General features: G+C 43.4%; 67 protein-coding genes and 1 tRNA gene (1 of these 68 only partly in view). 16 read left to right on the forward strand and 52 right to left on the reverse strand.

All coding sequences use genetic code 11. The features are described 5' to 3' along the window. The first annotated feature begins 115 nt into the window (after positions 1–115). The 3 genes from LIZ66_RS11820 (at position 116) to LIZ66_RS11830 (ending at position 2,548) form a co-directional block, all read left to right on the forward strand. Positions 116–189: transfer RNA gene (locus LIZ66_RS11820), tRNA-Met, on the forward strand. Between the two features lie 66 nt (positions 190–255). Continuing rightward, complete coding sequence (locus tag LIZ66_RS11825; RefSeq protein ID WP_187565491.1) at positions 256–948, forward strand: hypothetical protein; 693 nt, start codon at positions 256–258, stop codon at positions 946–948. 52 nt (positions 949–1,000) lie between these two features. After that, positions 1,001–2,548, forward strand: a complete 1,548-nt coding sequence (locus LIZ66_RS11830) for a hypothetical protein (protein ID WP_173718249.1) — start codon at positions 1,001–1,003, stop codon at positions 2,546–2,548. Between the two features lie 82 nt (positions 2,549–2,630). On the opposite strand, the gene LIZ66_RS11835 is transcribed toward LIZ66_RS11830, so the two are convergent. The 3 genes from LIZ66_RS11835 to LIZ66_RS11845 form a co-directional block, all read right to left on the reverse strand. Next, positions 2,631–3,779 carry a hypothetical protein gene (locus LIZ66_RS11835; RefSeq protein WP_227200870.1) on the reverse strand — a complete coding sequence of 383 codons (1,149 nt, stop codon included), beginning with the start codon at positions 3,777–3,779 and terminating at the stop codon, positions 2,631–2,633. Further along, positions 3,772–4,281, reverse strand: a complete 510-nt coding sequence (locus LIZ66_RS11840) for an RNA polymerase sigma factor (RefSeq protein ID WP_173771777.1) — start codon at positions 4,279–4,281, stop codon at positions 3,772–3,774. Before LIZ66_RS11840 ends, LIZ66_RS11835 begins: the two co-directional genes overlap by 8 nt. Positions 4,282–4,549: 268 nt before the next feature. Then, on the reverse strand, positions 4,550–8,347 hold the full coding sequence (locus tag LIZ66_RS11845; RefSeq protein ID WP_227200869.1) for a phosphoribosylformylglycinamidine synthase: 3,798 nt from the start codon (positions 8,345–8,347) through the stop codon (positions 4,550–4,552). A gap of 319 nt (positions 8,348–8,666) precedes the next feature. Here LIZ66_RS11845 and LIZ66_RS11850 point away from each other — a divergent pair, with 319 nt between their 5' ends. Together LIZ66_RS11850 and LIZ66_RS11855 are read left to right on the forward strand one after the other, a co-directional pair. Further along, positions 8,667–9,578 carry a LysR family transcriptional regulator gene (locus tag LIZ66_RS11850; protein WP_173716311.1) on the forward strand — a complete coding sequence of 304 codons (912 nt, stop codon included), beginning with the start codon at positions 8,667–8,669 and terminating at the stop codon, positions 9,576–9,578. A gap of 78 nt (positions 9,579–9,656) precedes the next feature. Next, entirely contained in the window at positions 9,657–10,745 is a 1,089-nt protein-coding gene (locus LIZ66_RS11855) for a class II aldolase/adducin family protein (protein WP_173771781.1), read from the forward strand. A gap of 116 nt (positions 10,746–10,861) precedes the next feature. Here the strand turns inward: LIZ66_RS11855 and LIZ66_RS11860 are convergent, their stop codons facing one another. The 3 genes from LIZ66_RS11860 to LIZ66_RS19385 all read right to left on the reverse strand — a co-directional run bounded on the left by LIZ66_RS11860 (position 10,862) and on the right by LIZ66_RS19385 (position 12,374). Next, on the reverse strand, positions 10,862–11,692 hold the full coding sequence (locus LIZ66_RS11860; protein WP_118581151.1) for an Mrp/NBP35 family ATP-binding protein: 831 nt from the start codon (positions 11,690–11,692) through the stop codon (positions 10,862–10,864). 25 nt (positions 11,693–11,717) lie between these two features. After that, positions 11,718–12,098, reverse strand: a complete 381-nt coding sequence (locus LIZ66_RS11865) for a metal-sensing transcriptional repressor (protein ID WP_173716314.1) — start codon at positions 12,096–12,098, stop codon at positions 11,718–11,720. A gap of 111 nt (positions 12,099–12,209) precedes the next feature. After that, the gene (locus LIZ66_RS19385; RefSeq protein ID WP_308768419.1) at positions 12,210–12,374 is read right to left on the reverse strand and encodes a DUF6783 domain-containing protein; all 165 of its coding nucleotides are present in this window, start codon (positions 12,372–12,374) and stop codon (positions 12,210–12,212) included. Here LIZ66_RS19385 and LIZ66_RS19390 point away from each other — a divergent pair. Further along, complete coding sequence (locus LIZ66_RS19390) at positions 12,315–12,458, forward strand: DUF6783 domain-containing protein (RefSeq protein ID WP_325064533.1); 144 nt, start codon at positions 12,315–12,317, stop codon at positions 12,456–12,458. The genes LIZ66_RS19385 and LIZ66_RS19390 overlap by 60 nt on opposite strands. 8 nt (positions 12,459–12,466) lie before the next feature. Here LIZ66_RS19390 and LIZ66_RS11870 read toward each other — a convergent pair whose 3' ends face one another. Continuing rightward, complete coding sequence (locus tag LIZ66_RS11870; protein WP_118581326.1) at positions 12,467–12,694, reverse strand: hypothetical protein; 228 nt, start codon at positions 12,692–12,694, stop codon at positions 12,467–12,469. Positions 12,695–12,934: 240 nt separating this feature from the next. Between LIZ66_RS11870 and LIZ66_RS11875 the strand changes: the two genes are divergently transcribed. After that, positions 12,935–13,507: a xanthine phosphoribosyltransferase gene (locus LIZ66_RS11875; RefSeq protein ID WP_118581157.1), complete on the forward strand. Its 573-nt coding sequence runs from the start codon at positions 12,935–12,937 to the stop codon at positions 13,505–13,507. An 83-nt stretch (positions 13,508–13,590) separates the two neighbouring features. On the opposite strand, the gene LIZ66_RS11880 is transcribed toward LIZ66_RS11875, so the two are convergent. The 41 genes from LIZ66_RS11880 to murB all read right to left on the reverse strand — a co-directional run bounded on the left by LIZ66_RS11880 (position 13,591) and on the right by murB (position 40,383). Further along, a complete protein-coding gene (locus tag LIZ66_RS11880; RefSeq protein WP_173769314.1) occupies positions 13,591–15,057 on the reverse strand; it encodes a substrate-binding domain-containing protein in 1,467 nt (488 codons plus the stop codon). Positions 15,058–15,120: 63 nt separating this feature from the next. Continuing rightward, on the reverse strand, positions 15,121–15,765 hold the full coding sequence (locus LIZ66_RS11885; RefSeq protein ID WP_118581163.1) for a WYL domain-containing transcriptional regulator: 645 nt from the start codon (positions 15,763–15,765) through the stop codon (positions 15,121–15,123). Positions 15,766–15,869: 104 nt separating this feature from the next. Next, entirely contained in the window at positions 15,870–16,595 is a 726-nt protein-coding gene (locus LIZ66_RS11890) for a type 1 glutamine amidotransferase (RefSeq protein ID WP_173769315.1), read from the reverse strand. Beyond that, positions 16,592–17,929 carry a Mur ligase family protein gene (locus tag LIZ66_RS11895; protein WP_118581169.1) on the reverse strand — a complete coding sequence of 446 codons (1,338 nt, stop codon included), beginning with the start codon at positions 17,927–17,929 and terminating at the stop codon, positions 16,592–16,594. The genes LIZ66_RS11890 and LIZ66_RS11895 overlap by 4 nt, the downstream gene beginning before the upstream one ends. A gap of 125 nt (positions 17,930–18,054) precedes the next feature. After that, entirely contained in the window at positions 18,055–18,909 is an 855-nt protein-coding gene (locus LIZ66_RS11900; RefSeq protein WP_173718239.1) for a phosphatidylinositol-specific phospholipase C/glycerophosphodiester phosphodiesterase family protein, read from the reverse strand. Between the two features lie 83 nt (positions 18,910–18,992). Continuing rightward, positions 18,993–19,529: a bL17 family ribosomal protein gene (locus LIZ66_RS11905; protein ID WP_118581175.1), complete on the reverse strand. Its 537-nt coding sequence runs from the start codon at positions 19,527–19,529 to the stop codon at positions 18,993–18,995. A 110-nt stretch (positions 19,530–19,639) separates the two neighbouring features. Then, the gene (locus LIZ66_RS11910; protein WP_118581178.1) at positions 19,640–20,599 is read right to left on the reverse strand and encodes a DNA-directed RNA polymerase subunit alpha; all 960 of its coding nucleotides are present in this window, start codon (positions 20,597–20,599) and stop codon (positions 19,640–19,642) included. Positions 20,600–20,653: 54 nt separating this feature from the next. Continuing rightward, positions 20,654–21,247: a 30S ribosomal protein S4 gene (rpsD, locus tag LIZ66_RS11915; protein WP_118581181.1), complete on the reverse strand. Its 594-nt coding sequence runs from the start codon at positions 21,245–21,247 to the stop codon at positions 20,654–20,656. 22 nt (positions 21,248–21,269) lie between these two features. Then, positions 21,270–21,665: a 30S ribosomal protein S11 gene (gene rpsK / locus LIZ66_RS11920; protein ID WP_148461639.1), complete on the reverse strand. Its 396-nt coding sequence runs from the start codon at positions 21,663–21,665 to the stop codon at positions 21,270–21,272. A gap of 57 nt (positions 21,666–21,722) precedes the next feature. Beyond that, positions 21,723–22,091, reverse strand: a complete 369-nt coding sequence (gene rpsM, locus LIZ66_RS11925; protein ID WP_117852568.1) for a 30S ribosomal protein S13 — start codon at positions 22,089–22,091, stop codon at positions 21,723–21,725. Positions 22,092–22,390: 299 nt separating this feature from the next. After that, positions 22,391–22,504, reverse strand: a complete 114-nt coding sequence (gene rpmJ / locus LIZ66_RS11930; protein ID WP_003022746.1) for a 50S ribosomal protein L36 — start codon at positions 22,502–22,504, stop codon at positions 22,391–22,393. Between the two features lie 291 nt (positions 22,505–22,795). Then, complete coding sequence (infA, locus tag LIZ66_RS11935) at positions 22,796–23,014, reverse strand: translation initiation factor IF-1 (RefSeq protein WP_117852566.1); 219 nt, start codon at positions 23,012–23,014, stop codon at positions 22,796–22,798. Positions 23,015–23,047: 33 nt separating this feature from the next. After that, entirely contained in the window at positions 23,048–23,806 is a 759-nt protein-coding gene (map, locus tag LIZ66_RS11940) for a type I methionyl aminopeptidase (RefSeq protein ID WP_118581184.1), read from the reverse strand. Between the two features lie 18 nt (positions 23,807–23,824). Beyond that, positions 23,825–24,469 (reverse strand): adenylate kinase, encoded by a 645-nt coding sequence (locus LIZ66_RS11945; RefSeq protein ID WP_118581187.1) that lies wholly within the window; start codon positions 24,467–24,469, stop codon positions 23,825–23,827. A 71-nt stretch (positions 24,470–24,540) separates the two neighbouring features. Further along, entirely contained in the window at positions 24,541–25,857 is a 1,317-nt protein-coding gene (gene secY, locus LIZ66_RS11950) for a preprotein translocase subunit SecY (RefSeq protein ID WP_148461640.1), read from the reverse strand. Between the two features lie 13 nt (positions 25,858–25,870). Further along, the gene (gene rplO / locus LIZ66_RS11955; RefSeq protein WP_118581190.1) at positions 25,871–26,311 is read right to left on the reverse strand and encodes a 50S ribosomal protein L15; all 441 of its coding nucleotides are present in this window, start codon (positions 26,309–26,311) and stop codon (positions 25,871–25,873) included. Between the two features lie 21 nt (positions 26,312–26,332). Then, positions 26,333–26,515: a 50S ribosomal protein L30 gene (gene rpmD, locus LIZ66_RS11960; RefSeq protein WP_117852555.1), complete on the reverse strand. Its 183-nt coding sequence runs from the start codon at positions 26,513–26,515 to the stop codon at positions 26,333–26,335. Positions 26,516–26,529: 14 nt separating this feature from the next. After that, entirely contained in the window at positions 26,530–27,039 is a 510-nt protein-coding gene (rpsE, locus tag LIZ66_RS11965) for a 30S ribosomal protein S5 (RefSeq protein WP_117852552.1), read from the reverse strand. An 18-nt stretch (positions 27,040–27,057) separates the two neighbouring features. Next, on the reverse strand, positions 27,058–27,426 hold the full coding sequence (gene rplR / locus LIZ66_RS11970) for a 50S ribosomal protein L18 (RefSeq protein ID WP_118581193.1): 369 nt from the start codon (positions 27,424–27,426) through the stop codon (positions 27,058–27,060). Between the two features lie 17 nt (positions 27,427–27,443). Further along, the gene (gene rplF / locus LIZ66_RS11975) at positions 27,444–27,983 is read right to left on the reverse strand and encodes a 50S ribosomal protein L6 (protein ID WP_118581196.1); all 540 of its coding nucleotides are present in this window, start codon (positions 27,981–27,983) and stop codon (positions 27,444–27,446) included. A gap of 95 nt (positions 27,984–28,078) precedes the next feature. Then, on the reverse strand, positions 28,079–28,480 hold the full coding sequence (gene rpsH / locus LIZ66_RS11980) for a 30S ribosomal protein S8 (protein WP_148461641.1): 402 nt from the start codon (positions 28,478–28,480) through the stop codon (positions 28,079–28,081). Positions 28,481–28,678: 198 nt separating this feature from the next. Continuing rightward, positions 28,679–28,864, reverse strand: a complete 186-nt coding sequence (locus LIZ66_RS11985; RefSeq protein ID WP_117852543.1) for a type Z 30S ribosomal protein S14 — start codon at positions 28,862–28,864, stop codon at positions 28,679–28,681. Between the two features lie 73 nt (positions 28,865–28,937). Next, positions 28,938–29,477 (reverse strand): 50S ribosomal protein L5, encoded by a 540-nt coding sequence (gene rplE, locus LIZ66_RS11990; RefSeq protein WP_118581202.1) that lies wholly within the window; start codon positions 29,475–29,477, stop codon positions 28,938–28,940. Positions 29,478–29,499: 22 nt separating this feature from the next. After that, entirely contained in the window at positions 29,500–29,811 is a 312-nt protein-coding gene (gene rplX, locus LIZ66_RS11995) for a 50S ribosomal protein L24 (protein WP_227200868.1), read from the reverse strand. 11 nt (positions 29,812–29,822) lie between these two features. Continuing rightward, positions 29,823–30,191: a 50S ribosomal protein L14 gene (gene rplN / locus LIZ66_RS12000; protein ID WP_022067326.1), complete on the reverse strand. Its 369-nt coding sequence runs from the start codon at positions 30,189–30,191 to the stop codon at positions 29,823–29,825. 14 nt (positions 30,192–30,205) lie between these two features. After that, positions 30,206–30,460 (reverse strand): 30S ribosomal protein S17, encoded by a 255-nt coding sequence (gene rpsQ, locus LIZ66_RS12005; RefSeq protein ID WP_302672207.1) that lies wholly within the window; start codon positions 30,458–30,460, stop codon positions 30,206–30,208. Between the two features lie 21 nt (positions 30,461–30,481). Further along, a complete protein-coding gene (gene rpmC / locus LIZ66_RS12010) occupies positions 30,482–30,691 on the reverse strand; it encodes a 50S ribosomal protein L29 (RefSeq protein ID WP_118581208.1) in 210 nt (69 codons plus the stop codon). After that, positions 30,681–31,118 (reverse strand): 50S ribosomal protein L16, encoded by a 438-nt coding sequence (gene rplP, locus LIZ66_RS12015; protein WP_117852531.1) that lies wholly within the window; start codon positions 31,116–31,118, stop codon positions 30,681–30,683. The genes rpmC and rplP overlap by 11 nt, the downstream gene beginning before the upstream one ends. After that, positions 31,118–31,774 carry a 30S ribosomal protein S3 gene (gene rpsC / locus LIZ66_RS12020; protein WP_117852529.1) on the reverse strand — a complete coding sequence of 219 codons (657 nt, stop codon included), beginning with the start codon at positions 31,772–31,774 and terminating at the stop codon, positions 31,118–31,120. Before rpsC ends, rplP begins: the two co-directional genes overlap by 1 nt. An 11-nt stretch (positions 31,775–31,785) precedes the next feature. Beyond that, complete coding sequence (gene rplV / locus LIZ66_RS12025) at positions 31,786–32,175, reverse strand: 50S ribosomal protein L22 (RefSeq protein WP_117852663.1); 390 nt, start codon at positions 32,173–32,175, stop codon at positions 31,786–31,788. 97 nt (positions 32,176–32,272) lie between these two features. After that, entirely contained in the window at positions 32,273–32,554 is a 282-nt protein-coding gene (gene rpsS / locus LIZ66_RS12030; protein WP_015526921.1) for a 30S ribosomal protein S19, read from the reverse strand. A gap of 15 nt (positions 32,555–32,569) precedes the next feature. Continuing rightward, entirely contained in the window at positions 32,570–33,415 is an 846-nt protein-coding gene (gene rplB / locus LIZ66_RS12035) for a 50S ribosomal protein L2 (RefSeq protein WP_118581211.1), read from the reverse strand. A 195-nt stretch (positions 33,416–33,610) separates the two neighbouring features. Further along, positions 33,611–33,910, reverse strand: a complete 300-nt coding sequence (gene rplW, locus LIZ66_RS12040) for a 50S ribosomal protein L23 (protein ID WP_117852524.1) — start codon at positions 33,908–33,910, stop codon at positions 33,611–33,613. Then, positions 33,910–34,530 carry a 50S ribosomal protein L4 gene (rplD, locus tag LIZ66_RS12045; protein ID WP_118581214.1) on the reverse strand — a complete coding sequence of 207 codons (621 nt, stop codon included), beginning with the start codon at positions 34,528–34,530 and terminating at the stop codon, positions 33,910–33,912. Before rplD ends, rplW begins: the two co-directional genes overlap by 1 nt. Positions 34,531–34,551: 21 nt before the next feature. Continuing rightward, complete coding sequence (gene rplC, locus LIZ66_RS12050) at positions 34,552–35,184, reverse strand: 50S ribosomal protein L3 (protein WP_117852520.1); 633 nt, start codon at positions 35,182–35,184, stop codon at positions 34,552–34,554. Between the two features lie 80 nt (positions 35,185–35,264). After that, on the reverse strand, positions 35,265–35,582 hold the full coding sequence (gene rpsJ / locus LIZ66_RS12055; protein WP_117852518.1) for a 30S ribosomal protein S10: 318 nt from the start codon (positions 35,580–35,582) through the stop codon (positions 35,265–35,267). A gap of 569 nt (positions 35,583–36,151) precedes the next feature. Continuing rightward, positions 36,152–37,219: a hypothetical protein gene (locus LIZ66_RS12060; RefSeq protein WP_173771787.1), complete on the reverse strand. Its 1,068-nt coding sequence runs from the start codon at positions 37,217–37,219 to the stop codon at positions 36,152–36,154. Between the two features lie 31 nt (positions 37,220–37,250). Continuing rightward, a complete protein-coding gene (locus LIZ66_RS12065) occupies positions 37,251–37,505 on the reverse strand; it encodes an HPr family phosphocarrier protein (protein ID WP_118581220.1) in 255 nt (84 codons plus the stop codon). Continuing rightward, positions 37,502–38,461 carry a DNA-binding protein WhiA gene (gene whiA, locus LIZ66_RS12070; RefSeq protein WP_148461643.1) on the reverse strand — a complete coding sequence of 320 codons (960 nt, stop codon included), beginning with the start codon at positions 38,459–38,461 and terminating at the stop codon, positions 37,502–37,504. Before whiA ends, LIZ66_RS12065 begins: the two co-directional genes overlap by 4 nt. A gap of 17 nt (positions 38,462–38,478) precedes the next feature. Continuing rightward, positions 38,479–39,357 carry an RNase adapter RapZ gene (gene rapZ, locus LIZ66_RS12075; protein ID WP_118581226.1) on the reverse strand — a complete coding sequence of 293 codons (879 nt, stop codon included), beginning with the start codon at positions 39,355–39,357 and terminating at the stop codon, positions 38,479–38,481. A gap of 114 nt (positions 39,358–39,471) precedes the next feature. After that, positions 39,472–40,383, reverse strand: coding sequence for a UDP-N-acetylmuramate dehydrogenase (murB, locus tag LIZ66_RS12080; protein ID WP_148461644.1), 912 nt, complete (start codon positions 40,381–40,383; stop codon positions 39,472–39,474). A 229-nt stretch (positions 40,384–40,612) separates the two neighbouring features. Here murB and LIZ66_RS12085 point away from each other — a divergent pair, with 229 nt between their 5' ends. Next, positions 40,613–41,032 carry a stage V sporulation protein AB gene (locus tag LIZ66_RS12085; protein ID WP_148461645.1) on the forward strand — a complete coding sequence of 140 codons (420 nt, stop codon included), beginning with the start codon at positions 40,613–40,615 and terminating at the stop codon, positions 41,030–41,032. Positions 41,033–41,063: 31 nt separating this feature from the next. Here the strand turns inward: LIZ66_RS12085 and LIZ66_RS12090 are convergent, their stop codons facing one another. Continuing rightward, positions 41,064–42,068: an AraC family transcriptional regulator gene (locus LIZ66_RS12090; RefSeq protein WP_227200867.1), complete on the reverse strand. Its 1,005-nt coding sequence runs from the start codon at positions 42,066–42,068 to the stop codon at positions 41,064–41,066. 221 nt (positions 42,069–42,289) lie between these two features. Between LIZ66_RS12090 and LIZ66_RS12095 the strand changes: the two genes are divergently transcribed. The 8 genes from LIZ66_RS12095 to phnE all read left to right on the forward strand — a co-directional run bounded on the left by LIZ66_RS12095 (position 42,290) and on the right by phnE (position 50,773). Next, a complete protein-coding gene (locus LIZ66_RS12095) occupies positions 42,290–42,760 on the forward strand; it encodes a SpoVA/SpoVAEb family sporulation membrane protein (protein WP_204453735.1) in 471 nt (156 codons plus the stop codon). Then, positions 42,757–43,851: a stage V sporulation protein AD gene (locus tag LIZ66_RS12100; RefSeq protein WP_227200866.1), complete on the forward strand. Its 1,095-nt coding sequence runs from the start codon at positions 42,757–42,759 to the stop codon at positions 43,849–43,851. The genes LIZ66_RS12095 and LIZ66_RS12100 overlap by 4 nt, the downstream gene beginning before the upstream one ends. Before the next feature lie 113 nt (positions 43,852–43,964). Beyond that, positions 43,965–44,321, forward strand: coding sequence for a SpoVA/SpoVAEb family sporulation membrane protein (locus tag LIZ66_RS12105; RefSeq protein WP_118581240.1), 357 nt, complete (start codon positions 43,965–43,967; stop codon positions 44,319–44,321). A gap of 55 nt (positions 44,322–44,376) precedes the next feature. Beyond that, the gene (locus LIZ66_RS12110) at positions 44,377–44,988 is read left to right on the forward strand and encodes a stage V sporulation protein AA (RefSeq protein WP_227200865.1); all 612 of its coding nucleotides are present in this window, start codon (positions 44,377–44,379) and stop codon (positions 44,986–44,988) included. 304 nt (positions 44,989–45,292) lie between these two features. After that, positions 45,293–46,579 (forward strand): O-acetylhomoserine aminocarboxypropyltransferase/cysteine synthase family protein, encoded by a 1,287-nt coding sequence (locus LIZ66_RS12115; protein ID WP_148461650.1) that lies wholly within the window; start codon positions 45,293–45,295, stop codon positions 46,577–46,579. Positions 46,580–47,325: 746 nt separating this feature from the next. Then, complete coding sequence (locus LIZ66_RS12120) at positions 47,326–48,357, forward strand: phosphate/phosphite/phosphonate ABC transporter substrate-binding protein (RefSeq protein WP_227200864.1); 1,032 nt, start codon at positions 47,326–47,328, stop codon at positions 48,355–48,357. A 93-nt stretch (positions 48,358–48,450) separates the two neighbouring features. Next, positions 48,451–49,230, forward strand: coding sequence for a phosphonate ABC transporter ATP-binding protein (phnC, locus tag LIZ66_RS12125; RefSeq protein WP_227200863.1), 780 nt, complete (start codon positions 48,451–48,453; stop codon positions 49,228–49,230). Next, a complete protein-coding gene (gene phnE / locus LIZ66_RS12130; protein ID WP_227200862.1) occupies positions 49,223–50,773 on the forward strand; it encodes a phosphonate ABC transporter, permease protein PhnE in 1,551 nt (516 codons plus the stop codon). Before phnC ends, phnE begins: the two co-directional genes overlap by 8 nt. A 99-nt stretch (positions 50,774–50,872) precedes the next feature. Here the strand turns inward: phnE and LIZ66_RS12135 are convergent, their stop codons facing one another. The 3 genes from LIZ66_RS12135 to LIZ66_RS12145 all read right to left on the reverse strand — a co-directional run. Next, positions 50,873–52,864: a glycoside hydrolase family 31 protein gene (locus LIZ66_RS12135; protein WP_227200861.1), complete on the reverse strand. Its 1,992-nt coding sequence runs from the start codon at positions 52,862–52,864 to the stop codon at positions 50,873–50,875. A gap of 91 nt (positions 52,865–52,955) precedes the next feature. Next, entirely contained in the window at positions 52,956–54,629 is a 1,674-nt protein-coding gene (locus LIZ66_RS12140) for a glycoside hydrolase family 13 protein (protein WP_227200860.1), read from the reverse strand. Between the two features lie 103 nt (positions 54,630–54,732). Next, on the reverse strand, positions 54,733–55,110 hold the 3' portion of the coding sequence (locus tag LIZ66_RS12145; protein WP_173773727.1) for a carbohydrate ABC transporter permease. Its footprint extends 465 nt past the window's final position; only the last 378 of its 843 coding nucleotides appear in the window; its start codon lies off the right edge, out of view — the gene reads right to left on this strand; it ends in the stop codon at positions 54,733–54,735.

A 55,110-nucleotide genomic window follows, 5' to 3' on the forward strand; every position in this document is an offset into this window, starting at 1 on the left:
CTAGAGCACGCGGTTCATACCCGCGGTGTCGAGGGTTCGAATCCCCCTCTCGCTACTTTGCTGATAGTCTTTTATACGCACAGACTTTTCAGCAAAAGTTTTTTTAATTGAATATGGCGAGATAGCTCAGTTGGCTAGAGCACGCGGTTCATACCCGCGGTGTCGAGGGTTCGAATCCCCCTCTCGCTATTATAGATGTTGCAGATTGCAGCATCTTTTTTTTGCCATAATCATCTTACACAAAGGAGTAACTGTATGAACATCGACCCATCCATCCGTAAACTTCTTGATAATGAAACTACAATACACGAAGCTCAGATCCGCGCTTTGTTCCAGACTCTTGACCGCAGGTTTGGGCTTCGTGGAGCTTCTGTGCCTATCCGCTTTGGTTACGATGAGGCTGTACTTGGCTCTTATACACCTGCTTCTTCTCATGAAAAGGAAGGCTTCTATTTTTCCCTTCTGTTTATTGGTTATGCCGTAAAGAAGCCTCTTTCCAAAGAGGATCGCCTGGATCTTTATAAGCACGAATACGCCCATTATATGCAATACAATATGAAAATCCCGGCGCAGTATAACTGGCAGGCAGGAAAGCATGGGAGCGCCTGGAAATACTGCTGTTCTCTTGTGGGCGCCGCGCCTACTCCTTATTACAGAATCGGAGAAAGCCTTCTGAAGCACAATTATGACAAAGCTCTGAAAAACCCTATCCATGACAAGACAGTTCCCATCCGGGACACCTACCGCCGTGAACAGGCCTACAAAAGCGCCAAACATAGCGAAATAAAATTCCAGGTAAACGATGTGGTAACTCATCCCAAATTTGGGGAAGGTACTGTAGAGGAAATCGTACAACTGTCCAATTCCGTCAGACTGCATATCCGGTTTGCAGATGATGAGGTAAAAAAGATTGACCAGAAATGGCTGCTACGGTCTGGTCATAAATAGTTATATTTTTACAAAACCCAATAAACTTATCATATAAAAGGAGTAAAAAGCCATGAAAAAAAATCATCATCTACACCGGCAGATTCACCTCTGCCTCATCATTTTACTGCTTCTGTTTTGCAGTTCAAGCCAGGTATTTGCCGCAGCAAGGGTAAATGTGAAAAATACCAGGATTAAATTATCAGCCACAAAGCTTACTTATAATAAAAAGGTACAGCGTCCAAAAGTAAGAGTAACTTATAAAGGAAAAGTCTTGAAGGAAAAGAAAAACTATATTGTAAAGTACTCTAAAGGCTGCAAAAAAGTAGGAACTTACACGGTTCAGATTATTGGAAAAGGCACTTATACCGGCACTGCTAAAAAACAGTTTGTCATTTTACCGCCGAAAGCCCAGATAATGAATATCTATGCAAAAACAGCAGCTGCAACTGTAGTAGTAAAAAGACAAACCTCCCAGACCAGTGGTTACCAGCTGCGCTATGCCACTAATTCAAAACTAAAAAATGCAAAAACTATAACAGTCAAAGGTAACAAAAACAACACAATTTTTCTCAATGGCCTCCGTGCCGGGACTACATATTATATGCAAACCCGCACTTACATGACCGTTAAAGGAAAAAAATACTATTCCAAATGGTCTTCTACAGGCCATTGCACAACAAACAGAGAGACAAACAGTACCCACCAAAGTGCAACCCCTACACCTACACCAACGCCTACATCCACACCGGTTCCTACACCCACACCGATTCCCAAAGCTGATCTGCCTGCACACGACCAAAAAGAAAATGCACCAGCTAAATATACATATGAAATTTACGGTCTGGACAAACAGAAGGCAGATATTTACACCGATTGTCTCAAACCTCTTTTTATAAAGACAGACAATCCGGATCCGAACTCTTTTTCCTTGATTTTTAATGGAAATGACTCGCGGACCAGCGCATACAGAAGTGGTTCATCTCGTTTCTTTGATGATATTCCTTTAGAAAACAATGACTCAGAAACTACTTCATTAGAGAAAGTAAAAGGCGGTTATATCAAATACGTGAAATTTTTCGAAGCAGGAACCTACACTGTAGAATTCAGGGAATATTCATTATCAGGTTATACGGTTGCAAATACAGTGACATTAAATGTTCTGGATTATGATCAGGCAGAAAACGCATGGCTGATTGACATTATTAACAAAACTACAACTGCTGATATGACTCCTTTTGAAAAGATGGACGCTATAAGTGCCTACCTCAGAGAACCAGGCCGCTTTAAATATTTAACCAGATATAACGATCATACAGTCGATCTGGCAGCAGATCCCAATGAGCCATTTTTTGTAACTTACCGTTGGAACTCTAGCACATCACCGTCAGTTCTCGGTGAGTTCGCTGAATTAGTCGGTGGATTTGATGATATTCATTATTGCTTTGGTGATTATCCGGTTGGCTCTCCATCATGGTCCATATGGCATTATGTGGTAAAGCTTACTATAGGAAATGAGACGCGAAACTACGCCGTTTGCCCAATGGGCTCAACCGGCAACATTGAAGAAATCAAAATGATTGATTTTTCCGATCTGAGCAATATGCGAAAGTTCGGATAATCTTAATTTAACAAATCAAATAAGTCCCCATCCCACTGTTTTAATTGCAAAAAACAGTGAATGGGGATTTTTTTCGATTATTCTATTTCTTAAGCTTCATTTTTACCGGCTCATACGTGGTATTCGTTTCATAGTCATATCCCCGTATTCCGATTTCGTCGGCAAGGTCCGTTTTCTGATAGCTTCTCTGGAAGGTGGCTTCTTTTCCAACCTCTGCCACCTCTGAACCACCGCCAAGGTCGGAAAGCTGCCACAGATTTCCATTCAGATCCATTACGTCAAGGGAAATACTGTCGCACTCTTCTAAGAAGATGCAATGGATTGTGACGTAATCGCCCACTTCTGTTTCTTCTATATCTGCGGACAGGATCTTTACTTTTCCAGCTGCAGTTATCCCTTCACCATCCACAGGCACATAGGTCATACTTTTCCCCTGGCTCTTATCTTCCAGCTGGAAAGTAATATTTGTACGCATCACATCATCAACGCACTTAGCATCCGGAAGCGTGGCAGTTCCGATGCAGGAAATGGTAAGATTCTTACTCTCATTTGTCTTTACCGCGGAAGAATAGAAATCTACTACATCATCTTCCAGATTTCGATAATCTCCCACTGCTGTTTCAATGCCAAGATCTGAATCAAAATCAAAGCTGGCTCCAACCTTTACGATGATCAGCCCTTTTTCTGCGGCATATTCTCCTATTGTCTTGTCGCTTTCAATTCCAAGATTTCTTACAGGATCCTCATTCATGGTGTCTTGTCCTGCCAGAAGATATTTGCCTCTTTCTTTCGCTGTGACTTCCACCACCACCTGGACACTGTTCTTATCACATAGGGCTTCCTTCACGGTGTAAGTGAGAATGGAATCGCCATCTTCCTGCTGCACCGGATCTTTTTCAATCAGCCCCTTGGCTTCTTCCGGCATCTTATTTCCAACTTCCTGAAAAAAACCGGAAATTCCTATATACTTCTCTGCTGCAAAAACAGTGGCACCAAATGCCATCACTGCCGCAAATGTCAGGATTAAACTGCGCTTCCAGTTTTTCCGTGTACCAATTTTTCCCATTCTGTCAGTGCCATTTATTACTTTTCCCGTTTTTTCTTCTTTCTGATACCCTCTATCGGACTCTGCCGAATTCTCTATCATTTCCAATGTCTCATCTACACGCCTGAGCACACATTCCGGCACTTCTGTTTCTTCTGAAAAAACATCAAACAATTTATCATCCATGAATATATCCTCCTTCATACTCTGCACGAAGCTGTTTTCTGGCTCTGGAGAGCCTTGTAAGCACTGTATTCTGGCTGATTTCCAGAAGAGCGGCAATTTCCTTTACACTAAGGGATTTGCTGTAATACAAAAGCATCACCACCTGGTACTTCTCATCCAGGGATGCCAGGATTTCCTTCCATTCACAATCTACATAGCCAGGTTCCTCGAAGATTCCCTCTTCCATTTCCATCGTAGGAAAAACGCGGCCTTTGTGCCGAAGCATTTCATTGCAGTTATTGATCAGGATCCGAATCATCCAGGTTTTGAAGTAAGAATCCTTTTTTAAAGTGGAAAGCTTCTCATAACACTTTAAAATCGTTTCCTGTATGGCATCTGCCACATCTTCGTCATTCTTCAGATAGGCCCAGGCTACTTTGTACATGCTCTGGGTATTCATCCGGATGAGCTGTGCAAATGCACCGGAATCTCCGGCTTTTGCCTTTTTCACCAAATTTTCCATAAGGGTTTTCGCTCCTTTTTTTGTGTTCTGCAGTACACGAAATATATTGCTGTATTTCCTTTTACATACATTAGATGGAAAAGGCAGGGAGAATATTTCATCGAATATAATTTTTCGCCCATGATGAGTGAATACTAAGCATAAAAACAAGAATATTAGATATGTGTAATATTTTACACGGTCGGAGATTTTTAATAAATATAGAAAAAGCTGGCATTTGCAATTTATTCACTCACAAATGCCAGCTCCTATAATCCTATTTACTTATTTATTTGAAGTACTCAACACCGGACTCAAAGATCTGAATATCCTGCTGTCCATAGATGTTGATTGCAACGCCATTGTCGCGGCGCTCGCTGTGAGCCATCTTACCGAGAACACGTCCATCCGGGCTTGTGATACCCTCGATATTGTATGTTGATCCGTTAATGTTGGATTCTTCGGACTGATCCAGTTCTCCGTTTGGATTTACGTACTGGGTAGCCACCTGTCCGTTTGCAAGGAGCTTTGTAAGCCACTCATCGTTTGCTACAAAACGTCCTTCACCGTGGGAAGCCGGGTTGCAGTATACGCCGCCAAGAGCCGCTTTCTGCAGCCATGGAGACTTGTTACTCACTACCTTGGTGTAAACCATCTTGGAAATATGACGTCCGATGGTGTTATAGGTCAGTGTAGGAGAATCCTCTTTCTGTCCGCAGATCTCGCCGTATGGAACAAGTCCCAGCTTGATCAGCGCCTGGAATCCATTACAGATACCAAGTGCAAGACCATCTCTCTCATTTAACAGCTTCATAACAGCTTCTTTGATCTTTGCATTCTGGAAGGCAGTTGCAAAGAATTTCGCAGAACCGTCTGGCTCATCACCAGCGGAGAAGCCGCCTGGGAACATGATCATCTGTGCCTGATCAATGGATTTCTCAAATATTTCCACAGAATCACGGATATCCTCTGCACTTAAGTTCTTAAATACCTTAACGTCTACCTCAGCTCCGGCTCTCTCGAATGCCTTTGTACTGTCGTACTCACAGTTTGTTCCTGGGAATACAGGAATGAATACGCGAGGTTTTGCTACTTTATGCTTGCAGACATAAATATTCTTTGTATTATAAATACCATTCTCATAGGTTGCTTCCGGATCTGCTGTCTTTACAGCCATGGCAACTGGTCCATCGTTTTCTTCACCAGAGGTTGTCTTAAAGACCTTCTCCAGAGTGCCTGTCCATGCCTTGTAAGCCTCATCTACTGTGAGCTCAGCATTTCCATATGAGAATTTACCATTATCTGTTACTTCACCGATCACGGTATATGTAATAGAAAGCTGACCAACCTTTTCAGCCGGAACTTCCAGAACCAGATCGCCGAAGCCTGGTGCAAAGAAGTCTCTTGGATCCAGATTATGCTCGATCTTCACGCCCATTGCATTTCCAAATGCCATCTTGCTGACTGCTGCCGCAATACCGTGACGGTCAAGTGCATAAGCGGAAACCACTTTTCCAGCCTGCATATCATTGTGAAGCTTCTCATACTGCTCCATAATGCCTGTATAGTCTGGTAAATCGTACTGATCCTTGGGTGCACGAAGCCATACCAGTTTATTTCCAGCCTTTTTCAGCTCTGGTGTGATCACATCCTGAAGCTTGGCAACATCCACTGCAAAGGAAACCAGTGTTGGCGGAACATCAATGTCATTGAAGGTTCCGGACATACTGTCCTTACCACCGATAGACGGAAGACCGAATCCCATCTGTGCTGCATAAGCACCAAGAAGTGCTGCAAATGGCTGGCTCCATCTCTTTGGATCCTCTGTCATACGACGGAAGTATTCCTGGAAGGTGAAACGGATCTTCTTATAATCACCGCCTGCTGCCACGATTCTTGCAACAGATTCTGTCACTGCATAAGCAGCTCCGTGATATGGGCTCCAGGAAGATAAGTATGGATCAAAGCCATAGCTCATCATGGTTACTGTATTGGTAGTTCCATTCTGTACCGGTACCTTGGCAACCATTGCCTGAGTCTCTGTAAGCTGATTTTTACCTCCATAAGGCATCAGAACGCTTCCTGCACCAATGGAGCTGTCAAACATCTCTACAAGGCCCTTCTGGGAGCATACATTTAAGTCTGCCAGTGTGGAGAGCCATTTTTCTCTCACATCGGCTACGTCCGGACGCTCTTCAAAAAGGTTGCCCTCTTTATTCGGAATTTCAACTTCTACAGTTGTCTCCTGATGTGCACCGTTGGTATCAAGGAATGCACGGGAAATATTTACAATCTCCTTTCCTCTCCAGGAAAGCACCAGTCTTGGCTCTTTTGTTACAACAGCAACCGGAACTGCTTCCAGGTTCTCTTCGTTTGCAAAGCCAAGGAATTTCTCTACGTCTTCCGGAGCAACAACAACTGCCATACGTTCCTGGGACTCGGAAATTGCGATCTCAGTACCGTCAAGACCTGCATATTTCTTCGGAACTTTGTCCAAGTCGATCTGAAGACCAGGTGCCAGCTCTCCGATTGCTACGGATACACCGCCTGCACCGAAGTCGTTACATTTCTTAATGATATAGCTGACTTCCTCACGACGGAACATACGCTGGATCTTACGCTCTGTAGGTGCATTTCCTTTCTGTACCTCAGCGCCGCAGACCTCGATAGAAGCCTCTGTATGTACCTTGGAGGAACCGGTAGCACCACCGATACCGTCACGTCCGGTACGTCCTCCAAGAAGGATGATGATATCTCCCGGATCAGAATTCTCACGAATAACTGCACGTCTTGGAGCAGCACCCATAACTGCACCGATCTCCATACGTTTTGCAACGTAGTTCGGATGATAGATTTCTTTTACATAGCCGGTAGCAAGACCGATCTGGTTACCGTAGGAGCTGTAGCCGTGAGCTGCACCACGAACCAGTTTCTTCTGCGGAAGCTTGCCCTTCAGAGTCTCTTTTACGGAAACAGTAGGATCTGCTGCTCCTGTTACACGCATTGCCTGATATACATAAGTACGTCCGGAAAGCGGGTCACGGATTGCACCGCCAAGGCAGGTAGCTGCGCCACCAAATGGCTCGATTTCTGTCGGATGGTTGTGTGTCTCATTCTTAAAGTTGATCAGCCATTCCTCTTCTTTTCCATTTACATCAACCGGCACTACAATACTGCAGGCATTGATCTCGTCGGACTCTTCCTGATCCTGAAGCTTGCCTTCGGATTTCAGTTTCTTCATAGCCATAAGAGCAAGATCCATCAGGCAGACGAATTTGTCGTCCCGTCCCTTATAAAGGACTTCTCTGTCGGAAAGATATCTGTTATAGGTATCAACGATAGGAGTTTTATAATCACCCTCGTCGAATTTCACCTGTGTAAGCTCAGTGGAGAATGTGGTATGACGACAATGGTCAGACCAGTAAGTATCCAGAACACGGATCTCGGTCATGGATGGATCACGCTTCTCCTCGTTCTTAAAATAGTTCTGGATATGAAGGAAATCCTTGAATGTCATAGCAAGGTTCAAGGAGCTGTAAAGCTCCTTTAATGGTGCTTCTTCCATATCGCGGAAGCCATCGAAGATCTTAACATCTTCCGGGTCTTTGAACTCTGTAACCAGTGTTTCCGGCTTCTGAAGGCCTGTTTCACGGGAATCTACAGGGTTAATGCAGTGATTCCTGATTGCCTCGAATTCTTCCTCTGTAATGTCACCTTCGATCACATAAGTAGTTGCTGAACGGATGATTGGCTGTGCATTTTCGTCCAGGAACTGCACGCACTGTACAGCGGAATCGGCTCTCTGGTCAAACTGTCCAGGAAGGAATTCTACAGAAAAAACATGTGCGCCATCTGCTGCCTCGAATTTCTCCAGATAAAGGTCATCTACCGGAGGCTCGGCAAATACGGTATGGCATGCTTTTTCAAATACATCATCAGAAATATTCTCTACGTCATAGCGGATCAGTTCCCGCACGTTTGTTACAGTCTTAATGCCCAGATAAGAGCTGATCTCATGCTTCAGTTCTTTGGCTTTTACGGCAAAGGATGGTTTCTTTTCTACGTATACTCGTCTTACGTTACTCATTGGAAAACTCCTTTCGTGAATGTGAAATCATAGTGTGGTGTGCTTTTTCATTTTGAAAAAATTGGATGACTGCGCAAAACTGCAGCCATTCTTGCACATTTTCGTTTATTATAGTATCATAGGTTTTGTCATAAGTAAAATTAATATATCTTATATTTTTTATTACTATTACTTCTATATGTAAATAAACAAGGCACATCAGTCATAGCAGAGCTACTTCTTGTGCTTGTCACAAGAAGGTTCGTCTTTCTGTGCATCGCGAAGCGTGTTACTGGTCACGGAGTGGACAGTAACGAGTTTGATTTTGGAGGATTTATATATGGATATCAATCTTGAATTATACAAATGCTTTTACTACGTTGCCACCACCTTAAGCTTCTCTGAAGCCTCCCGCCAGCTGTTCATTTCCCAGTCTGCAGTAAGCCAGGGAATCAAGGCTCTGGAAAAAAAGCTGGGACGGGAACTGTTTTTCCGAAGCACCAAGAAGGTTTCCCTTACCCCTGAGGGAGAAATACTTTTCCAGCATGTCAAACCGGCCCTGGAAATGCTTTCCCAGGGAGAGGCACAGCTTCTTGAGGAAGACAGACTTCAGGGGCAGCTTCGGATAGGGGCAAGCGATACCATCTGCCGGTACTTTCTGATTGACTACCTGAAGCGCTTTCATCAGGATTATCCCGGAGTGCGGATCAAGGTCACAAACAGCACCTCCATGGGCTGCGTGGAGCTTCTGGAAAACCGTCAGGTGGACCTGATCGTAAGCAATCTTCCCAATTCCCGGCTTACCGCACACACAAAAGTACAGATGGTAAAAGAATTTCGGGATATTTTTGTTGCCAATCCGGACTTCTTTCCACTTGAAGGAAAAGCCCTGGAAATAAAGAAGCTGATGGAATATCCTCTTCTCACCCTTTCGTCCAAAAGCACAACAAGTGAATATCTTCATCAGTTTTTTGCATCCCACAGACAGAATCTGATTCCGGAGGTTGAGCTTAACAGCAATGATCTGCTTATTGATCTGGCACGCATTGGTCTTGGAATTGCCTGTGTTCCGGATTACATGCTGGCTTCTTTACGGGGACAGGAAACCTCTCTGATAGAGGTCAGCCTGAAGCAGCAGCTTCCGCCCAGACAATTGGCCCTTGTATATCACGAAAGCCTTCCCTTATCCCAGGCTGCCCAGAAGTTTTTTGACTATTTTTCATCAAAAAGCACAAAAACTACTTCTTTTTAGCATATTTTGATAGCTAAATATTACCATATCATGTACAATGTAGATGTATGAAAAAAACAATGGGAGGTATTAAATTTTATGGATCTTTCAACTTTGGTAAAAATGTCAAACACTTACGGAAGCAATCCTGCTTACGTTCTTGCAGGCGGTGGAAATACTTCTGTCAAAGATGAAACCACACTGTATGTAAAGGGCTCCGGTACACAGCTTGCCACCATTAAGGCAGAGGAATTCGTTGAGATGAGCCGCGCCCGTCTCAATGAGATCATGAAAACAGAGTATCCGGGAAATGACACAGAGCGTGAAGCTGCCTATCTTGCAGATGTAATGGCGGCAGTAACAGATGCAGATAAGACCAAGCGTCCAAGCGTGGAAGCATTACTCCACAATTTATTTGCATATACCTATGTACTGCATGTTCATCCTACTCTTGTAAACGGTCTGACCTGCGGCAATGGCGCAAAGGCACTTTCCGAGCAGCTTCTTGGAAAAGAGGTTCTCTGGATCGACATCTGTAAACCAGGATACACTCTTGCACGTATCTGTTATGAGAAAATGAACGCTTATAAAGAAGAATTTGGAAAAGATGTTCAGGTTCTTCTGCTTCAGAATCACGGTATTTTCGTAGCTGCAAATACCGTAGAAGAGATTGGTGTTTTATTTGATGGCGTGATCTCCACCCTTGAAAAACAGGTAAAACGAACAGCTGACGTCAGTGATGCTGTTACCCCTGAAAAAGAGGCTGCTGCACAGAAGCTTTCCCAGCTGCTCGGACATGCTGTAGAGGTTGTACCGGCTGCTGAAGCAGATAATTTTGTAAAAAATAAAGAAGCTGCCGCACCGCTTCTGAAACCATTCACCCCTGATCACATTGTATATTGCGGTCCATATCCGTTATTTGTTGAAAACATTGATCAGGCAAAAGAAGCACTGGATGCATTTATGGCTGAAAATGATAAAGAACCAAGACTGATCCTGGTTCAGGGCGTTGGTGCATTTATTATGGAAGATGACAAGGGGAAAGCTGCCAAGGCTCAGCTTCTTGCTAAGGATGCCATCAAGCTTGCTGTCTATGCAGAAAGCTTCGGCGGTCCGCTTCAGATGACAGATGAGATCACTTATTTCATTACCCATTGGGAAGCAGAGGCTTACCGCAGTAAGAAATAAAGAAAAGAAAAAGATTCTGGTAAAAACAGGATGTTACAATCTTGTTTTTACACAGAATCTTTTTTTGCAAAATGTTCGCCACAATTTGTGTGTTTTTCTATAGTGCTCCCAGCCTCTTACTGTGGCAGAACTCCATCTGCTGCTTCAATATACGGATTATCGATCTCATCAAAGGCGCCCTCGTCAACCTTGGCTGCATAGGCCGGGTCGATTGGCATTTTGCCAAGAACCGGAACATTCAGGGATGCGGCAATCTCGTCAATGTGGCTTTCGCCAAATACTTTCAGTTCTTTGCCGCAGTCTGGACATTTCACATAGCTGTAGTTCTCTACAAGGCCCAGAACCGGCACCTTCATCATTCCAGCCATATTGTATGCCTTCTTCACGATCATGCTTACAAGATCCTGTGGAGAGGTTACGATCACGATTCCCTGAATCGGAAGGGACTGGAATACAGTCAGCGGAACGTCTCCTGTTCCTGGTGGCATATCTACGAACAGGTAATCTACATCACCCCAGATAACATCTGTCCAGAACTGTTTTACCATGTTGCCAAGGATCGGTCCCCGCCAGATTACCGGAGTGTCCTCAGTTGGAAGAAGCAGGTTAATGGACATAACCTTGATTCCGTTTTTGGTCTCCATAGGGAAAATACCGCTGTCGTTTGCCTGGGCAGCGCCTTTCAGGCCATACATTTTCGGGATGGATGGTCCGGTAATGTCTGCGTCAAGGATTCCTACTTTATAGCCTTTCTTTGCCATTCTGTTTGCAAGAGATGCTGTCACGAAGGATTTTCCAACGCCGCCTTTACCACTTACAATACCGATCACATGCTTTACATTGGACATTGCATTCATTGCAGCCTGCATGCTCTGCGGATTTTTCTTGCTGGCACAGCCTTCACAGCTTGATTTGTCGCAAGTCTTGCTGTCACATTCTTTTGCCATTTTTATCTATCTCCTTTTTCCTTATTTATTTCATAAACCTGTCAATTGCACGTTCCAGTTCCTTGATGGCGTCCTTGTCTCCATGCTCTACCGCATCCACAATACAGTGTTCAATGTGATCCTGTAAAATAATCTTGCCTGTATTATTAATAGCAGATTTCACTGCGGAAAGCTGGATCAGCACTTCGCTGCAGTCCCGGCCGTCTTCCACCATACGTTTGATGGATTCCAGGTGCCCGATTGCACGGGAAAGCCGGTTCAGTACAGCCTTGGTCTGTGCATGACTGTGGTGATGTCCGTGTTCTCCATGGGAATGCATGACAGTGGTGCCATCTTCCAGAACATGGGTATGCATATGCTCTTCCTCGCCTTCATGCAGGTGGTTCTCTAAATGTTCTTCTATCATGTCATCCTCCTGTATTTGCCAACCATTTCGCATATCCAACAGTGTTCTGTGGATGGTTTCTGACTGGTGTAATTCTTTTGAAGCACGTCCGTTTATTATAACATACTTCCCTTAAATATGCACTATTTCTGATGATTGTATTAAAAAATATGCCTTAGAGCCTGTTTGAAAAATCATTCCCGCAATCTGCACGCCCCACTTTGCGGTATATTTTGTCTGAATTCGGTTGCCGTAGCCCGCTACGGCGCCCTCATCCGGACAAAATCTCCCACAAATTGTGACGCACATCTTGCGGAAAGTCTTTTTCAAACATGCTCTAAGGTCGTTGTTGTAAGCAGTAGCTTAAAATCCGCTTCGTGACCTGCAGCTTATATTTCCGTAAAGGAACATCTCTGTTTGATCTGGGAGGTCTGGATGTCAAATATGATGGTGCCATCTTCCAGAACCGTCTTCTCATAGGTTACTTCTTTTCCCTTAAATTTATTCTTTACATATTCTTCCGGGTCTTCTATCTCCACCTCATCTACAAACACATCCCGCATCTGATTCCTGGGGCATTTGTTGAAAATTTCCCAGATTACTTCATACTCTTTCATATTCTCACCTGCTCTTTTTTGTAAAACTATCTGCTCCTTTGTCATCTCCCGCATTTGCATTACTGTTTATCCGGCTGACTGCAGATGTTTTTCACAATAAAGCTAATCCTTTTTCCATAAATTAATTTCATTATAGATATTTTGTACTTTTTTGTCAAAAATAATTGAACTTCTTCAGAGAATGTCGTATCATAGAAATACTAAAATCGAAACGACATGAAGCGAAAAGGAGATATAGCCATGCAGCTTTTAAAAGAACGTATTCTGAAAGATGGCGTTGTGAAACCAGGCAATATATTAAAGGTAGACAGTTTCCTGAACCACCAGATGGACATTGACCTGATCAATGAGATTGGTAAGGAGTTTAAGGCGCGTTTCTCAGACTGCCCCATCACCAAGATCCTCACTATTGAAGCTTCCGGTATTGGCATTGCCTGTATTGCAGCACAGTATTTTCATGTTCCTGTAGTATTTGCCAAGAAATCCCAGAGTGTAAACCTGGACGGCGAGATGTACTGCACCAAGATTGAATCCTTTACCCATAAGAAAGTTTATGATGTTATTATTTCCAAGAAGTTCCTTAGTCCGGAGGATCACGTACTTCTTATTGATGATTTCCTTGCAAATGGCTGTGCTCTTCTCGGACTGATCGATATTGTAAAGAAATCCGGAGCTACTCTTGAAGGTGCCGGAATCGTAATTGAGAAGGGCTTCCAGCACGGCGGACAACAGATCCGTGATATGGGTGTCCGTCTGGAATCTCTGGCTATCATTGATTCCATGACAGATGATTCCCTAACCTTCCGCGATTAATTTTTAGGAGCAAAAATACCAGTAATCACCAAACGATTACTGGTATTTTCATTTTACTTACGTATTTTCATTTTACTTCCGTTTTATGCTTTTCCACTACTCTGCAGCTTGCTATTGCTCTCCTGGTTTTCTCCATCCTTTACAGCCGGAACTTCTTCTGTGCTCACTTCAGGCTCATCCTTTGGAATTACCTGGCTCTTTTTCTCAGGCTCACCACCTTCCGGTGTAAGACTCGCCTCCGGCGTCACTGTCACTTCCGGTGTCGGACTTACTTCCTCGGGAACAGGCATAGGAGAGGCTTCCGGCGCGATCATTTCTGCCAGATAGAATCCATTATCCACAAGAATCTGATAATTATCCTTATCGATCAGCTTTCCATCACAGGTAACCGTTCCAATGATCTTCACACCATTATCATACTGGGAATAATTATTGATATCAACGTCATCCCCATTCAGGTAGGTTTCCACCAGCTTCGTCAGTGCTTCTGCCAGATCCCGGCGATCCATCATGACTGTAAAACCGATTTTTTCTTCTGCCACACTTTTAACAGCATCTGCATCTGCATTTACACCTGTGATCAGAGGCCAGTTCTCATCACCAGGCTGGAGCTGCTCTTTTTCCAGAAGCTCCAGAGCTGCCAGAGCAAAATCATCAGAAGCAGTGCAGATAATATCCGGAGTTTTCTCCAGAGAATAAAATTCGTCTATCTCAGATTTCAGCTGCTTCTTCGCAGTATCTGTATTCTGATCCATAATGCTGGTTTCATCAAAAGTCACACGGCCGGAACGGCAAATCAGGGTACCATCGTCAATATACTCCTGCAGAACCTCCATTATTCCGTTAAACAGGAATAACGAGGCGTCATCATCCGGAGAGCCCATAAGAAACTCTATGGTACGGGCACCTCTGTCTTCCCGGACTTTATCCAGTTCTTCTTTCTCTACAATATTTTTGGCAATCTCTTTTCCAATTGCACGCATATTAAAAGTGACAAAATATTTCACGTTGGGCGTATCCATGATCAGATTGTCATAGTCAATCACCGGAATTGAGAGCTCAGAAGCCTCTTCCAGTACATCTGTAAGACCATATGGATCAACAGGTGAAATTACCAGTGCTTTCAGTTTCTCATCCTGAAGAAGCTCCCTGATCTGTTCTGCCTGGGTGTCAGAATCGTCCCCGGCAAAATACATAGCAGCTTCATAACCTGCCTCTTCCAGACGTGATTTCAGTTCTGTACGCTCCAGACTGCTGTTGATATCCTCTCCCTCTTCCGGAAGCAGAACCCCCACCTTATCAAGATTTTCCTCCGGGGCTTCAGTTGTCTCACTTTCTTCTGAATTTTCATCACTTTTATCACTGTCCTGTTTATCGGACTTTCTATTCGTATCCTTTTTGCTGTCAGCGTCCTTCGTGTCTCCAGTGCCCTCATTTTCGTCCTCAACGCTCTCTTTTACAGCCTCGGTGGCTTCATTTTTACCACAGCCTGTGAGAAAAGCACTGCACACCAGAAGTCCGGTAAGAAGTCCTGCAATTTGCTTTTTCATAAAAATTCCTTTCTATGTAACTTCATATCATTCTCTATTTTCAAGCTTTTTCAAATAGTATTCTTACTTATATTCTTTCAGGATTCCCTTCAGATAATCACGGTAAGCCTGAACTGACTTCTTAGGCTTCATAAGGATTACATCTTTCCCCATGCCTGTAAGCCATCCGTAAAACTCAGAGGTCTCATCCACCTGCACTGCAGCAACGAAAGTATCCTCTTCTTTCTCCTTGTACTGGGCATAATTTCCAAGTGCTGCCATGACTTCTTTCTTTTTCTTATTTCTGCAAAGAAGCTTCACCGGTTTATCCTCCTCAGAATCTGACGGTGGAAGCAGCCAGGAATTTTTCGCTTTTTTGTGAGCCTCATTGGAAAATGCACTGCCTTCATTCTCTGCTCCAGCACTGTTTTTTGCAGAGTCTTCCGGATTTGCACCATTCATTTCTGTAGTGGATGTATTTACGCTCTCTGCGGCAGCTTCTCCGGCAACATAATATCCGGTATACTTTCCTCTTTTAAACTTAATGTCCATGCCAAAGCTTCTCAGCACTTCCATATCGTCATAAATACTTTTTCGCTCAGCACTGACTCCGTTTTCCTGAAGTCTTCCGATAATTTCCTGCATAGTGCACGGATGTGTTTCACTGGTCTCTCTCAATATTTTTTCAAGATAAAGGATTTTCCCTTTTTGATTGATTCCTTTTGCCATATCGTTCCCCTTATTTTTATCTGTACATATCCCAGAGCGTGTTTGAAAAAAGGCTTTCTGCAAGGCAGGAATGATTTTCAAACAGGCTTTGGAGCTTGTTTGTATCAGTTCTCTTTTACAAAGCGATGATATACGTAATCATTTGCTGCCTTCTCTTCTGTATCATCCAGCGGCGCAAGCTGGACTTCCTTTCCATATTTCTGCTCAAGAGCATGTGCGATCAGCCAGTCTGCCAGCTGCGGGTTCTTGGGAAGAAGCGGACCGTGAAGGTACGTTCCGATCAAATTCTTGTAAACCACACCCTCATAGCCTGTTTTTCCATCATTTCCAGATCCATAGAGTACTTTTCCCAGAGGCTTGCAGTTATTAATACAGGTTCTTCCTCCATGGTTCTCAAATCCAACCACAGGCATATCAAAAAGGTCGCTTTTCAGCACAATATTGCTGATCAGACGTCCCTCTCCCTGTTCGGTGTAAAGATCTACCAGGTCAAGCCCTGTAATGGTTCCCTGATCTGTCTTATAATATTTTCCAAGAAGCTGGTAACCACCGCAGATAGCGATAACTACGCCTCCATCTTCCACATATTTCTTAAAATCCGGCTGAATTTCCTTCAGTTTCTCACAAACCAGCATCTGCTCCCTGTCGGAACCACCGCCCAGTAGCACAATATCCAGTCTGGAAAAATCAATCTTGTCACCCAGTTCAAAAGCAATGGTCTCTGCCTCAATTCCACGCCACTGGCAGCGTCTCATAAGGCACTGGATATTTCCTCTGTCTCCATACAGGTTCAGGAGATCAGGATATAAATGTCCGATTGTCAGTTTCATTCCTTTTCTCCCTCCATTTTCTTAAGAATATTATGAGTGCTGAATAATGCAGTGTAGTTTACCAGAACGTAGAGATTGCCTACGCCGTCTTCAATCCTTTTTCGGATCGCTGTTTCCACATTTTCCTCAAGCATAACCGGAATGTCCACATATTTCATCCGGAGGCGCATATCCTGGCAGCGGATACCGCTGACTGTAATGGAATGAATGCTTGCATCGCCCAGAAGGTCAAAATCCACATCCCAGAGCCAGGAAATATCTGTTCCATCCTGTGCATTGTCGTTGATGGTGATAATAATATCTTTCTGTGTTTTATCCTGCATAACTGCGGAAATATTCTGGTTAAAACCGGCAGGATTCTTTGCAAGGTTCAGCATAACACCAGTGCCTTTAATACGGAACTGTTCCATACGACCATTTTCCGGATTAAATTTCTGAAGCATATTCTGGAAATGCTCTCCGGAAAATCCAGCTGTACGCAGCCCGGCATAAGCAGCCAGAATATTATATACATTATAAAAGCCTTTGTAATTGGCTGTAAGGTGCTTATCCTCCACCTGAAAGGACAGTTGATCACCAACCTTTACATCATGGGCATCATATTTGATTTCCGGTCTTGCAAAGCCACAGGATGGGCACTTGTAATCCCCCAGCTGACTATAGTGGTAAAAACTGTATTCCAGCCTGGCACCACACTTTTTACAAAAACGTCCTTCCCGTATCTCGTTTGCCGCGCTCTTCTGGACAGGCTTACTGATTCCATATGTGATGTACGGATTGCCGCTGTCCATAGCAAGATACGCCGAAAGCGCATCATCCGCATTTACGATTACCTGCATTTTCGGTACTGTGCGGATCATCTCTTCCAGAATGTTCATGGTAATATCAATTTCACCGTAGCGGTCCAGCTGGTCGCGGAACAAATTAGTCAGAAGCATGTAGTCCGGCTTCAGGCCTGGAAATACATGGCGGGTAGAAGCCTCGTCTACCTCAATGCAGGCGTAATCTGCATCCAGCCTGCCTGTAGGTCCGGCAGCCAGCACAAAAGCTGCTACAACGCCGTTTAACATGTTAGAACCGGTGTGATTGCAGACTACTTTCTGCCCTTCATTTTCAAGGGCAGCGCAGAGCATGTTGTTGGTGGTTGTCTTACCGTTGGTTCCACAGGTCACAAATATTTTCTTTCGCACCTGAGAAGAAAGATCTTCCAGGATGTCAGGATTGATCTTTAATGCGATCTTGCCCGCCCAGGTCACTCCCTGGCGTCCCATTTTCCTGCATATAAAGCCTGCAGATTTCGCTGCAAAAACAGCAGCCATTGTTCTGATTTTCATGTGTATTTAATCCTTTTTCACTACTATTCACAGGGTAAAGCTCAAAAAGCAATTATGAATGAGCCAATGAATGGCAGTCCTTTTCAAGTATTATTTTCGTATGTTATATAATTAGACAGTGCAGCTTAATTCAGGTTATCTGTGATCAGTACATCTGTACAGACACCTTGCGCCCCATTCGCCAGATATCTTCTGGCTTCCTCTTTGTCATTTATGGTATAAATATATACCAAAATGTCCCGTTCGTCAAAAATTTTCTGCACTTCTTCGGACCAGTAGTCACGATAAATGGTTACAGCCATGATTTTATTGGTTTGACAGAATTCTGCAATATCGTTCAATTCTTCTGTGGTATATTCCTGCCACAGAGAATAGATATATGCAGGAAATTTATACAAAAGTGCTGTTCCAGGATACATGGCTGAATTGTATATTTCCGGGATGATCTGTTTAAGCGTATGCTCGATGCCAGCTTTTATAGAGATTTCCCTGTACTGTGCATAATCCTCAAGAGTACGCTGGTAATTGCGGACAGAATATTGTTTGGAATCTATCATTACAAATGCATCCGGATATTCGTCCAGCAGTTTCAGAAGGTCTTCAAAGGTCATAGGGGTGTATTTCCCATATATAGGCGTATTTAAAAATTCTTCTGAGGATAGAACTTTTCGTTCTTCTCCTTCCCATTGTCCAAGAGACTCTTTCCAGTTATGGCGGCACACCCATACTCCATCACTGGTCTGCGTCAGATCCACCTCAAACAGGCGGCAGCCTTTATCATAATAATTGATAAAGCTTTCTCTGGAATTTAAGTATGTGAGACCGTCAATCCCACCCAGAGCATGCGTTATAATATTGTAATTTTCCCAGTCAAATTCCGGTGTATTCACTGGAATTTCTTTTTTCGCTTCGTACCGGACGGAGCCTGTCAAAAGCCAGGCTAACAAACAAATTTCTATTAATAAAAGTAACTTTCTCACATTGGTATCCCTAAATTAAGAAAAAAGAGATATCTACGAAACGTAAATATCTCTTTTCTTATAATCAGTAATTCTGTTTCGGATTAAACCAGCTCGATGAGCACTTCCATAGCGCCATCACCTTTACGCTGTCCAATCTTAACGATTCTGGTGTATCCACCGTTACGGTTAGCGTATTTTGGTGCGATTTCCTCGAACATCTTCTTAACCATATCTACATCTTTGGTGTTTTTCTTCTTGCCAGCGCCCTTAGCCGGAACTTCTTTAACCGGGTAGAACACTTTCATCATCTGACGACGAGCGTGAAGTCTGGATGGAGCATCTTTTGTGATCTGCTTCTCAACTTCATCGTAAACAGTTTTCTTCTTACCGTCTACAACTTCTTTCACTCTCTTGCCTTCAGCGTCTTTTCTTGCAACTTTAGCTGTTACAGTAACAGTCTCAAAGTTGTCTTTCTCGCGAACAGCCATAGCTACAAGGCCTTCAGCGATCTTACGGATCTCTTTAGCTTTAGCTTCTGTTGTAACAATTTTTCCATTGTATAACAGATTTGTAACCTGGTTTCTTAACAGAGCTTTTCTCTGGTCAGCTGTTCTGCTTAATTTTCTATATTTTGCCATTTAATTTTCCTCCATCTGTGGGACAGCAGTCCACGCTTGTTCGGTCTTACTGGGCTGCTGCTTAGCAAATCCCCACTGTAATAATCTTACGCGATACCTTTATGGTTATCTTACTCTTCTGTTGGCTGAAGCTGTAAGCCCAGCTCTTTCAACTTGGCAAGTACTTCCTCTAAAGACTTACGTCCAAGGTTACGTACTTTCATCATGTCGTCAGAAGTCTTATTGCAAAGCTCCTCAACCGTATTGATGCCTGCTCTCTTCAGACAGTTGTAAGAACGAACTGAAAGCTCAAGCTCATCAATGCTCATTTCAAGAACTTTCTCTTTCTCATTGTCTTCTTTCTCAATCATAACCTCAGCGGTCTTTGCATTCTCGGAAAGGTCAATGAAAAGGCTTAAATGCTCGCTTAATACCTTTGCTGCAAGGCTTACTGCCTCATCAGGATCCAGCGTGCCATTTGTGTATACATCAAGTGTCAGTTTATCAAAGTCTGTAACCTGACCCACACGTGTATTCTGCACAACCATATTGACTCTCTCAACCGGGCTGTAGATTGCATCAACTGCAATTACACCGATTGGCATGTCATCTGATTTGCCCTTATCCGCACTCACATATCCGCGGCCTTTTGTAATGGTAAGTTCCATTGCAAGTCTGCAATCCTTACCACCGTTTAAGGTAGCGATTACCTGATCCGGATTCATGATCTCGATATCCTGATCTGCCTGAATATCAGCAGCTGTCACAACACCTTTGCCCTCACACTCAATGTATGCGGTCTTCGGCTCATTGTCAGCACTGTTATTCTTAATTGCAAGACTCTTAAGATTCATGATGATCTCTGTCACGTCTTCTTTTACTCCAGGGATGGAGCTGAATTCATGAAGAACACCATCGATCTTAACCTGACTTACTGCAGCTCCCGGCAGGGAGGACAGCATAATTCTTCTAAGAGAATTGCCAAGTGTAGTACCGTAACCTCTTTCAAGAGGTTCTACAACGAATCTTCCAAATTTTTTATCTTCAGATATCTCGGTAATTTCGATTTTTGGTTTATTAAAATCAAACACTATAAATTTCCCTCCTTCTGGGTTGTATGCAATTGAGGGTATTATCAGGGCTCATTATTTGGAGTACAACTCGACGATAAGCATCTCGTTTACAGGAACGTCGATTTCTTCTCTTGTAGGAAGCTCTTTTACAACGCCCTTAAGATTCTCCTGGTCAGCCTCAAGCCAGTTCGGAACAAGTCTTCCGCCTGTTACCTCAAGGATTCCTTTGTATCTCTCAGAACCTTTGCATTTCTCTTTGATCTCGATGCTGTCGCCAGCTTTTACGAGATAAGAAGGAATGTTAACGCATTTTCCGTTTACAAGAACGTGCTTGTGGTCAACGATCTGACGAGCTTCTTTTCTTGTTCTTGCAAATCCCATACGGAAAAGAACATTGTCAAGTCTTGTCTCAAGCATGATCATCAGGTTCTCACCAGTCTGACCTTTCATTCTGTCGGCTTTCTTGTAGTAGTTACGGAAAGGTTTCTCCAGAACGCCATAAATGAATTTTGCTTTCTGTTTTTCTTTTAACTGAAGACCGTACTCAGATACTTTACGGTTTGCACGTTTTAACTGTCTTGTGGATTTTTTATCAATTCCTAAATAAATTGGATCCATTCCAAGGGATCTACATCTTTTCAAGACCGGTGTTCTATCTACTGCCATCTTGGCTTACCTCCTAATTCAATTAGACTCTTCTACGTTTTGGTGGACGGCATCCGTTGTGCGGAACCGGAGTTACGTCACGGATACTTGTTACTTCAAGACCGCATGCCTGAAGGGCACGGATAGCAGCCTCACGACCTGATCCTGGTCCTTTAACCATTACGTCTACTGTTTTTAATCCATGAATTAAAGCAGCCTTTGTTGCAGTCTCAGCTGCCATCTGTGCTGCATAAGGAGTAGATTTCCTTGAACCTCTAAATCCCAGACCGCCGGCACTTGCCCATGAAAGAGCGTTTCCTTCGTTGTCAGTCAGAGTAACAATTGTGTTGTTAAAAGAAGACTGGATATGTGCCTGTCCGTGTTCAACGTTTTTCTTGACACGACGTTTTGTTGTCGTTTTTTTAGTTGTTTTTGCCATTTTAAAACTAACCTACGCTTTCCTTAATCAATCAAAATTTATAGTTAGGATACTGAATTATTTCTTCTTATTTGCTACTGTTCTCTTCGGACCCTTGCGTGTTCTAGCATTGGTCTTGGTCTTCTGACCACGAACCGGAAGTCCTTTACGATGACGGATTCCTCTGTAGCATCCGATTTCCTGCAGTCTCTTAATGTTCAGGGCGATTTCTCTACGAAGATCACCTTCTACCATCATTGTCTCATCAATGACAGCCTGAAGTCTCTTAACTTCATCATCAGTCAGGTCTCTGACACGTGTGTCAGGATTTACATTTGCCTGAGCAAGGATTTTGTCTGCACTTGGTCTTCCGATACCATAAATATAGGTAAGACCGATTTCGATTCTTTTCTCTCTTGGTAAGTCTACACCAGCTATACGAGCCATGTACTGTTTCCTCCATTTTCTTTACTGAAAGTTCTGCGTCTTCGTACATCACTTGTATCAGATACAAGGTGAAATGGGATGCATCCATACGCACTCTTTCTTAATTCTTAGTTCCTAATTGGGGTGCCTCGGTATAACACCCAGCTGCTTTTGGCGATTCGCAGCCTTTCCGAAATTTGCGGCCAACGGGCCAACGTTGCCTCCGGTATTAGGCAATACATGCTTAGTTCATTATATGTCAGATGATACAACCCGTCCGGGTGTTTCACCTGCAGCCGCATTCACAAACAATGGATCAATCAACCCTGACGCTGTTTGTGCTTTGGATTCTCACAGATAATTCTGATAGAACCTTTTCTCTTAATGACCTTGCATTTCTCGCAGATCGGTTTTACAGATGATCTTACTTTCACTGGAAATCCTCCTTCCGTAAAATATAGCATTAAAATCTGCAGTTTAGGGCGCAGTTATACACACGTACAAGCGCGTCCGCATTGTATTGTAGCATTATGGTCTACAAAATGCAAGCAGTTTTTTAAATTTTTTTTACATTTTTCTAATTTTTTTAGTTTCCTGAAGTTTAAAACATTTTTTCTGTGTTCAGTTTCTTCTATAATAGAAGAAACTCCTGTACCATAGAAGCATTTTCTCAGGCACAGGAGTTTTATATTCATTAATCCGAATTTGCTATTAACGAATCTGAATTACTTATCTCGCCAGATGATTCTTCCCTTGGAAAGATCATATGGGGAAAGCTCCATTGTTACTTTGTCTCCTGGAAGAATACGAATAAAGTTCATGCGCAGCTTGCCGCTGATATGAGCAAGTACAACATGTTTGTTTTCAAGTTCCACTTTAAACATTGCGTTTGGCAGCTTCTCTAAAACAGTGCCTTCTACTTCAAGTACATCTACTTTTGACATTTTATACCTCCTGTATCGCCTTAATGATAATGATTAATACTCTGTGAGTGTCAGAATCTCCGGTTCGCCATCTGTAATCAGTATGGTGTTCTCATAATGTGCGGAAAGGGAACCATCCATGGTCACCACTGTCCATTCGTCATCCAGCCAGCATACATCTGCTCTGCCCATATTGATCATGGGCTCTATGGCAAGTGTCATGCCTGGAAGTAATTTCACTCCCCTGCGTTTCTGAGGGAAGTTGGGAATCTGCGGATCTTCGTGAAGATGAGTACCAATCCCATGTCCCACCAGATCTCGTACAATACCATAACGGTATTTCGCCGCATACGCTCCGATTGCCTTGGAAATATCATTGAGATGATTTCCTGCTTTCGCGAATTTTATTCCTTCAAAGAAGCACTGCCTGGTTACATCCATAAGCTGCTTGGCTTCTTTGGAAACTTCTCCGACTGCATAAGTACGGGCCGCATCAGAATGATATCCTTTATAGATCAGTCCTGCATCAATCTTTACCAGATCACCATCCTGGATAATTTTGTCCTCCGAAGGAATTCCGTGGACCACTTCATCATTCAGGCTGATGCAGAAGGAGCCAGGAAAGCCTCCATAATTCAGAAAATTGGGAATGCATCCCATGGAACGGATCATATCTTCGCCGATACGGTCGATCTCCTTGGTACTCATTCCTGGTTTAATATAAGGGATCAGCCCGTCATGGACTTTTTCCAGAAGATGTCCGGATTCCCTCATAAGTTCAATTTCTTGTGCTGTTTTTATTGAAACTGACATTACTTCTTATCCTCTATTCTATTCGCCAAGGATCTTCACAATATCACCAAATACCTCATCCAGGTTCTTGGTGCCATCTACAGTTTTCAGTACGCCCTGACCAGTATAGTAGTCGATAAGCGGCTGAGTCTGCTCATGATATACATTCAGACGCTTCTGTACAGTCTCCGGCTTGTCATCGTCACGAAGCACAAGATCCTCACCGCATGTATCGCAAACCCCCTCTGTCTTCGGAGCTGCAAATACAACGTGGTAGGTTGCACCACATTTTACGCATGCGCGTCTTCCACCCATACGGTTCACGATATTCTCATCCGGAACATCAACATCAATAGCATAATCAATCTTGCTTCCCAGCTTGCTTAAAGCATCGGTAAGGCATTCAGCCTGTGGGATTGTTCTTGGAAAACCGTCCAGAACATAGCCGTTCTTGGCATCCGGCTGCTGGATTCTGTCCACAACAAGGTCGCAGGTAAGTTCATCCGGTACAAGCAGTCCCTGGTCCATATAAGTTTTTGCTTTTTTCCCAAGTTCTGTGCCATTTTTGATATTGGCACGGAAAATATCGCCTGTAGAGATATGGGGAATACCATATTTCTCAGCAATTTTCTTAGCCTGGGTTCCTTTTCCTGCACCTGGTGCACCTAACATGATAATTCTCATAAAAAGCCCTCCATTTTCTCATACTACGAATTAAGGCTGTGACGCATATAAGCACCACAACCTTTATTCTTTTAGTTGTTCAGGAAGCCTTTGTAATTGCGGACAAGCATCTGTGATTCAATCTGTTTCACAGTCTCCAGGATAACTCCAACAATAATGATGATGGAAGTACCACCGAAGGATACGTTTGCACCGAATACTCCATTGAAGAAGAACGGAATAACCGCAACGATAATCAGGCCTACTGCACCTATAAATATAATATAATTTAAGATTTTAGTCAAATAGTCTGACGTTGGTTTTCCTGGACGGATACCAGGAATGAAACCACCCTGCTTTTTGATATTGTCTGCAACTTCCAGCGGGTTGAATGTGATGGAAGTGTAGAAATATGCAAAGAATACGCAAAGTACAATATACAGAAGCAGTCCCCAGCTATACTGTGGCTGACTTGGATTACACCAGTTATTGGATGATAATCCTCGAATAATCTCACTGCCGATGCCGGTTCCATTAGCTTTTCCTGCAAGCTGTGCGATTACGCCTGGGAAAGACATAATTGAGGAAGCAAAGATAACCGGAATAACACCAGCGGTGTTAACTTTCAGCGGTATATTGGTAGTCTGACCACCCATCAGTTTTCTGCCGACCATTTTTCTGGAATACTGAACAGGAATTCTTCTCTCTGCACCGTTAAGGATCAGTACGAATACCACCATGACAACGATGATTGCAACAATGATAACCCCTGCAAGCAGTCCTTTTGCAATTGTTTTTCCTTTGATGAAGTTCTCATAAAGAAGAGATAAGTCACTTGGAACACGGGAAACGATGTTAATGGTCAGGACGATGGAAATACCATTTCCAACACCCTTCTCAGTAATACGCTCACCGATCCACATCAGCATGGCAGAACCAGCTGTGAGACAAGCAACTACAGTTAAGCCCTTAAAGAAGTTCATGTTCGGGATCAGACCCTGGCGACCAAAACCGATTGCCATTGCCACAGACTCAAACAACGCAAGACCAACAGTTACATAACGGGTAATGGCAGTAATTTTCTTTCTGCCCTCTTCTCCATCTCTCTGCATTTCCTCCAGAGCCGGAATGGCAATTGTGAGAAGCTGCATGATAATGGATGATGTAATGTATGGCGTGATGTTCAATGCAAAGATTGACATCTGGGTAAATGAGCCACCGGTGAACGCATCAAAGAAATTGAATGCGTCACCAGTGTTTTTAGCAAACCACTCTTTAAAGAAATCGCTGTCTACTCCTGGAACAGGAAGCTGTGATCCAATACGGATGACAAGAATCATCCATAATACATAGAGGAGTTTACGTCTCATCTCTTTTACTCTGAAAACGTTTTTGAGAGTTTCAAACATTTGATCACCTCTATTAGATCAGCTCTACTGTACCACCTGCAGCTTCGATTTTAGACTTTGCAGTCTCACTTACAGCGTTTACTTTAACTGTAAGCTTCTTGGTAAGCTCGCCGTTTCCAAGGATTTTAACGCCGTCACCAGCTTTGGAAATTGCACTGCTTGCAAGTAAGCTCTCAACTGTAACCTCTGCACCATCCTCAAAACGGTTCAGAACATCAACGTTGATTGCAATGATCTCTTTAGAGTTTCTGTTTGTGAATCCTCTCTTAGGCAGACGTCTGTATAAAGGCATCTGTCCACCTTCAAATCCCGGTTTCTTGTGTCCGGAACGTGCTAACTGTCCTTTATGGCCTTTACCAGCTGTTTTGCCGTTTCCTGAACCATGTCCACGGCCTCTTCTGAAGTTATCGCTGTGCTTAGAACCCTCAGCTGGTCTTAAGTTTGATAATTCCATTATGGCACCTCCTTTTTGTAATTATGCTTCTTCTACTTTTACCAGGTGCTGTACCTGCTGAATCATTCCTCTTGTTGCCGCATTGTCTGGCATCTCAACTGTTTTGTGCATTTTGGTAAGACCCATTGCTTTAACAGTAAGTTTGTGCTTCGGAACTGCGCCAATCGGAGATTTTACTAAAGTAACTTTTAATGTATTTGCCATTTTAATATTCCTCCTTAAGCCAGAATCTCATCAACAGATTTTCCACGAAGTTTTGCAACTTCTTCCGGAGTTTTTAACTGTCTTAAGCCTTCGATGGTTGCAAGAACAACATTCTGCTTATTTCTGGATCCCATACATTTTGTACGGATGTTTTTGATACCAGCTAACTCGATAACGGCACGAGCCGGGCCGCCGGCGATAACTCCAGTACCTTCCGGAGCTCTCTTAAGAAGCATGGAAGCGCTTCCGTAAGAACCTACGAAGTCATGTGTAATGGAACCATTCTCATCTCTTGCTACGGTTACTAATTTCTTAATAGCATCCTCTTTTCCTTTGCGGATTGCTTCCGGAATCTCGGCTGCCTTTCCAAGTCCTGCACCAACGTGTCCATTGCCGTCACCTACAACAACTAAAGCTGTGAAACGGAAGTTACGACCACCTTTAACAACCTTGGTAACACGCTTGATTGATACTACTTTATCTTCTAACTCTAACTGACTAGCATCAATAAGATTACGTTTCATGTGTTTCGCTCCTCCTTATTAGAATTTCAGTCCAGCTTCTCTTGCTGCGTCTGCCAGTGCTTTTACTTTACCGTGGTAAATGTATCCACCTCTGTCAAAAACAACTTCCTCGATGCCGGCTTCCACTGCCTTCTTACCGATTACAGTGCCAAGATATGCTGCTGCTGCAACATCGTCGGTGTTCTCAAGCTGTGCTTTTACGTCTTTCTGAAGAGTAGAAGCAGATACTAAAGTCTTTCCAACGGTGTCATCGATAATCTGTGCATACATGTGTTTATTGGAACGAAATACTGCAAGACGCGGAGTTGTTGCAGTGCCATTTAAATGATGACGTAATCTTCTATGCTTTTTCTCGCGAATTTCCGCTCTAGATGCTTTATTAACCATTTTCTCACTCTCCTTAATTATTTCTTACCAGTCTTACCAACTTTGCGTCTGATAACCTCAGTATCATACTTAATACCTTTACCCTTATATGGCTCAGGTCTTCTCTTATCTCTGATCTCAGCTGCAAACTGTCCAACTTTTTCCTTGCTGATACCGGAAACGATAATCTTGTTACCGTCTACTTTGGTCTCAATACCTTCCGGATCTTCCATTTCTACCGGGTGAGAATATCCAAGGTTTAAAGTAAGCTTCTTGCCCTGCTTAGCGGCTCTATAACCAACACCGTTAACTTCAAGAGTCTTGGTGTATCCTTCGCTTACACCAACAACCATGTTGTGGATAAGGCTTCTTGTTAAGCCGTGAAGGGATTTCATTTTCTTTAAGTCGTTTGGTCTTGCAACAACTACATGACCATCTTCAACTTTGATTTCCATCTCTGTTGGAAGCGCTCTCTCAAGTGTTCCTTTTGGTCCTTTTACGGTTACTACGTTTCCTTCTGCAACAGATACTTCAACTCCTGCCGGAATAGCAACCGGAAGTCTACCGATACGTGACATACTATGTGTCCTCCTTACTTAGATTATCGGAGAGGTTTTCGCAACCTCTCTGTTTTCAGTGTTTCGTCTACTTCTTGAATGTATGGAGCCGAAGCTTACCATACAAATGCAAGAACCTCGCCGCCTACCTGAAGTTTACGAGCTTCTTTATCGGTGATAACACCTTTATTAGTGGAAAGGATTGCAATTCCAAGTCCTCCGAGAACCTTTGGAAGCTCTTCCTTACCAGCATAAACACGAAGACCCGGTTTAGAGATTCTCTTTAAACCTGTGATGATCTTCTCGTTTTTGTCTTCGCCATATTTCAGTGTGATATGGATGTTTTTAACAACACCATCTTCAACTAAATCGTATTTTGCAATGTATCCCTCATCAACAAGGATGTTTGCAATTGCAATTTTCATCTTGGATGCTGGTACATCTACTGTGTCGTGTTTTGCAGTATTTGCATTACGAATTCTTGTAAGCATGTCTGCGATTGGATCGCTCATTGTCATGTTAGTTTCCTCCTCATATTCAGACTTTACATGTCATAGTATATTTATATAAATTTACGTGTTACCTGTGTAACATCATCCCGTGCTGAACTGGTACTGCACCTTACGGCTTGCACTCGTTAAGGTTCGGGATGGACTTTGCACAAAATTCCTGTTCGCCTTACGGCTTACATTCATTAAGCGACTTTCAGCTTCGGCCTACCAGGAAGCTTTCTTAACTCCCGGGATCTGTCCTTTATAAGCTAACTCACGGAAGCAGATTCTGCAGATTCCGTATTTTCTTAAATATGCATGTGGACGTCCACAAATTCTGCAACGGCTATATTCTCTTGTAGAAAATTTAGCTGGACGCTGCTGTTTGATTTTCATTGCTGTCTTAGCCATGAATCGTTCCTCCTATATCAGATCTGCTGACCCCGGCAAGGCGCCGGCGGTCAACTTTGGAATGTTCCTCTACTTATTTCGCAAAAGGCATGTTGAACAGCTTCAGTAACTCACGAGCTTCCTCATCAGTATTTGCTGTTGTAACGAAGATAATGTCCATACCTCTTACTTTGTCAACTTTATCGTACTCAACTTCTGGGAAGATAAGCTGCTCTTTGATACCAAGAGCGTAGTTTCCTCTTCCATCGAATGCGTTAGGATTAACGCCACGGAAGTCACGTACACGTGGAAGTGCCAGGTTGATCAGACGATCAGCGAACTCATACATCTTCTCGCCTCTTAATGTTACTTTACATCCGATCGGCATTCCCTCTCTGATTTTGAAGTTAGCAACAGATTTTTTAGCTTTTGTTGCGATAGCTTTCTGTCCTGTGATCAGCTCCATATCAGCAATAGCTGCGTCAAGAAGCTTAGCGTTCTCTTTTGCTTCACCAACACCCATGTTAATTACGATCTTGTCGAGTTTTGGCACTTGCATAACGTTTTTATATCCGAATTTTTTGGTCATGGCATCCATGATCTCATTAGTATAAAGTTCTTTTAATCTACTCACTTATGTCTGCCTCCTCTCTCAATTAATCGATAACCTTACCTGTTGCTTTGGCAACGCGGACTTTTTTGTCACCATCCATCTTAAAGCCAACTCTTGTTGCTTTTCCATCTGCCATAAGCATTACGTTGGAGATGTGAAGCGGAGCTTCTTTTGTGATGATTCCACCATTCTGGTTTTCAGCTGATGGTTTGGTGTGTTTTGTAACCATATTAACGTTCTCTACTAATACGGTATTGTCTTTTACGTTAACGGCAAGGACTTTGCCTTCTTTGCCTTTATCTTTACCAGCGATTACTGTAACAGTATCACCTTTTTTAATCTTCATAGCTGACATTAGGCACCCTCCTATAATACTTCCGGAGCTAAGGAAACGATCTTCATGAATTTTTTCTCACGAAGCTCTCTGGCAACTGGTCCAAAGATACGTGTTCCTCTCGGAGTTAAGTCGTCTTTAATGATTACGGCAGCATTTTCATCGAAACGGATATAGGATCCGTCTTTACGACGAGCGCCTTTTTTGGATCTAACTACAACAGCCTTTACTACGTCACCTTTTTTAACAACGCCGCCTGGTGTTGCATCTTTAACAGTAGCAACGATTGTATCGCCGATGTTTGCATATCTTCTTGTAGAGCCACCCATAACACGGATACAAAGGATTTCTTTTGCACCAGTGTTGTCGGCAACTTTCAGTCTTGTTTCCTGCTGAATCATACTGGTTATCCTCCTTATTTAACTCTCTCTACTACTTCAACCAGTCTCCATCTCTTGTCTTTGGACAGCGGTCTGGTCTCCATAACTTTTACGGTATCACCGATGTTGCACTCATTGTTTTCGTCATGAGCTTTTAATTTATATGTTCTCTTCACGATTTTCTTGTAAAGAGGATGTTTTACATGGTCTTCAATTGCAACTACGATGGTCTTATCCATCTTATTGCTGACAACCTTACCCACGCGGGTTTTTCTCAGATTTCTTTCCACGATTATGTCCTCCTAAATTCACTATTTGGAAGCGTTAGCTTTCGCAGTGATCACTGTCTGGATTCTGGCAATATTTCTGCGAACCTCTTTGATTCGTCCTGTATTGTCTAATTGATTGGTTGCATTCTGAAATCTCAGATTGAAAAGTTCTTTCTTAGCAGCTACTAATTCTTCGTTTAATTCTGCAGCTGATTTTGCCTGTAAATCTTCTACGAATTTATTAATTTTCACTGTTATCACCGCCTTCTAACTCTGCACGAGAAACTATTTTGCATTTACATGGTAACTTGTGCATTGCAAGACGTAATGCCTCACGAGCGATTTCTTCAGAAACGCCTGCGATCTCAAACATAACACGTCCTGGTTTAACAACTGCTACCCAGTATTCCAGGGCACCTTTTCCGGAACCCATACGAGTTTCTGCTGGTTTTGCTGTTACTGGTTTATCTGGGAAAATCTTGATCCAAACCTTACCACCACGTTTGATATAACGGGTCATAGCAACACGGGCTGCCTCGATCTGATTAGATCTGATCCAGCAAGGCTCGGTAGCAACAAGACCGAATTCACCATAATTGATCTGATTACCTCTAAGGGCTTTTCCTCTCATGGAGCCACGGAATTGTTTACGACGTTTAACTCTTTTTGGCATTAACATTATTTATCGCTCCCTTCCTTAGTTCCTTTAGTTGGAAGAATCTCACCATTGTAGATCCATGCCTTTACACCAACTTTGCCATATGTGGTGTCTGCTTCTGCGAAACCATAATCGATGTCTGCACGAAGTGTCTGAAGCGGAATAGTTCCATCGCTGTAGAACTCTGTACGAGCCATATCAGCTCCACCAAGACGTCCGGATACGGATGTTTTGATTCCCTTTGCTCCAGATTTCATTGTACGCTGCATTGTAGATTTCATAGCACGTCTGAAGGAGATACGGTTCTCCAGCTGAAGAGCGATGTTCTCTGCAACAAGCTGAGCGTCTCTGTCTGGTCTCTTAACTTCTTTGATATCAACGATAAGCTTCTTGTCTGTGTATTTAGCAAGTTCAGCTTTAACTTTCTCGATCTCAGCGCCGCCTTTACCGATTACGATACCAGGTTTAGCTGTGTAAATGATAACTTTGACTCTGTCAGATGCTCTCTCGATCTCGATCTTGGAAACACCTGCGCTGTATAATTTCTTTTTGAGGAATGTTCTGATGTTGTAGTCCTCTACCAGATAGTCTGCGAAATCGCTCTCTGCATACCATCTTGAATCCCAATCCTTGATAACACCGACTCTAAGGCCATGTGGGTTAACTTTCTGTCCCATGTTTATCCTCCTTATTTCTCATCCAGCACGATGGTAATATGGCTTGTTCTCTTCTCGATTCTGTAAGCTCTACCCTGTGCTCTTGGCTGGATTCTCTTCATTGTAGGTCCTTTATTTGCATAGCAGGCTGCAACGACGAGATTGTCTGCGTTCATTCCATTATTGTTCTCAGCGTTAGCAATAGCTGATTCCAGTAATTTTTTGATTACGCTGGAAGCGTATCTTGGGTTGTATGTCAGGATACCAAGTGCTGTCTGCACATCTTTGCCACGGATTGCATCTAAAACGTAGCAGGCTTTCTGAACAGAAATTCTTGCATAAGATAATTTTGCAGACGGTCTTGTCTCTCTATTATTCTCATTTCTGGCTCTCTTAATCTGGCTTCTATGTCCTTTTGCCATTTTAAAGTGCCTCCTTTCGTCATATTCAATATTCAGGTAAACACCTGGGTTGCCCGAACCGCTTCTTGCGATCAGGCAGCCTGGTGAAAAGTACTAACTAGCGAACACCGGATTTCTTTTCGTCTTTTCCGTGTCCTCTGTAGGTTCTGGTAGCAACAAACTCACCAAGTTTGTGACCAACCATATCCTCAGTAATATATACCGGCACATGTTTTCTTCCGTCATGGACAGCGATTGTATGTCCAACAAAAGACGGGAAGATTGTGGAACGGCGTGACCAAGTTTTGATTACGGATTTATCATTTGCAGCGTTTAATGCATCTACTTTTTTAAGTAAGCTCTGATCTGCAAAAGGTCCTTTTTTCAGTGAACGAGACATTCTTAATCCTCCTTATTATTTGCTTAAAGCTTTTCCATCGCGTCTTCTTACGATGAGCTTGTTGGACGCTTTGTTTTTCTTTCTTGTCTTCAGACCAAGAGCAGGTTTGCCCCAAGGTGTACACGGACCTGGACGTCCAACCGGAGCGCGGCCCTCTCCACCACCATGTGGATGGTCATTCGGGTTCATAACAGAACCGCGAACTGTAGGTCTGATTCCCATGTGACGCTTACGGCCAGCTTTACCGATGTTGATCAGGTTGTGATCACCATTTCCGATGATACCAACTGTAGCACGGCAGATGATCGGAACCATTCTCATCTCACCAGATGGGAGACGAAGTGTAGCGTATTTGCCTTCTTTAGCCATAAGCTGAGCACCATTACCAGCGGAACGAACCATCTGTCCGCCCTTTCCTGGGTGAAGCTCAATGTTATGAACCATAGTACCAACCGGGATAAGCTCTAACGGTAAGCAGTTACCTACACGGATTTCAGCTTCCGGTCCGTTCATAACTTTCTGTCCAACTTTAAGTCCTTCCGGAGCAAGAATGTATGCTTTCTCGCCATCTGCATAGCAGATAAGTGCGATGTTTGCTGTTCTGTTCGGATCATACTCAACAGATTTAACTACTGCCGGGATTCCATCTTTTCTTCTCTTGAAGTCAATGATTCTATATTTTCTACGGCTTCCGCCTCCCTGATGTCTTACAGTGATCTTACCCTGGTTGTTACGTCCAGCGTTTTTCTTTAAAGACACGGTAAGGGATTTCTCTGGTGTTGCTTTAGTGATCTCAGAGAAGTCGGAACCAGTCATATGTCTTCTAGACGGGGTATATGGGTTATAACTTTTGATTCCCATTTCTTTTCTCCTTTCAAATTTGTTCTCACGCTTTTGAATGCGTATATTCGCGATATTCAGAGTGCCAAGGATTCAGAAGAAGCAGGTCGTCATGCTTGCATGTAAGACCGGATTCTTATGAAGACTTGAAAGCGTGTAACGCGACCGAGGAAGCAAAGCTTCCGAGGTGCACTCGTACGAATCGCAAGCTATCAATTAAAGACCCTCGAAGATCTCGATGTCTTTGCTGTCCTCTGTAAGGGCTACGATAGCTTTTTTGGATTTAGCAGTTTTTCCAACTACCATTCCGCGGCGTTTTTTCTTACCATCAAGATTCATGGTATTTACGCTTTTAACTTTTGTTCCATCGAACATTTTCTCAACAGCTTCTTTGATCTGAGCTTTGTTTGCTTCCGGATGAACAAGGAAAGTATATTTCTTCTCACCCATAGCAGCCATGGATTTTTCAGTGATCACTGGTCTTTTGATCACGTCGTAATATTTAATATCTGCCATTATGCGTATACCTCCTCGATGGATGCTACAGCGTCTTTAGTTACTACTACAGTACCGTGGCTCATAACATCATATACGTTGATGCCGTTAGCAGCTACAGTCTGTACGTTCTCGATATTTCTTGCAGAAAGGATTACGTTCTTGTCTTCCTGTGCTGTTACAATAAGAGCTTTCTCTGCTTTCAGGTTTGTAAGAACCTTCTGCATTTCTTTTGTCTTTGCATCAGCAAGTGCAAGGCTATCAACAACTACGAATTTATTGTCCTGAACTTTGGAAGTCAGAGCGGATTTAAGAGCTGCTCTTCTTTCTTTTTTGTTCATTTTTACTTCATAATCTCTTGGAGTTGGTGCGAAAATAATTCCGCCGCCTGTCCACTGTGCAGCACGGATGGATCCCTGTCTAGCATGACCGGTTCCTTTCTGTCTCCAAGGTTTTCTTCCGCCACCGCTTACTTCAGAACGAGTTTTCGCTTTCTGAGTACCCTGGCGTTTATTTGCAAGCTGACGAACAACAGCAAGGTGAACAAGATGCTCATTGACTTCAACGCCGAATACTGCATCGTTCAGCTCCATTGTTCCAACTTCATTGCCTTCCATATTATAAACAGTTACGTTTGCCATTTGTGTGCTCCTCCTTTCTTATTATAAGGACTTTACTGTCTCTTTGATTGTAACCAAGGATTTCTTAGGTCCTGGAACAGCACCTTTAACTAACAGTAAGTTATTCTCTGTATCTACGCGTACGATCTCAAGATTCTGAACAGTTACCTGCTCGCTTCCCATATGACCTGGCATGTGTTTTCCTTTGAATACCTTGCTCGGATCAGAACAAGCACCATTGGAACCTGCATGACGATGATATTTGGAGCCGTGAGCCATAGGTCCTCTGGACTGTCCATGTCTCTTGATTGCGCCCTGGAAGCCTTTACCTTTTGAAACTGCTGTTGCATCGATGTGATCTCCAGCTGCAAAGATATCAGCTTTAATTTCCTGTCCTACCTCATATTCAGCAGCGTTCTCAAAACGGAATTCTTTAACGAATCTCTTAACTGCAACGCCTGCTTTTGCAAAGTGGCCTGTTTCCGGTTTGTTCACCAGTTTCTCTCTGATGTCGCCGAAGCCAACCTGAACTGCTGTGTATCCGTCGTTCTCATCTGTTTTAACCTGAGTTACGACACATGGACCAGCCTGTAAAACGGTTACCGGAATTAACATTCCATCTTCGTTGAAGATCTGAGTCATTCCGACTTTGGTAGCTAAAATAGCTTTCTTCATCTTTCTTCCTCCTATAGCGGATTGCCCTTTCGGGTAATCATATAATAAATAGCTAAATGCTTATGCATTTACAAGATTAATTATTTTGCCTTCATCTTGATGTCGATATGAACACCAGCAGGCATTTCCAGTCTGGACAGTGCATCAACTGTCTTCTGGGTCGGAGCAATGATATCAATCAGTCTCTTATGTGTTCTCTGCTCAAACTGTTCTCTGGAATCTTTATATTTGTGAACAGCTCTTAAGATTGTAACAACTTCCTTCTTAGTTGGAAGCGGAACCGGTCCGCTAACTGTTGCACCATTCTTCTTAACAGTGTCGATGATCTTTGCAGCAGATGCATCTACTAACTGATGATCGTAAGCTTTTAATGTGATTCTCATTACCTGATTTGCCATAAAAAAAGTCTCCTCCTATTCGTACTCACTATCAGTACGACAAGCGGCGACTGTACACATCTCCGTGTGTGTCCTAAAACATCTTCCTGCTACGGACATTCTTTCACACGTCCCATCCCAAGATGGCTATTGAACTTGTACAGTGACTTGTCGTCAGTTTCCTAACTTGACATTCGCTCCACGGAAAACCCGCCTTACTCGGCGGCAACCTCGCGCTTCATTGCTATCATGTCACAGCAGTTATTAGTATACACAAAGGTTTTAAAAATTGCAAGTGTTTTTTTCAAAAAATCCAGATGTTTTTTTGTATTATTTTAAATACAATCTAGGGTGTATCTGAAAAAGGCTTTCTGCAAGATGTGAGTGTGTATATTCCAGTTTTTTTCTTTCTTCCTATTATATAGTGCTTCTAATAGTTGTCCGTTATACTCCTGCTGGCAACTGTCAATCAGCTTTCATTATTTAATACAGTGGTTCTAAAGCCTCGCGAAGTCATTGTCTTTTCCTTAATAAAAAAAGAGAAGAGGCATCATCATCGAATGCCTCTTCTTTCCTATTATAATAATGAATCAATCTTCATCATCATAGTATTCATCTTCGTCCTCATCTTCGTCAGCAAAGATATCAGAATAATCAAACAAAGTAACCTTTGTTATCTCATCCTTCACAATGTCAGGAGCATCTCCTTCTTTCTTTGCTTTCGCAGCAAGCTGCGCCGGTGAATATCTTGGGATTGCCAGTTTCTTGATCTCAACTGGTTTATCCTCTTCTTCCTCATGAATCTCCGGAGCTGCTTTCTTCTTCAGTGCTGCCTTCTTAGTCTGTGTTGCAGGCTTAGCAGACTTCCTGACTGGTTTGGAGTCTTTTGCAGTAGCTGCTGCTACTTCTTTCTTCAGAAGTTCATGTGCTTCACTTGTAGCACTCTGTACAGCTCTTTGTGGCGCTTCCTCTTCCTCTACATCAAAATCATCTTCATCGATTTCATCCACAAAGCCACCGGTACGGATCTTACGCTTCTCTTTCTTGCTGCGCTTGCCCTGTGCTTTGATCTCACGCTCTTCATCACGGTACTCACGCTCTTTACGCTTTTCTTCTTTCTTCAGCTCTTTACGGCTCTTCACATATCCTGGTTCTGTATCCTCCGGATAGTCGTCATAATCATCCAGATCTTTTTTCCAGAGTTCTGCGATTACATAAAGAATAATCAGAAACAGAACGGTAAGTCCCAGAACAATCAGCCCCTCAATACTCTTGGTAGCTGCCATCAGATATCCGATAAACGGAATTGTTACAACAATTTTCGGAAGGTAGCTTCCAATTGCCACATTAATCGGCTGTCCCTGAGAAACAGTTGGATCCATAGCAGTACCTGTACCATTTGTGACATCAGCGCTGGCCAGTGTATAGCGATACACTGCATTCTCATCATTTACAAGGATCGGTGTACCCAGAGCTGCTTCCTCGGTTTTAACCGGAATTGCATATGTAACAGATCCCATTGCCAGATTTGACTTGACTGTGGAGTCGTCTCTGATTTCAGTCGTCACTCCAAAGAATGGAGGAACCGCTAATGCAACCACACAAAGTATGGTACATATTACAACAAAATGTACTATAAATTTTAAAAACTTAGACATTGGTAACCATCCTCACTTTTTACGGCAGCCTTTACTGGTTGCTCAGATACTGTTCAATACTGCTCATCGCAGCTTCTTCATCTTCACCATTAGCAGAAAGTGTAATCTCCTCACCGGCGTCAAGTCCCAGTGTCATCATACCCATAATACTCTTGGCATTTACTTTCTTCTTGCCTACTTCTACATAAATTTCACTGTTGAACTGACTTGCCACCTGTACCAGCTGTGCAACGGGTCTGGCTTCAAGCCCTGTGGACAGGTGAATGGTGATTGGTTTTTTAATCATAATAACTCCTCCTTGTTTTCCCTCAGGTCATCTGCAAGCAGGCTTAATTTACGAAGCCGGTGATTTACTCCAGACTTTCCAACCTGTGGGTTCAACATCAATCCTAGTTCTTTAAGTGTTGCTTCCGGATACTGCAGCCGCAATCTGGCGATCTCCTCAAGTCCTTCATTCAAACTCTCCAGGCCCACCTTTTCCTCAAGAAGTCTGATATCCTCGATCTGCTTCACTGCTGCATTAACCGTCTTATTTATATTAGCAGTCTCACAGTTTACCTTCCGATTCACAGAATTGCGCATCTCTTTCAGGATACGGATATTTTCCAGATCCATAAGAGCTACATTTGCTTCCATAATAGCAAGCATGTCTACAATCTGTGCGCCTTCCTTCACATAGAGTACATAAGACTTCTTACGCAGAACAATCTTGGCATCTATATGAAAGCTGTGAATAATTTCCTGTAGCTGCCCGCTGATCTCCCGGCTGGGACATACAATTTCGAAATGATATCCCTTCTGCGGATCACTGATCGAACCTGCCGAGAGAAAAGCACCGCGTACAAACGCCCTTTTGCAGCAATCCCTCTGATATACAATAGAATTGGATACAAGTGGCATTCCTCCGCTCACTCCCGAAAATTCCAGCTTGGCAGAATCCAGTATTTCCTTTACCAAAACCTGATCAATAATGGAAATACAATAAAGATTTCCCTTTCTGAAACAGTCAATCCGGGAATTTGATACATCTGTCTCTATATTAAATGTTTTTTGCAATAATGTAAAGCCTTTTCTTGAAAGTGCCTCATTTTCTGTCTGGATACGCAGGGATTTTTTCCCATCAGTTCCAGCCTCCAGGCTGCCGCAGAAAGTAAAGATTGCAGCCAGTTCCGCAATCCTGCAGTGTCTTCCGGAGCCGATATGCCTGGAAAGTTCTTCTTTCACCATCCCTGAAAAAGACATTCATCGATCTCCTCTTTCTATTTTTTCAATAGGCGATCTTTATCCACATCTCTGTGCTCCAATCGAAAACCGTATTCACCATTTCTGGCGATCCGGCTATACAACTCTCTTGCAATGGTAACGGAACGGTGCTTGCCCCCTGTGCAGCCAACTGCAATTACAAGGCTTGTTTTACCCTCCTGTGCATACTTAGGAATCAGGAACTCCACCATATCTTCCAGTTTATTTGCAAAAATCCTTGCGGTCTCATTATCCATCACATAATTAAACACGCTCTCATCCATACCGGTAAGGGGACGTAATTCATCCTCATAATATGGATTCGGAAGAAAACGCACATCGAATACCAGGTCTGCATCTGCCGGAATTCCATACTTAAATCCAAAAGACAGAACCGTGACCATCATATTACAGAATTTTTCATTATTTACAAAAATCTTCTCAATTTCCTGGCGCAGCTCCCTTGTAAGAAGGTGACTGGTATCAATAATATAATCAGCTCTCTTACGAAGAAAATCCATTTTCTGGCGTTCCAGACGGATTCCGTCATCTACCCTGCCGTTACTGGCAAGCGGATGGCTGCGTCTGGTTTCCTTATAACGCTTTACCAGCACGGAATCTTCTGCATCCATAAAAAGAATCTCAAAATCATATCCAGCTTCTTTCATATGATCCAGAACCTGTGCCAGTTCTTCCAGAGAGTGACCGCTTCTGGCATCAATACCAAGAGCCGCATTCTGGACTCCTTCTTCATGTACTTCCAGCATCAGGGAAGCAAATTTCTCCACCAATGGAATAGGAAGATTGTCCACACAAAAATAGTGGGCATCCTCCAGCATTTTCAGCACTGTGGATTTTCCAGCACCGGAAACGCCTGTAACAATTACAAATCGCATAATTTATCTCCTGCCGGGCAGAATGTTTAATGTTCATAACCTAACCTGTAACGCAAATTGAACTCATCTGCCTCTTATGTGTCTTAAGTCCATTCCAAAGGACTCTTTATGGATCTAGAATTCTCCCAGAAACTTCACCTCAGGTTCAAGCTTCACACCAAATTTCTCCAGAACAATTCTTTGAACGTCAGACATCAATGTAGTAACATCTTTCGCTGTGGCATTTCCTGTATTGATCACGAAACCGCAATGTTTCTCGGAAACCTGGGCACCGCCTACCTGATAGCCTCGCAATCCGCTGTCCATGATCAGTTTACCTGCAAAATAGCCCTCTGGCCGTTTGAAAGTGCTTCCTGCACTTGGATAAGAAAGCGGCTGCTTGCTGGTTCGCATCCCTGCCAGCTCCTGCATACGGCTGCGAATCTCCTCCTGATCACCTTTTTCAAGAGAAATGACAGCTTCCAGAACAATATAGCCAGCTTCTTTTATCACACTGGTTCGATAACCCATGTGAAGTTCATCTGCCTGCAAGGTCAGGACTCCGCCCTCTGGAGTAAGAACCGTGACTTCTTTCAGAACATCCTTCATTTCTCCGCCATACGCTCCTGCATTCATCACCACAGCGCCGCCTAAGGTTCCCGGAATTCCCCCTGCAAACTCAAAGCCAGTCAGCGATGCCTCTCTTGCAGCTGCAGCAATTCCAGATAAAAGAGCTCCTGCCTGGGCATGGATCCGGCTGTCTTCAACTCTGATCTGTCCAAAGTTTCTATACAGCTGCACTACCACTCCCTGATAGCCCTTGTCGCTTACAAGAAGATTGCTTCCATTTCCAAGAATAAAATATGGAACATTTTTTTCCTTACAAACTGCTATGATTCTCCTAATCTCGTCAGCATTCTCCGGTACCAGAAAGAAATCTGCCGGACCGCCAATTCGGAATGTAGTATGCCTGCTCATAAGCTCCGCTTCCAGTATCCGGTTATCTTCCAGAATTTCCTGGAACCTCTGTTTTAAATTCACATTCACAGATTTACATCCTCTATCTTTCTATACTCAACTTTTCTATCAAATAATATCTGCGCCAATCCTATTCTTTCCATTGCCGCATCGTTTTATTATACTATTTAACTTCACAAATGTACAGAAAAAACGCATATTTTCTAAGATTCTTTCCATACTAAATGTTGTTATGATAGTTGCAAAACAACAAACTTTTCTCAGCGACAGGTCCGTTTCGTGAAAGGAGAATTCACCCATGCTCCAGCAAGTTTTTCTATCCATAGTTGGCTTCTGCTCTGGAATCATCATCGCAGGCGGTGTAGTTGGCCTGCTTATCGGTCTTTCCATCGTTCCCCGCTATGCCGGTATCACTCATACAGGAAAACATATATTGTTATATGAAGATATTACGCTTCTTGGCATTGTATGTGGCAACCTTTTTTTCCTCTATGGCTGGCACATTCCAGGCGGAACCTTTGCTCTGCTCCTTTATGGACTTTTTTCCGGTATCTTTCTGGGCGGATGGATCATGGCACTTGCTGAGATGGCAGATGTTTTCCCCATCTTTTCCAGAAGGATCAAACTGACCAATGGAATCCGATGGGTCGTGATCGCGGTGGCCTTCGGAAAAGCTTTGGGATCTTTGTATTATTTTTATAAACGGTGTTTTCCCTGAATTGCGTAAAAAAATCGACGCAGCTAATTTTCTATAATAAATAAGAAGGAACGTTTTTACCAGACTTTCCTTTTTTATCCTTCTTTGACACCTTGGCGCTTTCTTCTTTATTTTCTCCGGTGATTATCGGACATTCATCTGACAGGCCACGGTACCATTTCCGATAATCTGCAGGAGAACAGCCCATCTCTTTTCGGAAAGTCTCTGAAAAATAGCTTGCTCCTGCAAAACCATTTTCCACTGCAATATCTCCCATGGAAGCAGTCTTCTCCAGAACTGCATCCATACTGTTCCAGATTCTGCATTTCTGCAAATATTCGAATGGAGTCATCTCCATATGTTTCTTAAAGAAACGGCAAAAATCACCAGTGCTCACCTGGCATGCTTCTGCCATAGCAGAAAGAGTCAGTTTCTCGTTACAATGCTCAGTAAGATATCCTGTCATACGATTCAGTTTCACCCGTTCTCTGATCACTGCATTCTTACATTCCTGACGCGGCTGGGCAAATTTCTTATAAAGGCTTCCCCATGCAGTGAACAGCCAGCTCTTCATATCCAGTTCATAAGCTGTATCCCTGCCTTCTGCTGTCTGCGCAGCGGCGAGAAGTGCCTGAAGAAGAATGTCTTCATCTGTATCTTCCTCCGCTGACGGCATAAACCTGCAATAAGCAAAGGATTCTGCTTCTGCAACCGGTGAAATATATTTATTCTGAAGGCTCTCATCTCCAGCTGCCAGATACTCTCCAGCCACCTCAATTATATAAAAACTGCTGCTTTCCTTCTCACTTCTGACCAGACGATAGGACTGTCCTGCATTGATAAATAAAGCCTCTCCAGCTTCCAGATCTACTTTCTCCTGATTTATCTGACACTGTATTTCTCCTTCTTCTGCCAATAAAAAAGTAAATGCATTCCCACTGATGCATGGCATATGTCCAAATTCCGGCTGAAGCAGTCCCAGCTTATAGATTCTGATCTTATTCTCAGTTTCCTCTGTAAGGAGCTGTACTCCCTTCCCTATAAAATATTTTCCCATAAGGTACCTCTCTTCTTCGGTTTATAATATGAGGCTACTGTTATTCTGTTTATGAGCAATAGCATCATCTTCCGTAATAACTATAACAATACTATCATGATAGTATAAATTCAGCTAAAAAGAAAGTATATTTTACATATTTTTTCACATAATAATAGAAACCAAAAGGTTGCTGGACTCTAAGCAAGCAATTCCATTCATCATAGCTACAGGAGGCATTTATGAACAGTTCCATACCAAAAGAAAAGCAGAAACAATATGCCGATTATGTAAAACAGATCACCCCTACCCACAGTCTTCCCATGAACATGGCAAAGGCTTTTCTCACAGGCGGTGTAATCTGTGTCGTTGGGCAGATTATAACAAATTTCGCAAAATCCAGAGGATTAGACCAGGATATGGCCGGTACCTGGTGTTCTGTTACCCTGGTTTTTATCAGTGTTATTCTTACCGGATTTAATATTTATCCAAAGATTGGAAAATTTGGCGGAGCGGGAAGTCTGGTTCCAATCACCGGTTTTGCTAATTCCGTAGCTGCCCCTGCCATTGAATATAAAACGGAGGGTCAGGTCTTTGGAATCGGCTGCAAGATTTTCACCATTGCAGGTCCTGTAATCCTTTACGGAATCATGAGTTCCTGGATTGCCGGAGTGATCTACTATCTTCTGAAAATAATGGAGGTGATTTCATGAATCCACAGACACCAGCCAGACTTACCGGTTCTGCCAGTATGAACTTTCAGAATCCGGTTTACATTGTAAGCTGTGCCTCTGTAGTTGGAAAAAAGGAAGGGGAAGGACCTCTTGGGAGCAAATTTGATCTGGTCTGCGAAGAGCCTATGTTCGGAGAAGATACCTGGGAAGCTGCGGAAAGTACCATGCAAAAAGAAGCTGCCGAATTAGCCCTTGGAAAAGCCGGGCTTACTCCCAGGGATATCCGCATGACCTTCGCAGGTGATCTACTGGCTCAGACTACCGCCTCTTCCTTTGGAATTGCCGGAATGGGAATCCCATTTTACGGACTCTTCGGTGCATGCTCCACTATAGGGGAATCCCTCTCTCTTGGCGCCATGTCTGTCGCAGCCGGATACGGAGAACATATTCTCTGCGCCACTTCCAGCCATTTTGCCAGTGCAGAAAAAGAATTCCGCTTTCCTCTGGCTTACGGAAACCAGCGTCCTCTCTCAGCCACGTGGACGGTTACCGGGAGCGGTGCCTGTATTCTCTCCGGAACTTTGCCTGTTCCGAAAATTCCGGAAAAGACTGAGTCGCTTATTTTGGAAGAAGGTTGTGTCCAAATAACAGGACTTACCACTGGAAGGCTGATTGACTTTGGACTTAAGGATTCTCTGAACATGGGTGGATGCATGGCACCTGCCGCCTGCGATACCATTTACCGGAATTTTTGTGACTTTGGCCGAACACCTGATGATTATGATGCAATTTTCACCGGAGACCTGGGAGCTGTTGGAAAACGGATCCTGCTGGATCTGTTAAAAGAAAAAGGATATGATATAGAGTCCATTTATCAGGACTGTGGACTTTTAATCTTTGATGGTGAAACACAGGATACTCATTCTGGTGGAAGTGGTTGTGGATGCAGTGCATCTGTGCTGGCTGCCTATATTCTGCCGGAACTGGCAAAAGGTACCTGGAAAAAGGTGCTCTTTGTTCCTACAGGAGCATTGCTTTCCAAAACAAGTTTTAATGAGGGAGATTCCATTCCGGGGATTGCACATGCTGTAGTATTAGAGCATGTTTCAAAAAAAGATCAAAAGCAGTAAACTAAATAATTGTGCGTACTTCCTGTATAATTGCAGTCCTATAAGCCGTACTGTATTAATTATAATCTGTCTCTACCAACTATCTTTTTCTGTATCTATGAGGAGATGATTTCATGGACTATTTTAATGCATTCTGGGTAGGTGGCCTGATCTGCGCCCTTGTCCAGATTTTACTTGATAAAACCAAACTTATGCCTGGACGTGTCATGGTTCTTCTTGTATGCACCGGCTCTATTCTTGGCGCCATAGGCATTTATCAGCCTCTGATTGATTTCGCCGGTGCCGGTGCTGCTGTGCCATTACTTGGTTTCGGGAATACACTATGGAAAGGTCTGAAAGAAGCCATCGACACAGATGGTGTCATCGGGCTTTTCACAGGAGGCTTCACCGCCTGCGCAGCTGGTGTCTCTGCAGCCCTGATTTTTTCTTATCTGGCAAGCTGGTTTTTTAAACCGAAAATGAAAGAATAACAACGTACTTTATCCTTGCCTGAAACCAACATTTTTTACAATGGGAGTGAATTTCATGAGTGACACACTATACATCCAAACCGAAGAAAACGTGGAGGTTCATCACCCCCATGTCTATCTTCAGGACATTGCCAAGCTATCCTGCACCAATTCCAAAATTTTAAATCACCTAAGGGTTCTCCCGGTAGCAAACCTGAATCCGGACAAGACAGGCCGGTATGTGATTTCTGTTATGGATCTTATAAATGATATCCAGTTCAAAGAGCCTGATCTTGATATTACGCATATTGGCGAACCAAACTTCATCATCACCTATCAGAAGGAAGGAACTGTCAATATTGTTATAAGATGGTGCAAAGTCATATTTGTCTGCCTCGCCACCTTTTTCGGTGCAGGCTTTTCCATTATGACCTTTAACAATGACGTAGACATCCCCGCTCTATTTGAGCAGATCTACACCCAAGTCACCGGACAGCCCACAACCGGCAATACTGTTCTGGAAATCTCCTACTCTCTCGGTATCGGTCTTGGTGTCCTATTCTTCTTCAACCACTTCGGTAGAATGAAACTCACCAACGATCCCACACCTATGCAAGTGCAGATGCGTCTGTATGAAGATGACATAAATACCACGATCATTGAAGATATTTCGCGAAATAAGAAGTGACCGCTCACAGTAACCCGTTCTGTTACTGTTCACTGGTAACGTTCCGCGAGATGTTTTTTGTGAACAAAGTTCACAGAAAACCCGAGAAGTGCGGCGCGAAATCATGCGAATGCTTGATTTCTGTGCATCGCGAAGCGCGTTACTGTGAACGGAGTGAACAGTAACCCGTTCTGCAGGATGTACGTCACAATTTGCATCAAGCCGTTGCTATTTTTACAAAAAAATGATACTATATCTTTATGTGAACGCTCTCTGTGAACACTTCTCCACAGGGAGCTTATTTTACCAGATGAGGAGGCACATCATGAACAATTACAGAATGGGAACAAAATGTGTTCAGGCTGGATATAAACCTGGCAATGGTGAACCAAGACAGATCCCGATTATTCAGTCAACTACTTTTAAATACGATACCAGCGAGGATATGGGAAAACTTTTCGACCTTGAAGCTGAGGGGTATTTCTACTCCCGCCTTCAGAATCCTACCTGCGACCATGTTGCAGCCAAGATTGCTGCAATGGAGGGTGGAACTGCAGCTATGCTCACTTCTTCCGGACAGGCAGCCAATTTCATGGCTCTGTTCAATATCTGTGAGTGCGGAGACCACATTGTGGCTTCTTCTTCCATTTATGGCGGAACCTTCAACTTGATCTCTGTTACCATGGCCAAAATGGGTATCACCGCAACCTTCGTTTCCCCAGATGCTACTGAAGAAGAATTAAACGCAGCTTTCAAGCCAAATACCAAAGTTATGTTCGGCGAAACCATTGCGAATCCGGCACTTACCGTCCTGGATATTGAACTTTTTGCAAAAGTTGCTCACGAACATGGGGTTCCCCTTGTAGTCGATAACACCTTCCCTACACCAGTAAACTGCCGCCCCATCGAATGGGGTGCTGACATTGTTACTCACTCCACCACCAAATACATGGATGGACATGGTGCAGCATTAGGCGGTGCTATAATTGATGGCGGTCACTTTGACTGGATGGCGCACAAAGACCGATATCCGGGACTTTGCACCCCAGATGAAAGCTATCACGGAATTACATATGCTGAGAAATTTGGAAAAGAAGGCGCATTCATCACGAAATGTACCGCTCAGCTTATGCGTGATTTCGGTTCCATGCAGTCCCCGAACAGTGCTTTCATCCTGAATCTTGGACTGGAGTCCTTGCATGTACGCATGCCGAAGCATGTGGAGAATGGACAGGCTGTAGCAGAATTTCTGGAAAGCCATCCGAAGGTAGCTTACGTAAATTACCCTGGACTTCCATCTAATAAATACTATGACAGAGCGAAGAAATATCTGCCAAACGGCGGCTGCGGTGTTGTTTCCTTCGGTCTGAAGGGCGGCCGTGAAGCAGCTTCCACTTTTATGCAGAACTTAAAGCTTGGCGCAATTGAGACTCACGTAGCAGATGCAAGAACCTGCTGCCTGAACCCTGCCACCTCTACCCACAGACAGATGACAGACGAGCAGCTCATTGAAGCTGGCGTACCGGCAGAGCTGATCCGTATCAGCCTTGGTCTTGAGGATAAAGAAGATCTGATCGCGGATATTTCCAATGCGCTGGATGCAATTAAATAATTGCATGCTTTCCACAATAACGGATTGAAATTATAGAGTTTTACACTTTTTTATAACTATTCCTACACATAAATCCCCATAACAGACCTTAAATTTGATCTGTTACGGGGATTTTTCTTTCCCTCACTAAAGCATATATCACGTCAATTATTTTCGATGGAGAACTGCCATGTTTTTTTTCCATATTATTGAACTTCGAATAAGCAATAACATCTCCATTTTTACAAATGCTATACCAGAATTTTTTATTGTAATTCCAGAACAGGTATGATACAATTTATCCGGTTAACGGAATGCAGTGCCAGGGGGAGCGCCCTTGTGCTGCGGTCAGAATTTGTGATGACGAAAACCAGATTGCGAGGGAGCCCGTAGGTCCGGGTTGAGAGGATCCCGTTAGGATCGACCGAAACCTGTTCACCTGTTTTTTTGCAGGTGGATTGTCAGCATCTGCTCGAAAGTCATTTTCGATACATGCTGGGAGGCATGTATTTTTATTTACATGAATAATGAGCCCTTCTCACCATGGCATATTTGAGAGTCCATTGCTGTAATCTCTATTCCCAGCTTTGCAGAAAAATTTTTTCAAACATTCTATAGTAAGAAATTGGGCAATTTTCTCGTTGTAACCGACTTCCAGCAGAAATAAAGTTACTGCCCATTTTATTCGCAGCGATTCGCTTTGCGTAACATTTCAAATGCGCAGTAACACATTATATGATCAAACAAAAGCATGGAGGTATTTCACTATGAAGAAACACATTGTATCCGCACTTTCCATGGCATTATGCCTGGGACTTACCGCAGGGAGCGCTGTCACTGTTTTTGCAGAGGACACTAAGACGATTGATTCTCTGAAGATTGCATTTTCCCCATACGCGGATTCCGACACTATCACCACTGCTACCGAGCCGCTGGAAGATTTACTGAAGGAAACATTGCTCACCAAGGGGTATGACGTGGAGAACGTGGACATGACAGTAGGTACAAGCTACACCGCTGTTGGCCAAGCTTTAAGTGCAGGAAGCGCAGATATCGGATTTATTTCCGGCGGAAATTACGTACTTTTCTCTGATGACTGTGACGTTCTTCTTACCGCCCTTCGCTATGGAATCAACAAAGATTCTGATGATCCGAAAGATTGGAATGATGGTACAATCGAAGAAAACACCGATGAGATGTCTACCTATTACCGTTCTATTATTCTGGCAGGTCCAAGCGAAAAGGGACAGGCTTTACTGGAAAAGGTAAATAACGGCGAAGAGCTTACCTGGGATGATCTGAACGATGCTACCTGGGCTGTTATGGGACCAACTTCAGCTTCCGGTTATATTTATCCAAGCTTATGGCTGAACGAAAAATATGGAAAGGGAATCAGTAATCTGGCAAATGCGGTAGAATCTGATTCTTATACAACCTCTCTTGCACGTCTGGCTTCCGGACAGGCTGATGTGATGGTTTCTTATGGCCACATCCGTACCAAATACGCACCGGAATGGAAAGAGACCTTCGGAGGTACAGATGATATGGTAAATCAGACTGGTGTGATCGGAGTTACAGATAAGATTTACAATGATATGATTGCCTACAGCAAAACTTCTGAAGTTATGCAGGATGAAGATTTCCGCCAGGCGCTGGGAGATTCCTTTATTGAGATTGCGAATACGGACGAGGGAAAAGATATTATCAGCGTGTTCAGCCAGGTTGGATATGAATGGGGCGATGACTCCAATTACGATGGCGAACGAGAGGCGCAGGAGCTGCTGAAGTCTATGGAATAGACTTCAACTTTTCTGAATAGTTACAAAACATTTTAAACTGCCGGGGCAGGTTATTTGCCTCGGCAGTAGTTTTAAACGAGGTCAATTTTATCTATGAATTTACAGATTCAGCATATCGCAAAAGAATTTCATAATGGCACAAAAGCCCTGATAGATGTGGATTTCCGCGTCTCGCAGGGAGAGTTTGTCTCGGTGATCGGGCCTTCGGGGGCGGGGAAGACAACGCTCTTTCGCATTCTCAATGGAATGATGGAGTGCACTGGCGGACAGGTGCTTCTGGATGATAAGCGCTTTGATTCTCTAAAAGGAAGGAAAAAACGTGAACTGCAAAAATCCATCGCAACCATTTATCAGGACTTTTGTCTGGTGGAGAATTCTACCTGTCTGAAGAATGTGCTGACTGCCGGACTTCCTGATATGGGCTTTTTTCAGGGCGTGTTTGGACTTTATGGAAAAACACGTAAAGAAGAAGCTCTGAAACTGCTGGATCGGGTTGGACTTCTGGAAAAGGCAGAGGAACCGATTAAGAATCTGTCTGGCGGACAAAAGCAAAGGGTGGCAATTGCAAGAGCACTTATGCGGCACCCGGCAATCCTGCTGGCAGATGAACCGGTGGCGTCTCTTGATCCAGTTATCGGGAGACAGATTCTAGGGTTGCTGAAGAGTATTCATGAGACTGATGGTGTCACCATTTTAATGAACAGCCATAATCTGGAATTCTCCCAGGAGTTCTCTGACCGACTTATTGGTCTGAAAGATGGCAAGGTTGTATTTGACGGTAAGACTGCTGATCTGACTGATTCTATCACTACACAAATTTATAACAAAAATGATACTCAGATAGAGAATAAGCGAGGTGTCGCTTATGAATGATAACAAAACAAGCAAAAATTCCATTGTGGCAAAATTTGCTGTTCCAGTTTCTTTCCTGATTTTATTTTTCCTTGCAGCAAATTTCACAGGCTGTGATCCCATGACTTTCTGGAAACGAAGGAGCCACCTCACTGACCTGGTCGTGGATATGATCCCGCCAGATTTTTCCTATATTCAGAAGATCCTGCTGCCACTTTTTTACACCATTCAGATGTCTGTTACCGGAACGGTACTTGGCACCTTTTTTGCCCTTGTACTCTCGCCTTTTGGCGCTGCAAACTTAGGATTTCCAGCTGTAATACGACGGATACTTAGAATTGTAATCCAGATTCTCCGTTCTTTTCCAGCCTTGATTCTGGCGCTTACTGCTACCTTTCTTTTCGGGCTTGGAACCTTTGCAGGTACTTTTGCCATTACCTTGTACACCTTTGCCATTATGACAAAACTTACCTACGAGGATGCAAGTGCCGCCGATGTAAAAGCTTACCAGGCACTTCGGGCTATGGGTGTTTCAAAGTATGTGGCTTATATCCATGGAATTCTACCAGAGATCATTCCTGGCTTTCTCACCAATGCACTTTACCTGTTGGAAACCAATGTACGGCACAGCTCCATTTTAGGATATGTGGGAGCTGGCGGTATCGGACTGCTTCTCAATGAGAAGATTTCCTGGTTGGAGTATGACAAAGTGGGGACCATTCTGCTGATGCTGTTTCTAACAGTGTGTGTGATTGAATATTTCAGTCGGTATCTGACCGCCTTGATACGAAAAGAGCGCACAATAAAAAAAGAGCAGGCCAGACTGCTGCTTCTGTTTCTGGCTGCCCTGTTTCTGATCTGCACGTTTACCCTTTCCCTGCCAGATTTTTCCAGAACCAGTCCACAGACTTTGCGAAATATGTTTGCTGGCTTTCTGCAGCCAGACTGGAGCTTCTTTTTCTCGGCTGAAAAAGATGGGCTTGGGTATCTTTTACTGGAAACAGTGTGCATTGCTTTTATTGGAACGGTAATCGGAGCCATTGTATCTGCACCGCTGGCTTTTCTAAATACCAAACGTTTCGTACCTGCTCCTGTGTCCTTTCTTTTTAACCTGGTGATCATGGTAATCCGTTCGGTGCCTTTTCTGGTGTATGGACTGATTTTCATCCGGGTATCCGGGCCAGGAGCTTTCACAGGAGTGCTGACATTGGCCGTATGCAGTATCGGACTTCTCACCAAAAGATTTACAGAAGCACTAGATGCCCTGGACCTTCGTCCCTATCATGCGCTGCTGGCCATGGGGGTCCGTCCTCTTCCCGCCATCTGCCACAGTGTCCTGCCGCAGCTGAAGCCTGTTTTCACCTCTATCATCCTCTACCGGTTTGATGTAAACATCCGTGAAGCTTCCGTTCTCGGTCTGGTAGGCGCAGGCGGAATCGGAGCGCCCCTTATTTTTTCCATGAATCAATATGCCTGGGAAAAAGCTGGTGCAATCATGCTGGGATTGATTCTGTTGGTGTGGTTTATCGATATGGTATCTGAAAAAATCGGAGCTGGAAATTGATGGCCAGCTCCGATTTTCTGTCTTCTGGATCCTGTTTAAAAAATCTTTTAAACCTCGTCGTGAAATTTCCAAAGACTTTCAAGGGATCTTTTCATTCTGTTATTTTTCTAATTTTCTATAATTCTCAGCCTTATCGTACTCCTTATGCACGCCATCATCCTCGTACAAAGTATAACTGCTGCCTTCATATCCCAGCATAGTGAGTTTGGAAGTATCAATATCCTTCACACACTCCGCAGCCTCTGCAACCGGAATACACTTACCACTACGGATAAACAGAGGCACTTCATTTAAGGCAACCTCCACATAATGAACGCCCTTTTCCAGAATCTCCTCAGAAATACTTCCGTCTGTCAGAAATTTCACAAACTTCATTTCTTCCGGAAGGTAAACATAACGCCCTCTTGCGTTCTGCTCGTAAACCGGTGCGATCATAATCTCATTTCCAAGGATCAGCTGGTCTTCCACCCGGATTGCCATCTTATCATCCGGATAAACAAAGCCAAGTGGTTTGAAATACATATCATCGTTTAAAACGGCCTTCATGTATTCGCTGTACAGATACGGAACAAGGCGGTATCTCGTATTTACCACATTTCGGAAATCCTCAACATTCTCAAACTGATAGCACTCTTGCTCTCTTGTTCCGATTGCGGAATGGTTACGCATAAGCGGAGTAAATACCCCAAGTGCCATATGGCGAAGCACCAGGTCTCTTGTTGCATCCGCACCAAATCCGCCAAGATCTGCTCCTGTGTAAAGGAATCCGCACATATTCAAAGACGGCAGCATTTTCAGGTTCAGAAGAATGTGTGACCACCAGGATTTATTGTCTCCCATCCAGATTCCGCCGTAACGGTGCATTCCAATATAGGAGGAACGGGAAAACATCAGGAAACGCTTCTCCGGATCAATGCGGTCGAATGCTTCGCCTGCTGCTCTTGTCATATTGTAGCCAAACAGGTTATGTACCTTGTCGTGACGGATCTTTTTGCCATCCACATTATGATAAAATCTGCGGTAATCTTCTGGGTTGTTTGCGAGTCCGTTTAGCTCGCCCTGCATTTTCCAAATGTGGATCTTACCTTCTTTATCCTGGGAAAACTCTCCGGCAAGTTTCTTCGCCTCTTCCATTCCCTCTGAGGAATAGAAAATAGCAGGCTCATTCATATCGTTCCAGAAGCCTTCAATCCCCTGGCTAATAAGGAAGCTGTATTTGTCTCCAAACCACTTTCTGGCATCCTTGTTCAGAAAATCCGGGAAATGAGTATCCCCCGGCCATACGGCTGCCACGAAATCACTTCCATCCTCCCGCTGGCAGAAGTATCTTTTTTCCACACCTTCCTCGTAAACCTCATAGCCGCTTTCCACTTTTACACCAGCATCAATAATAGGGATCAGGCGTAGCTCCTGGTCTTTCATCTCTTTTACAAAATCCGGGAAATCAGGGAAATTCTCCGGATTCAAAGTAAAGTCCTTATAGGAATCCATATAATCGATGTCCATGTAGATCATATCCAAAGGGATGTGATTCTCACGATAGCCGGCTGCCACCTTGCGAAAATCCTCCTTGGTGGTATATCCCCATCTGCTCTGTCCGAAACCAAATGCAAATTTCGGGGGAATATAGCTGCGTCCGATCACATGGCGAAACTGCTTTACAATATCATAGGCAGATTCACCTTCAATCACATACACATTCAGATCTGCATCTGCGCATGTCACTTTCAGGGTGTCCATTCTGGTATATCCAATATCAAAGGTCAGTTCAGAAGGGTAGTCGAAAAACAGTCCAAATGTTGTCTTTCCGCTTACAATGATAAAGTTGTGGGCACCATACAAAGAACGCTTGTCTTCCGTATGGTTTGGATCATCGGTACAATTGCTGATATAGCAGTATCCTCTTTTATTGATGCCGCGGTTGGCTTCCCCAAGTCCATAAACAATATCATCCTCATCCATCACATATGTAAAATCAAAGCCCTTTTCCAGGCTGATTTTTCCATAAGGAAAAGCGCCATTCGCTGTTTCAATCTTCTCTGTTACTGCCTCCGTATCAAAAGGAGCTCCGTATCTGTATTTTCTGATCATAACAATCTTCCTCGTCTTTCAAAAAAGAGGCAAAAAATTTTGCCCCTTTAAGTCTGGTTATCTGCTGTCCGTTTCTCGTCCAGTAACCTGTTTATTTATATAACACAAATGCCTCATAAGGTTTCAGCACGATTTTACCCTTAAATACTTTTCTGTCAAGGTTTGTAATCAGACACCTGGAACCTTCAAATTCTACTGGAACTTCAAATTCTGCAGACTGCTCACTGAAATTGCAGACTGTAAGAAGTCTTTCCTCATCCAGCTTTCTCATATATGCAAAAATCTGATCATCCTCACGGCAAAGCGGTTCAAACTCACCGTACACAATAATATCTTTCTCCTTGCGAAGAGCGATCAGTTTCTGATAATAATGGAAAATGGAATCCGGATCATCCAACTGACTGGCTGCATTGATTTCTTTACAGTTCGGATTTATTTTAATCCACGGCTCTCCATCTGTAAAACCTGCTTTTTCTGAACCGTCCCACTGCATAGGTGTTCTTGCATTGTCACGGCTTCTGAGCATCAGACATTTCATCATGTAATCCGGCTCCATCAGCCCTGCATCTGTCAGCTCTGTATAATACTGAATGCTCTCAATGTCCTTATAATCTTCCAGCTTATGGAAATATGCGTTTGTCATGCCAAGCTCTTCCCCCTGGTATACATAAGGGGTTCCCTGCATCATATGAAGACAGGTTGCCAGCATTTTTGCAGAAGTTTCTCTGTATGCCGGATTGTCATTTCCAAATCTGGAAACGCTTCTTGGCTGATCATGATTTCCCAGGAAAAGACTGTTCCATGCTTTTCCCTGAAGTTCTTCCTGCCATTTGATCATCGTCTTTTTGAAAGCCTTAAAGTCATATCTGTCAGTGGTCCATTTACCAAACTCCGCATGCGGGGAAGCATCTTCAACATGTTCAAACTGGAACACCATATTCAGCTCGCCACTTTCTTCCCCGGCATATTTCTGTGCCTCTTCAATGGTAACACCAGAAGTTTCCCCAACTGTCATGATATCATATTTAGACAATACCTCACGGTTCATTTCCTGTAAAAATTCATGGACCCGCGGACCGTGAACGCAGTATGGACCGAAATCTCCATACAGGCCGCTTTTCACTTCTCCATCCGGGAAAGCCTGATCCTTGGAAATCATACTGATCACATCCATACGGAAACCGTCGATTCCCTTGTCACACCAGAATTTCATCATATCGTAAACTTCCTGGCGCACTTTCTCATTTTCCCAGTTCAGGTCCGGCTGTTTTTTGGAAAACAGGTGCAGGTAATACATCTGTGTCTCATTGTCGTATTCCCATGCAGAACCGCCGAATACACCGCCCCAGTTATTTGGCTCCTTTCCGTTTACCGGATTTTTCCAGATGTAATAGTCACGGTACGGATTATCCTTGGACTTTTTGCTCTCCAGAAACCACTGATGTTCGTCTGAAGTATGATTTACAACCAGATCCATCAGCACCTTGATTCCACGTTCATGCGCCTGAAAAAGCAGTTCCTCGTAATCCTGCATGGTTCCGTAATCTTTGTAAATTCTGCGATAATCTGAAATATCATAGCCATTGTCATCCTGTGGGGACTCCAGCATAGGTGAGATCCACAGAACATTTACCCCAAGTTCCTTCAGATAATCAAGTTTCTCTATAATTCCTCTGATATCACCAATTCCATCCCCATTGCTGTCATTGAAGCTTTTTGGATAGATTTGGTATACAATACTTTCTTTCCACCAGTTCTTCTTCATTTCCTGGCTGTCCTCCTGATATTCTATATTTATTTTCCCACAGAATATTCTTCCCCGGTACATGACCGCAGTGAAATATCCCCATGGCGCGTATTTGTTTTCTCTATTTTACTGCACCGGCTACTACACCATTCATGATCCATTTCTGACAGAAAATATACACAATCAGCACTGGAAGCAGAACAAGCAGATAAGAAGCAAATGCCAGATTATAATCAACAGAAAACTGTTTTTTAAATACATACTGGGCAAGCTGCAGTGTCTGTTGGCTTTCATCACTTAACAGTACCAATGGCATGGTAAAGTCATTCCAGGTCCACATGAAGGAAAGAATTGCTACTGTAGCTGTGGTAGGCTTCAGAACCGGGAAAATGATCCTGGAAAAAATCTGAATCGGATTTGCCCCGTCAATCATGGCTGCTTCGTCAAGTGCCTCCGGGATTGCCTTTACTGCCCCTGTGTAAAGGAACGTATTCATAGG

The sequence above is a fragment of the Blautia faecis genome, from assembly GCF_020554845.1.
GTDB lineage: Bacteria > Bacillota > Clostridia > Lachnospirales > Lachnospiraceae > Blautia_A > Blautia_A faecis.

What these genes read in the sequence shown, in the direction of transcription:
- LIZ66_RS11825 (WP_187565491.1), top strand. Translation starts at nt 256, where the DNA reads ATGAACATCGACCCATCCATCCGTAAACTTCTTGATAATGAAACTACA.
- LIZ66_RS11830 (WP_173718249.1), top strand. Translation starts at nt 1,001, where the DNA reads ATGAAAAAAAATCATCATCTACACCGGCAGATTCACCTCTGCCTCATC.
- LIZ66_RS11835 (WP_227200870.1), bottom strand. Translation starts at nt 3,779, where the DNA reads ATGGATGATAAATTGTTTGATGTTTTTTCAGAAGAAACAGAAGTGCCG.
- LIZ66_RS11840 (WP_173771777.1), bottom strand. Translation starts at nt 4,281, where the DNA reads ATGGAAAATTTGGTGAAAAAGGCAAAAGCCGGAGATTCCGGTGCATTT.
- LIZ66_RS11845 (WP_227200869.1), bottom strand. Translation starts at nt 8,347, where the DNA reads ATGAGTAACGTAAGACGAGTATACGTAGAAAAGAAACCATCCTTTGCC.
- LIZ66_RS11850 (WP_173716311.1), top strand. Translation starts at nt 8,667, where the DNA reads ATGGATATCAATCTTGAATTATACAAATGCTTTTACTACGTTGCCACC.
- LIZ66_RS11855 (WP_173771781.1), top strand. Translation starts at nt 9,657, where the DNA reads ATGGATCTTTCAACTTTGGTAAAAATGTCAAACACTTACGGAAGCAAT.
- LIZ66_RS11860 (WP_118581151.1), bottom strand. Translation starts at nt 11,692, where the DNA reads ATGGCAAAAGAATGTGACAGCAAGACTTGCGACAAATCAAGCTGTGAA.
- LIZ66_RS11865 (WP_173716314.1), bottom strand. Translation starts at nt 12,098, where the DNA reads ATGATAGAAGAACATTTAGAGAACCACCTGCATGAAGGCGAGGAAGAG.
- LIZ66_RS11870 (WP_118581326.1), bottom strand. Translation starts at nt 12,694, where the DNA reads ATGAAAGAGTATGAAGTAATCTGGGAAATTTTCAACAAATGCCCCAGG.
- LIZ66_RS11875 (WP_118581157.1), top strand. Translation starts at nt 12,935, where the DNA reads ATGCAGCTTTTAAAAGAACGTATTCTGAAAGATGGCGTTGTGAAACCA.
- LIZ66_RS11880 (WP_173769314.1), bottom strand. Translation starts at nt 15,057, where the DNA reads ATGAAAAAGCAAATTGCAGGACTTCTTACCGGACTTCTGGTGTGCAGT.
- LIZ66_RS11885 (WP_118581163.1), bottom strand. Translation starts at nt 15,765, where the DNA reads ATGGCAAAAGGAATCAATCAAAAAGGGAAAATCCTTTATCTTGAAAAA.
- LIZ66_RS11890 (WP_173769315.1), bottom strand. Translation starts at nt 16,595, where the DNA reads ATGAAACTGACAATCGGACATTTATATCCTGATCTCCTGAACCTGTAT.
- LIZ66_RS11895 (WP_118581169.1), bottom strand. Translation starts at nt 17,929, where the DNA reads ATGAAAATCAGAACAATGGCTGCTGTTTTTGCAGCGAAATCTGCAGGC.
- LIZ66_RS11905 (WP_118581175.1), bottom strand. Translation starts at nt 19,529, where the DNA reads ATGGCAAAATATAGAAAATTAAGCAGAACAGCTGACCAGAGAAAAGCT.
- rpsD (WP_118581181.1), bottom strand. Translation starts at nt 21,247, where the DNA reads ATGGCAGTAGATAGAACACCGGTCTTGAAAAGATGTAGATCCCTTGGA.
- rpsK (WP_148461639.1), bottom strand. Translation starts at nt 21,665, where the DNA reads ATGGCAAAAACAACTAAAAAAACGACAACAAAACGTCGTGTCAAGAAA.
- rpsM (WP_117852568.1), bottom strand. Translation starts at nt 22,091, where the DNA reads ATGGCTCGTATAGCTGGTGTAGACTTACCAAGAGAGAAAAGAATCGAA.
- infA (WP_117852566.1), bottom strand. Translation starts at nt 23,014, where the DNA reads ATGTCAAAAGTAGATGTACTTGAAGTAGAAGGCACTGTTTTAGAGAAG.
- map (WP_118581184.1), bottom strand. Translation starts at nt 23,806, where the DNA reads ATGTCAGTTTCAATAAAAACAGCACAAGAAATTGAACTTATGAGGGAA.
- LIZ66_RS11945 (WP_118581187.1), bottom strand. Translation starts at nt 24,469, where the DNA reads ATGAGAATTATCATGTTAGGTGCACCAGGTGCAGGAAAAGGAACCCAG.
- secY (WP_148461640.1), bottom strand. Translation starts at nt 25,857, where the DNA reads ATGTTTGAAACTCTCAAAAACGTTTTCAGAGTAAAAGAGATGAGACGT.
- rplO (WP_118581190.1), bottom strand. Translation starts at nt 26,311, where the DNA reads ATGGAATTATCAAACTTAAGACCAGCTGAGGGTTCTAAGCACAGCGAT.
- rpmD (WP_117852555.1), bottom strand. Translation starts at nt 26,515, where the DNA reads ATGGCAAATACATTAAAAGTTACTTTAGTAAAATCTCCGATTGGCGCA.
- rpsE (WP_117852552.1), bottom strand. Translation starts at nt 27,039, where the DNA reads ATGAAACGTAATCTTATTGATGCTAGTCAGTTAGAGTTAGAAGATAAA.
- rplR (WP_118581193.1), bottom strand. Translation starts at nt 27,426, where the DNA reads ATGGTTAATAAAGCATCTAGAGCGGAAATTCGCGAGAAAAAGCATAGA.
- rplF (WP_118581196.1), bottom strand. Translation starts at nt 27,983, where the DNA reads ATGTCACGTATCGGTAGACTTCCGGTTGCTATTCCGGCAGGAGTTGAA.
- rpsH (WP_148461641.1), bottom strand. Translation starts at nt 28,480, where the DNA reads ATGACAATGAGCGATCCAATCGCAGACATGCTTACAAGAATTCGTAAT.
- LIZ66_RS11985 (WP_117852543.1), bottom strand. Translation starts at nt 28,864, where the DNA reads ATGGCTAAGACAGCAATGAAAATCAAACAGCAGCGTCCAGCTAAATTT.
- rplX (WP_227200868.1), bottom strand. Translation starts at nt 29,811, where the DNA reads ATGTCAGCTATGAAGATTAAAAAAGGTGATACTGTTACAGTAATCGCT.
- rplN (WP_022067326.1), bottom strand. Translation starts at nt 30,191, where the DNA reads ATGATTCAGCAGGAAACAAGACTGAAAGTTGCCGACAACACTGGTGCA.
- rplP (WP_117852531.1), bottom strand. Translation starts at nt 31,118, where the DNA reads ATGTTAATGCCAAAAAGAGTTAAACGTCGTAAACAATTCCGTGGCTCC.
- rpsC (WP_117852529.1), bottom strand. Translation starts at nt 31,774, where the DNA reads ATGGGACAGAAAGTTAACCCACATGGCCTTAGAGTCGGTGTTATCAAG.
- rplV (WP_117852663.1), bottom strand. Translation starts at nt 32,175, where the DNA reads ATGGCAAAAGGACATAGAAGCCAGATTAAGAGAGCCAGAAATGAGAAT.
- rpsS (WP_015526921.1), bottom strand. Translation starts at nt 32,554, where the DNA reads ATGTCTCGTTCACTGAAAAAAGGACCTTTTGCAGATCAGAGCTTACTT.
- rplB (WP_118581211.1), bottom strand. Translation starts at nt 33,415, where the DNA reads ATGGGAATCAAAAGTTATAACCCATATACCCCGTCTAGAAGACATATG.
- rplW (WP_117852524.1), bottom strand. Translation starts at nt 33,910, where the DNA reads ATGGCAGATATTAAATATTACGACGTGATCAAAAGACCAGTGATCACT.
- rplD (WP_118581214.1), bottom strand. Translation starts at nt 34,530, where the DNA reads ATGGCAAACGTAACTGTTTATAATATGGAAGGCAATGAAGTTGGAACA.
- rplC (WP_117852520.1), bottom strand. Translation starts at nt 35,184, where the DNA reads ATGAAGAAAGCTATTTTAGCTACCAAAGTCGGAATGACTCAGATCTTC.
- rpsJ (WP_117852518.1), bottom strand. Translation starts at nt 35,582, where the DNA reads ATGGCAAATCAGGTAATGAGAATCACATTAAAAGCTTACGATCATCAG.
- LIZ66_RS12060 (WP_173771787.1), bottom strand. Translation starts at nt 37,219, where the DNA reads ATGTCTAAGTTTTTAAAATTTATAGTACATTTTGTTGTAATATGTACC.
- LIZ66_RS12065 (WP_118581220.1), bottom strand. Translation starts at nt 37,505, where the DNA reads ATGATTAAAAAACCAATCACCATTCACCTGTCCACAGGGCTTGAAGCC.
- whiA (WP_148461643.1), bottom strand. Translation starts at nt 38,461, where the DNA reads ATGTCTTTTTCAGGGATGGTGAAAGAAGAACTTTCCAGGCATATCGGC.
- rapZ (WP_118581226.1), bottom strand. Translation starts at nt 39,357, where the DNA reads ATGCGATTTGTAATTGTTACAGGCGTTTCCGGTGCTGGAAAATCCACA.
- LIZ66_RS12085 (WP_148461645.1), top strand. Translation starts at nt 40,613, where the DNA reads ATGCTCCAGCAAGTTTTTCTATCCATAGTTGGCTTCTGCTCTGGAATC.
- LIZ66_RS12090 (WP_227200867.1), bottom strand. Translation starts at nt 42,068, where the DNA reads ATGGGAAAATATTTTATAGGGAAGGGAGTACAGCTCCTTACAGAGGAA.
- LIZ66_RS12095 (WP_204453735.1), top strand. Translation starts at nt 42,290, where the DNA reads ATGAACAGTTCCATACCAAAAGAAAAGCAGAAACAATATGCCGATTAT.
- LIZ66_RS12100 (WP_227200866.1), top strand. Translation starts at nt 42,757, where the DNA reads ATGAATCCACAGACACCAGCCAGACTTACCGGTTCTGCCAGTATGAAC.
- LIZ66_RS12105 (WP_118581240.1), top strand. Translation starts at nt 43,965, where the DNA reads ATGGACTATTTTAATGCATTCTGGGTAGGTGGCCTGATCTGCGCCCTT.
- LIZ66_RS12110 (WP_227200865.1), top strand. Translation starts at nt 44,377, where the DNA reads ATGAGTGACACACTATACATCCAAACCGAAGAAAACGTGGAGGTTCAT.
- LIZ66_RS12115 (WP_148461650.1), top strand. Translation starts at nt 45,293, where the DNA reads ATGAACAATTACAGAATGGGAACAAAATGTGTTCAGGCTGGATATAAA.
- LIZ66_RS12120 (WP_227200864.1), top strand. Translation starts at nt 47,326, where the DNA reads ATGAAGAAACACATTGTATCCGCACTTTCCATGGCATTATGCCTGGGA.
- phnC (WP_227200863.1), top strand. Translation starts at nt 48,451, where the DNA reads ATGAATTTACAGATTCAGCATATCGCAAAAGAATTTCATAATGGCACA.
- phnE (WP_227200862.1), top strand. Translation starts at nt 49,223, where the DNA reads ATGAATGATAACAAAACAAGCAAAAATTCCATTGTGGCAAAATTTGCT.
- LIZ66_RS12135 (WP_227200861.1), bottom strand. Translation starts at nt 52,864, where the DNA reads ATGATCAGAAAATACAGATACGGAGCTCCTTTTGATACGGAGGCAGTA.
- LIZ66_RS12140 (WP_227200860.1), bottom strand. Translation starts at nt 54,629, where the DNA reads ATGAAGAAGAACTGGTGGAAAGAAAGTATTGTATACCAAATCTATCCA.